The sequence below is a fragment of the Ruminococcus sp. genome, from assembly GCF_019423705.1.
Lineage (GTDB): Bacteria > Bacillota > Clostridia > Oscillospirales > Ruminococcaceae > Hominimerdicola.
The window spans coordinates 1-57,671 of the sequence record NZ_JAHZAX010000003.1 but is presented as its reverse complement, the minus strand read 5'-3'; the positions used below and the strand labels follow the sequence as shown (position 1 = coordinate 57,671).

47 protein-coding genes and 3 tRNA genes (1 of these 50 running past the window's edge) are annotated in these 57,671 nt (G+C 44.8%); 32 read left to right on the top strand and 18 right to left on the bottom strand.

Going from position 1 to position 57,671, the window contains the following annotated elements:
* Positions 1-1,356: the 3' portion of a CAP domain-containing protein gene (locus QZ371_RS03200; RefSeq protein WP_295209328.1), read on the top strand. Its footprint begins 687 nt before the window's first position; the window shows 1,356 of its 2,043 coding nt (coding positions 688-2,043); its start codon lies beyond the left edge, outside the window; it ends in the stop codon at positions 1,354-1,356.
* 374 nt (positions 1,357-1,730) lie between these two features.
* A complete protein-coding gene (locus tag QZ371_RS03195; RefSeq protein WP_295209324.1) occupies positions 1,731-2,147 on the top strand; it encodes an Hsp20/alpha crystallin family protein in 417 nt (138 codons plus the stop codon).
* Between the two features lie 105 nt (positions 2,148-2,252).
* Here the strand turns inward: QZ371_RS03195 and QZ371_RS03190 are convergent, their stop codons facing one another.
* Positions 2,253-2,801 carry a VanZ family protein gene (locus QZ371_RS03190; RefSeq protein WP_295209321.1) on the bottom strand — a complete coding sequence of 183 codons (549 nt, stop codon included), beginning with the start codon at positions 2,799-2,801 and terminating at the stop codon, positions 2,253-2,255.
* On the bottom strand, positions 2,779-4,128 hold the full coding sequence (locus QZ371_RS03185) for an HD domain-containing protein (RefSeq protein ID WP_295209318.1): 1,350 nt from the start codon (positions 4,126-4,128) through the stop codon (positions 2,779-2,781). Before QZ371_RS03185 ends, QZ371_RS03190 begins: the two co-directional genes overlap by 23 nt.
* 51 nt (positions 4,129-4,179) lie before the next feature.
* Here QZ371_RS03185 and lnt point away from each other — a divergent pair, with 51 nt between their 5' ends.
* Positions 4,180-5,640: an apolipoprotein N-acyltransferase gene (gene lnt, locus QZ371_RS03180; RefSeq protein ID WP_295209317.1), complete on the top strand. Its 1,461-nt coding sequence runs from the start codon at positions 4,180-4,182 to the stop codon at positions 5,638-5,640.
* 120 nt (positions 5,641-5,760) lie between these two features.
* On the opposite strand, the gene QZ371_RS03175 is transcribed toward lnt, so the two are convergent.
* The 3 genes from QZ371_RS03175 to QZ371_RS03165 all read right to left on the bottom strand — a co-directional run bounded on the left by QZ371_RS03175 (position 5,761) and on the right by QZ371_RS03165 (position 12,103).
* Positions 5,761-7,872 carry a glycoside hydrolase family 36 protein gene (locus QZ371_RS03175; protein WP_295209314.1) on the bottom strand — a complete coding sequence of 704 codons (2,112 nt, stop codon included), beginning with the start codon at positions 7,870-7,872 and terminating at the stop codon, positions 5,761-5,763.
* 209 nt (positions 7,873-8,081) lie between these two features.
* Positions 8,082-9,272, bottom strand: coding sequence for a bifunctional phosphopantothenoylcysteine decarboxylase/phosphopantothenate--cysteine ligase CoaBC (coaBC, locus tag QZ371_RS03170; protein ID WP_295209311.1), 1,191 nt, complete (start codon positions 9,270-9,272; stop codon positions 8,082-8,084).
* 410 nt (positions 9,273-9,682) lie between these two features.
* Positions 9,683-12,103, bottom strand: a complete 2,421-nt coding sequence (locus tag QZ371_RS03165; RefSeq protein WP_295209307.1) for a glycogen/starch/alpha-glucan phosphorylase — start codon at positions 12,101-12,103, stop codon at positions 9,683-9,685.
* 683 nt (positions 12,104-12,786) lie between these two features.
* Here QZ371_RS03165 and QZ371_RS03160 point away from each other — a divergent pair.
* From QZ371_RS03160 to QZ371_RS03150, 3 genes are all read left to right on the top strand, one after another.
* Positions 12,787-13,887, top strand: a complete 1,101-nt coding sequence (locus QZ371_RS03160) for a peptidoglycan bridge formation glycyltransferase FemA/FemB family protein (RefSeq protein WP_295209303.1) — start codon at positions 12,787-12,789, stop codon at positions 13,885-13,887.
* Positions 13,888-14,252: 365 nt separating this feature from the next.
* Positions 14,253-15,065, top strand: coding sequence for a hypothetical protein (locus QZ371_RS03155; RefSeq protein WP_295209299.1), 813 nt, complete (start codon positions 14,253-14,255; stop codon positions 15,063-15,065).
* Between the two features lie 111 nt (positions 15,066-15,176).
* Positions 15,177-16,052, top strand: a complete 876-nt coding sequence (locus QZ371_RS03150) for a DUF368 domain-containing protein (RefSeq protein ID WP_295209296.1) — start codon at positions 15,177-15,179, stop codon at positions 16,050-16,052.
* A gap of 227 nt (positions 16,053-16,279) precedes the next feature.
* Here QZ371_RS03150 and QZ371_RS03145 read toward each other — a convergent pair whose 3' ends face one another.
* Positions 16,280-17,812 carry a 4Fe-4S dicluster domain-containing protein gene (locus QZ371_RS03145; protein WP_295209824.1) on the bottom strand — a complete coding sequence of 511 codons (1,533 nt, stop codon included), beginning with the start codon at positions 17,810-17,812 and terminating at the stop codon, positions 16,280-16,282.
* Positions 17,813-18,521: 709 nt separating this feature from the next.
* Here QZ371_RS03145 and QZ371_RS03140 point away from each other — a divergent pair.
* The 9 genes from QZ371_RS03140 to QZ371_RS03100 all read left to right on the top strand — a co-directional run bounded on the left by QZ371_RS03140 (position 18,522) and on the right by QZ371_RS03100 (position 25,618).
* The gene (locus tag QZ371_RS03140; protein ID WP_295209293.1) at positions 18,522-18,983 is read left to right on the top strand and encodes a terminase small subunit; all 462 of its coding nucleotides are present in this window, start codon (positions 18,522-18,524) and stop codon (positions 18,981-18,983) included.
* Positions 18,980-20,224, top strand: a complete 1,245-nt coding sequence (locus QZ371_RS03135; protein WP_295209291.1) for a PBSX family phage terminase large subunit — start codon at positions 18,980-18,982, stop codon at positions 20,222-20,224. Before QZ371_RS03140 ends, QZ371_RS03135 begins: the two co-directional genes overlap by 4 nt.
* A 43-nt stretch (positions 20,225-20,267) precedes the next feature.
* Positions 20,268-21,452 carry a serine/threonine protein phosphatase gene (locus tag QZ371_RS03130; protein ID WP_295209288.1) on the top strand — a complete coding sequence of 395 codons (1,185 nt, stop codon included), beginning with the start codon at positions 20,268-20,270 and terminating at the stop codon, positions 21,450-21,452.
* Positions 21,449-22,321 (top strand): hypothetical protein, encoded by an 873-nt coding sequence (locus QZ371_RS03125; RefSeq protein ID WP_295209285.1) that lies wholly within the window; start codon positions 21,449-21,451, stop codon positions 22,319-22,321. The genes QZ371_RS03130 and QZ371_RS03125 overlap by 4 nt, the downstream gene beginning before the upstream one ends.
* A gap of 193 nt (positions 22,322-22,514) precedes the next feature.
* Positions 22,515-23,492, top strand: a complete 978-nt coding sequence (locus QZ371_RS03120) for a hypothetical protein (protein WP_295209282.1) — start codon at positions 22,515-22,517, stop codon at positions 23,490-23,492.
* 63 nt (positions 23,493-23,555) lie between these two features.
* Positions 23,556-23,957 (top strand): hypothetical protein, encoded by a 402-nt coding sequence (locus tag QZ371_RS03115; protein ID WP_295209279.1) that lies wholly within the window; start codon positions 23,556-23,558, stop codon positions 23,955-23,957.
* A complete protein-coding gene (locus QZ371_RS03110; protein WP_295209276.1) occupies positions 23,954-24,385 on the top strand; it encodes a hypothetical protein in 432 nt (143 codons plus the stop codon). Before QZ371_RS03115 ends, QZ371_RS03110 begins: the two co-directional genes overlap by 4 nt.
* Positions 24,372-24,719: a hypothetical protein gene (locus QZ371_RS03105; protein ID WP_295209273.1), complete on the top strand. Its 348-nt coding sequence runs from the start codon at positions 24,372-24,374 to the stop codon at positions 24,717-24,719. The genes QZ371_RS03110 and QZ371_RS03105 overlap by 14 nt, the downstream gene beginning before the upstream one ends.
* Entirely contained in the window at positions 24,716-25,618 is a 903-nt protein-coding gene (locus QZ371_RS03100; RefSeq protein ID WP_295209270.1) for a hypothetical protein, read from the top strand. Before QZ371_RS03105 ends, QZ371_RS03100 begins: the two co-directional genes overlap by 4 nt.
* A 67-nt stretch (positions 25,619-25,685) precedes the next feature.
* Here QZ371_RS03100 and QZ371_RS03095 read toward each other — a convergent pair whose 3' ends face one another.
* The 4 genes from QZ371_RS03095 to QZ371_RS03080 all read right to left on the bottom strand — a co-directional run bounded on the left by QZ371_RS03095 (position 25,686) and on the right by QZ371_RS03080 (position 30,212).
* Positions 25,686-26,567, bottom strand: a complete 882-nt coding sequence (locus QZ371_RS03095) for a carbohydrate ABC transporter permease (RefSeq protein ID WP_295209267.1) — start codon at positions 26,565-26,567, stop codon at positions 25,686-25,688.
* Positions 26,568-26,573: 6 nt separating this feature from the next.
* The gene (locus tag QZ371_RS03090) at positions 26,574-27,503 is read right to left on the bottom strand and encodes a sugar ABC transporter permease (RefSeq protein ID WP_295209264.1); all 930 of its coding nucleotides are present in this window, start codon (positions 27,501-27,503) and stop codon (positions 26,574-26,576) included.
* A gap of 94 nt (positions 27,504-27,597) precedes the next feature.
* Complete coding sequence (locus QZ371_RS03085; RefSeq protein WP_295209261.1) at positions 27,598-29,097, bottom strand: carbohydrate ABC transporter substrate-binding protein; 1,500 nt, start codon at positions 29,095-29,097, stop codon at positions 27,598-27,600.
* A 98-nt stretch (positions 29,098-29,195) separates the two neighbouring features.
* Positions 29,196-30,212: a LacI family DNA-binding transcriptional regulator gene (locus tag QZ371_RS03080; protein WP_295209256.1), complete on the bottom strand. Its 1,017-nt coding sequence runs from the start codon at positions 30,210-30,212 to the stop codon at positions 29,196-29,198.
* An 823-nt stretch (positions 30,213-31,035) separates the two neighbouring features.
* On the opposite strand from QZ371_RS03080, the gene QZ371_RS03075 reads away from it, so the two are divergent.
* Both QZ371_RS03075 and QZ371_RS03070 read left to right on the top strand, forming a co-directional pair.
* Positions 31,036-31,111 (top strand) — tRNA-Thr (locus QZ371_RS03075).
* 257 nt (positions 31,112-31,368) lie between these two features.
* Positions 31,369-32,220 (top strand): hypothetical protein, encoded by an 852-nt coding sequence (locus tag QZ371_RS03070; protein ID WP_295209251.1) that lies wholly within the window; start codon positions 31,369-31,371, stop codon positions 32,218-32,220.
* Between the two features lie 173 nt (positions 32,221-32,393).
* Here QZ371_RS03070 and QZ371_RS03065 read toward each other — a convergent pair whose 3' ends face one another.
* From QZ371_RS03065 to QZ371_RS03050, 4 genes are read right to left on the bottom strand one after another with little or no spacing between them, the layout of a single operon-like run.
* The gene (locus tag QZ371_RS03065; RefSeq protein WP_295209247.1) at positions 32,394-33,005 is read right to left on the bottom strand and encodes a zinc ribbon domain-containing protein; all 612 of its coding nucleotides are present in this window, start codon (positions 33,003-33,005) and stop codon (positions 32,394-32,396) included.
* A gap of 12 nt (positions 33,006-33,017) precedes the next feature.
* On the bottom strand, positions 33,018-33,560 hold the full coding sequence (locus tag QZ371_RS03060) for a zinc ribbon domain-containing protein (RefSeq protein WP_295209244.1): 543 nt from the start codon (positions 33,558-33,560) through the stop codon (positions 33,018-33,020).
* A gap of 11 nt (positions 33,561-33,571) precedes the next feature.
* Entirely contained in the window at positions 33,572-33,859 is a 288-nt protein-coding gene (locus tag QZ371_RS03055; protein WP_295209241.1) for a zinc ribbon domain-containing protein, read from the bottom strand.
* A gap of 13 nt (positions 33,860-33,872) precedes the next feature.
* Positions 33,873-35,819, bottom strand: coding sequence for a WG repeat-containing protein (locus QZ371_RS03050; RefSeq protein WP_295209238.1), 1,947 nt, complete (start codon positions 35,817-35,819; stop codon positions 33,873-33,875).
* Positions 35,820-36,190: 371 nt separating this feature from the next.
* On the opposite strand from QZ371_RS03050, the gene QZ371_RS03045 reads away from it, so the two are divergent.
* From QZ371_RS03045 to QZ371_RS03030, 4 genes are all read left to right on the top strand, one after another.
* Positions 36,191-36,802, top strand: a complete 612-nt coding sequence (locus QZ371_RS03045) for a TetR/AcrR family transcriptional regulator (RefSeq protein WP_295209235.1) — start codon at positions 36,191-36,193, stop codon at positions 36,800-36,802.
* A gap of 148 nt (positions 36,803-36,950) precedes the next feature.
* Positions 36,951-38,699, top strand: a complete 1,749-nt coding sequence (locus tag QZ371_RS03040; protein WP_295209821.1) for an ABC transporter ATP-binding protein — start codon at positions 36,951-36,953, stop codon at positions 38,697-38,699.
* A gap of 3 nt (positions 38,700-38,702) precedes the next feature.
* Complete coding sequence (locus QZ371_RS03035) at positions 38,703-40,439, top strand: ABC transporter ATP-binding protein (RefSeq protein WP_295209231.1); 1,737 nt, start codon at positions 38,703-38,705, stop codon at positions 40,437-40,439.
* A gap of 340 nt (positions 40,440-40,779) precedes the next feature.
* Positions 40,780-42,459 carry a bifunctional diguanylate cyclase/phosphodiesterase gene (locus QZ371_RS03030; protein ID WP_295209225.1) on the top strand — a complete coding sequence of 560 codons (1,680 nt, stop codon included), beginning with the start codon at positions 40,780-40,782 and terminating at the stop codon, positions 42,457-42,459.
* Positions 42,460-42,624: 165 nt separating this feature from the next.
* Here QZ371_RS03030 and QZ371_RS03025 read toward each other — a convergent pair whose 3' ends face one another.
* On the bottom strand, positions 42,625-42,816 hold the full coding sequence (locus QZ371_RS03025; RefSeq protein ID WP_295209223.1) for a hypothetical protein: 192 nt from the start codon (positions 42,814-42,816) through the stop codon (positions 42,625-42,627).
* A gap of 165 nt (positions 42,817-42,981) precedes the next feature.
* Between QZ371_RS03025 and QZ371_RS03020 the strand changes: the two genes are divergently transcribed.
* From QZ371_RS03020 to QZ371_RS02995, 6 genes are all read left to right on the top strand, one after another.
* Complete coding sequence (locus QZ371_RS03020) at positions 42,982-44,946, top strand: NAD(+) synthase (RefSeq protein ID WP_295209216.1); 1,965 nt, start codon at positions 42,982-42,984, stop codon at positions 44,944-44,946.
* Positions 44,947-45,128: 182 nt separating this feature from the next.
* Positions 45,129-46,448: a glutamine synthetase family protein gene (locus QZ371_RS03015; RefSeq protein ID WP_295209213.1), complete on the top strand. Its 1,320-nt coding sequence runs from the start codon at positions 45,129-45,131 to the stop codon at positions 46,446-46,448.
* A gap of 51 nt (positions 46,449-46,499) precedes the next feature.
* On the top strand, positions 46,500-47,072 hold the full coding sequence (locus QZ371_RS03010; protein WP_295209210.1) for an ANTAR domain-containing protein: 573 nt from the start codon (positions 46,500-46,502) through the stop codon (positions 47,070-47,072).
* A gap of 109 nt (positions 47,073-47,181) precedes the next feature.
* A complete protein-coding gene (gene fba / locus QZ371_RS03005) occupies positions 47,182-48,045 on the top strand; it encodes a class II fructose-1,6-bisphosphate aldolase (RefSeq protein ID WP_295209207.1) in 864 nt (287 codons plus the stop codon).
* Positions 48,046-48,177: 132 nt separating this feature from the next.
* A complete protein-coding gene (locus tag QZ371_RS03000) occupies positions 48,178-48,708 on the top strand; it encodes a QueT transporter family protein (RefSeq protein WP_295209204.1) in 531 nt (176 codons plus the stop codon).
* A 586-nt stretch (positions 48,709-49,294) separates the two neighbouring features.
* Positions 49,295-49,381: transfer RNA gene (locus QZ371_RS02995), tRNA-Leu, on the top strand.
* A gap of 193 nt (positions 49,382-49,574) precedes the next feature.
* Here the strand turns inward: QZ371_RS02995 and QZ371_RS02990 are convergent.
* The 3 genes from QZ371_RS02990 to QZ371_RS02980 form a co-directional block, all read right to left on the bottom strand.
* Positions 49,575-51,167, bottom strand: coding sequence for a recombinase family protein (locus tag QZ371_RS02990; protein WP_295209201.1), 1,593 nt, complete (start codon positions 51,165-51,167; stop codon positions 49,575-49,577).
* A 108-nt stretch (positions 51,168-51,275) separates the two neighbouring features.
* On the bottom strand, positions 51,276-51,458 hold the full coding sequence (locus QZ371_RS02985) for a hypothetical protein (RefSeq protein ID WP_022286812.1): 183 nt from the start codon (positions 51,456-51,458) through the stop codon (positions 51,276-51,278).
* Positions 51,459-52,045: 587 nt separating this feature from the next.
* On the bottom strand, positions 52,046-53,092 hold the full coding sequence (locus tag QZ371_RS02980) for an AAA family ATPase (RefSeq protein ID WP_295209196.1): 1,047 nt from the start codon (positions 53,090-53,092) through the stop codon (positions 52,046-52,048).
* 705 nt (positions 53,093-53,797) lie between these two features.
* Here QZ371_RS02980 and QZ371_RS02975 point away from each other — a divergent pair.
* From QZ371_RS02975 to QZ371_RS02955, 5 genes are all read left to right on the top strand, one after another.
* Positions 53,798-54,334: a hypothetical protein gene (locus tag QZ371_RS02975; RefSeq protein WP_295209194.1), complete on the top strand. Its 537-nt coding sequence runs from the start codon at positions 53,798-53,800 to the stop codon at positions 54,332-54,334.
* A 21-nt stretch (positions 54,335-54,355) separates the two neighbouring features.
* Positions 54,356-55,525, top strand: coding sequence for a hypothetical protein (locus tag QZ371_RS02970; RefSeq protein WP_117894134.1), 1,170 nt, complete (start codon positions 54,356-54,358; stop codon positions 55,523-55,525).
* 7 nt (positions 55,526-55,532) lie between these two features.
* Positions 55,533-56,735 carry an ABC transporter permease gene (locus QZ371_RS02965; protein ID WP_295209187.1) on the top strand — a complete coding sequence of 401 codons (1,203 nt, stop codon included), beginning with the start codon at positions 55,533-55,535 and terminating at the stop codon, positions 56,733-56,735.
* Positions 56,736-56,754: 19 nt separating this feature from the next.
* Complete coding sequence (locus tag QZ371_RS02960; protein WP_117878808.1) at positions 56,755-57,420, top strand: ABC transporter ATP-binding protein; 666 nt, start codon at positions 56,755-56,757, stop codon at positions 57,418-57,420.
* 7 nt (positions 57,421-57,427) lie between these two features.
* Positions 57,428-57,522 (top strand) — tRNA-OTHER (locus QZ371_RS02955).
* Positions 57,523-57,671 lie beyond the last annotated feature (149 nt).

Below are 57,671 nucleotides of genomic sequence, written 5' to 3'. Positions count from 1 at the left end.
CCGATCGACCCCACTTCCATTACATATGAAAGCTCTGATAGCTCGGTGCTGACTATCTCGCAGGACGGCAAGGTCAAAGCACTTTCAAGCGGCACAGCCACAGTCAAAATTTACCTTGGCGGTGAGACCTACCCTTCAATGGAAAAAGAAGTCACAGTCGGCGGAAGCGATATCGCCCTTGCAGATGTGACATTCAGCGGCAGCCGTGAATACACAGGCAAGGCTATCCAGCCCACAGTCACAGTAAAATACAGCGGCAAGACCCTCGCACAGGGCAAGGATTATACAGTCACATTTTCAAATAACACCAACGCAGGCACCGCAAACGCCGTAATAGCGGGCATTGGCGAGTATTCGGGCAATGCGGAAAAGACTTTCACTATCACCCAAATGCCTGTCTCAAAGCTTGCGATGACCCTCTCAACAAAGGAATACACCTATGACGGCTCGGAGAAAAAGCCTGCGGTGAAGGTCACAAATAACGGCACGGAGCTGAAAAAAGGCACGGACTATACTCTGACCTATTCGTCAAACGTCAAACCCGGCACAGCCGTGGTGAAAGTCGTGGGCAAGGGCAATTATTCCGGCACAGCCGCCCTCAGCTATACCATAAAGCCAAAGAGCCTTGCGGCCTGCACAGCAACACTTTCCACCACGTCATACACATACAGCGGCACAGCCAAAAAGCCGGCGGTTACAGTAAAAAGCGGCTCTCAGACCCTTAAAAACGGCACAGATTACACCGTGACCTATTCCGCAAACACCGCCGCAGGCACAGGCAAAGTCACCATAAAAGGCAAGGGCATTTATGGCGGCACGCTGACAAAGACCTTCAAGATCAACAAAGCCAGCCTGTCAAAGGCCACTATCACAGGCATTTCGAGCAAGTCCTTCACAGGCAAAGCTCTGACACAAAGCCCTGTCATCAAGCTTGGCGGCTATACTCTGGTCAAGGACAAAGACTACACGCTGAAATATTCAAACAACAAAAACGTGGGCAAAGCCACAGTAACTATCACAGGCAAGGGCAGCGTAACAGGCACGATCACAAAGACTTTCAACATCAACCCCGCCAAGCAGGAGCTTCAAAAGCTCACCGCCAAGAGCAAAGGCTTCTTTGCCGACTGGGTAAAGAAAGGTTCTGCCACAGGCTATGAGATACAATATGCCACAAATTCCAAATTCACAGGCGCAAAGACCATAAAGCTCACCACCAACAAAAACGACACCAAGACAGCCACAAAGCTCAAAGCCAAGACCAAATACTATGTTCGTGTTCGCAGCTACACCAACGTCAAGGGCGTAAAATACAACGGCGCTTGGTCTGCGGTCAAGACAGTCACCACACTCAAGTGAGGAATGAGGAATTAAGGTATCGCCGTTGGCGATGATATATTTTGTATGGGCGACCTTTGGTCGCCCTTTTTGTTTGCTCTTTGTCGTGCGGTGTTTTAGCACTCATTTTTACATCTGCTAGCACTCTACGCACAAGAGTGCTAAAATTCAGCTAATGTTCACATTGTTTTCACATAATGAACATATATCAGGGGTATTATATAGACAATGAAAGGAAATGAGACCAATGAATAAAAGAGAAATGAAAAAATAAACGATACGATCATTAGATCACCAAATCATTACAATAATCAAAATTACGATATATGGTCAGCATAAAAAGGCTGCCGCATTTGACAGCTGAGGGCTGACAAGGCATTTAAGGAGGAATTTTTATGTATGGACTTACACCATTTGAAAGAAAGAGCTACAATCTGTTTAACGCATTCCATGATTTTGAGAACGACTTCTTCGGCGGCACATCAATGCAAAGCTTCAAGACAGATATCAAGGACGAGGGCGACAAGTATGTAATGGAGGCTGAGCTTCCGGGCTTTGAGAAGGAGGACATCAAGCTTGACATCTCGGGCAATAAGCTTGTTTTGACTGCCGAGCATAAGGCGGAGACCGAGGATAAGCAGGATAAATATATCCGCCGTGAGAGAACTTACGGCTCTTATCAGAGAAGCTTCGACCTTACTGGTATCGACGCTGAGAAGATCGACGCCGAGTATAAAAACGGTATCCTCACCTTGAACCTGCCGAAAATGCAGGAGACCGCTCCAGCAACAAGACGGCTTGAGATCAAGTAAAGTGATATCCACCCAATAACGTAACTCCTCTGAGTTTTACCCTTTGACATACAAAAAACAGCGCTGCACAACTTCCGTGCGGCGCTGTTTTTTTGCAAAATAATTCTAATTATTTTTTTCAGCCAAAGCTTGCTTGTCTTGTTTGTTATCCTGTTTTTTCTGCTTTTGTTTAAGATAGATTTTTCTGATGAGTATTGCAATGATGATACCGAAAGCCACGCCGCAGGTGTCGATCATAACATCACGAAACTGCCCCGTGCGTCCCGGTACGAAAAGCTGGTGTATCTCGTCGCTGGAAGCATATAAAAAGCCGAAACCAAGCGCAATAAGCCCACGATATTTGACTTTCTTGACCTTCCAAAGCGCCGAAAATGCCAGCATTCCAAGTATTGCGTATTCTGTAAAATGTGCCAGCTTTCTGATTATAAACGTGGCGATATCGTGATACCTGAGCTGTGCCTCCGGGTCCATACTGTCGTAAACAGGGTTGACAAACTTTACGATAAATTCAAAAAGCCAGTTGCTCTGAGCGTTTGACTCGTCGCTGTCGTTTGCCGAAAACATAAATATCACCACGCACCATATTATAACGGCCACCACCCTTATGATATGGTTTATTTTCCGCTTTTTGTCAATGTCTGAAATTGCTTTCAATGTATTTTATCAGCTCCTCCTTTTTGTTCTCCGTTTTCTCTTCAATGACCCCGTTAAGGGCAAGCTCCAGCGCAAGACCAATGTCCTTTCCACCAATGCAAAGCCCCTTGACGTCATTTCCGTTCAGGGCAAGGTCTTTCAAGCTGAAACACTCCTGCCCCTCTTCTATCTCGATAGCAAGCCGCCCGATCTCGTCAAGCTCCGCCAGCTTCTCCGCCCTCTTATATTCCGATTGAGCATAAGTGTCCGCACGGCGCACCTCAAGATAATCCATCGTGAAGTCGAACCCGTGCTGCGCCATAAACCGCTTGACGGACTTTTTCGTCGCAGCGATCCTGTTGTCGTGCTCCCAAATAAGCTCGAAAATATATTTCGCCGAAGCGCTGTCCGTTTTCAGCCGCTTGAGAATTTCCTCCGCCATATAAGCCCCCTCGAACTGGTGCTTCTTGAAGTGGGAAACGCCTTTGTCGTCAACGGTGTGCATTCTCGGCTTGCCAATATCATGCAAAAGCATTGTTAGTCTCATCTGCCACTCGGGGCGAATGTTTTCAACGCTCAAGCAAATGTGCCCGTAAACGTCCAAAAAATGGTGTGGATTGTTCTGCTTGAAGTCAAAACTCTCCCTCAGTTCGGGTATAACCACCGCAATTATCTCACGGTATTGAAGCAGTATCTCACGGACGTTCCTGCCGCATAAAAGCCCTTTCAGCTCCGTCATTATCCGCTCCGCCGAGATGTCTTTCAAAAGCTCACGCTGACAGATCATCGCCTCGCTGGTCTCTTTTTCGATCTCAAACCCAAGGCTGGAAGCGAACCGCAGCCCACGCATTATCCGCAAAGCATCCTCATCGAACCGCCTTGAAGCCTCGCCCACGCAGCGAATTATCCCCTTGTTCAGATCATCTTGACCGCCGTAAAGGTCGATAAGCCCCTCACCTTCTGAGTACGCCATAGCGTTCACAGTAAAATCACGGCGTTTCAAATCCTCCTCCAAAGAGCTTTCAAAGGTCACTTGCGCAGGCTTTCTATGCCCGATGTATTCCCCGTCGCTCCTGTAACAGGTGATCTCCACAGGCTGGTGGTCGATTATCACAGTAAGCGTGCCGTGCTTCAGCCCCGTATCAACAGTCTTGAAGCCTGCGAAAAGCTCCGCCATTTTTTCGGGCGTGCAGTTTGTGCAAACGTCAAAATCGTGGGGCTTCTTCCCAAGCAAACTGTCTCTAACACAGCCCCCAACGATATATCCCTCGAAGCCGTTATGGTAAAGCACGCCCAGCGCTGCCTTCACATACTCGGGTATATCTATCTTAAAATCACGCCTATCCATTATCCTTGCACCCCCTTTGTATACCCAAAATTTTTCGGGCATAATAAATATATGAAAAATTCTAAACTTGCTTCAAAAATAAATCTCGATCCGCACCTTGCCCGCCTGACCCTCTTGGTGGCAACAGGCATACTCTGCGGCCTTATGCAGTCAAGCCTCAATATCCCGTGGCTCGCCTTTTTCGCATTTATCCCAATGACTTTATTTCTGTCCAAAAGTCTGGACAGAATCGACTTTCGCAAGAACTTTCTGCTCTTCTTCCTGCCATATTATCTCGTCCAGCTGTCATTTTTGCTGACCATTTGGAAGCTTTGCCCCCTGCCGAAAGCCCTGTCGATACCGCTGGCAGTCCTCTGCCTTGCCGCATTGACATTATGGGAAGCTCTGCTGATGTATATACCGCTCTGCCTTTATCTGCCAATAAAAAGACGCTTTCGCCTTTTCAAGCACAGGTTCGCCGAAATCATCTTCTTTTGCCTGCTTGTCTGCGCAGGGGAGTGGCTTCAAGAGCACGTCCCCGTGCTGGCGTTCCCGTGGTCGGCGGTGTGGCTCACCGTGACAGATTCGCCCCTGCTTTTGCAGTCCGCAACCCTCTTCGACTGCCGAACCACCACATTTTTTATACTGCTCATAAACGCCCTCCACGCCGAGGCCTACCTGAGCTTTATACGCTCAAAACGTTTCGGTTATGTCCTCACAGCACTTGTGCTCCAATGCGCAAACCTTGCCTACGGCGCATATTCCCTCGACCTCAACAAAAAGCTCTACGCCATCAGCCCAAAGCTTGACGTTATCTGCGCTCAGGATAGCCTTGAAGGCAGGGAAAAATCCCGCCGCAAAGCATTGGAATCCGCACGCTCCTATGTCTCTATCCTTGACAAAGGCTGGCAATGGGGCACCGACCTTGTGCTACTGCCCGAATCCGCCGTGCCAAAAGATTTCGACAGCACAATAGACGAGTTTACTCTGCTGTCCGATTTTGCGGACACCAAAGGCTGCACAGTCGTCACAGGCTCCTTCTATCTCCAAAATGGCGCAGACTATAACGCCCTCCTCGCCTACGATAAAAACGGCTCGCCAAGCGCACCATACTTCAAGCAAGTTCTCGTCCCATTCGGAGAAAAAATACCCTTCGCAAACCTCTTCGGCGTCACAACGATGTCAGAGTGCTGCGAAAGCGCCTACGCAAAGCCCATCACCGCCGACGGCGTCACCATCGGCTCAGTTATCTGTGTTGAATCGGTGTTCCCGAGCATAGTTCGCTCCCAAAAAGACCAAGGCGCACAGCTTATCTGCATTTCCACCAACGATTCTTGGTTCGGCAAAAGCTCCGCCCGTGAGCAGCATTATCGCCACAGCATAATGCGAGCCGTGGAAAACCGCCGCTACGTCCTGCGAGCAGGAAACTGCGGAATATCGGCGATAATATCCCCCTCGGGCGAGCAATTGTCCGTAAAATCGGACAGTACCAAAGGCGTTGTCTATGGCGAAATTGCCCTTATCGGAAAATAAAAAAATGATACAAGCAGTTCGTTATAAATCTGTCTATCTATATGTTACGAATTGTAGGGGCGAACATCGTTCGCCCGTTTTTTATCAATGTTCGTCTACTCACACAATTATTTGTACTGATTATTCCCAATCTATCTCGAAAAGCCTAGCCATAAAAGTCTTATCGAACTTCACCGTAAGATCGCCCGTGGCTGGTGAAAATTCAAAAGGCGCTTCGTTGAATGACGGATAAATGCACTTCACCTTTGCATTCACGCCCTTGAGAAAATCAATAGGCAGAACGCAGGTGTCAGAGCCCTCACGGCGCCATACCGCAAGATATGCCTTGTTGCCATTGCGCAGACCAAGAGATACCCAATCGTCCGAAAATTTGGACAGTCCCAAACTCCAAAACGGCACGGCTTCCTTGATGTCCGTCCTAATTTTCTTGTAAACGCCGATAGCTTCCTTTACGAGTGCCTTGCTCTCAGGGTCTATGTTGCCAAGATGTCCGCTCTGATGAATGCGTAAAAGCATTGCGTTGACCATATTGAACACGACCGCTTCCTTGTCCCCAGAGGTCATAGGATAAGCCCAGATCGCCGACTGTTCGGGACAAAGCGCAGCAGGGGAGTTCGCCGCAATGGTGCAGTATTTTCTGTAATCGTCCTGATCGGAAGTTGACTGAATGGAGTATCTCGAAAGCATCGCATAGTCCATTCGCAGTCCGCCGCTGGAGCAGTTTTCGATTATAAGATCGGGGTGACGTGCAAACACACCGTCCAGCCATTCAAGATAAGCCTTTTCGTGACCCCACAGACCTTCGCCAACGCTGTCGCAGTTCTGCTCCGTGCCAATTCCCGGCTCGATATTGTAATCCATTTTTATGTAACCAACGCCGTACTCCGAAACCACCCTGTCGATAACTTCGTCAGCGTGAGCACGGACTTTCGGATTTCTGAAATCAAGCTGATAACGGCTGCGGTCATAAACTCTCTTGCCATGACGTGTAAAGAACCAGCTGTCATCGCAAACATTCTCCACCATAGGGCAGTTTATGCCCATAACCTCGATCTCAAGCCATACGCCCGGTATCATTCCCTTTTTGCGAATGTAGTCCGCAACTTCCTTTACGCCGTTTGGAAAACGTCGCCTGCTCTCTTTCCATTCGCCGACCTCGTCCCACCAAAAGCCGTCAGCGTACCAGCCTGCGTCAATGCAGAAATATTCGCAGCCTGCCTCCGCCGCAGCGTCAACAAGAGGAAATTCCTTCTCAGCCGTAGGATCGCCCCAAAGGCAGTTCATATAATCGTTGAATATTACCGCCAAACGCTGGTTGTCACGATTTTTGCGGCGTATCTTTCTGCGGTATTTTGTAAGCTCGCCCATAGCCTTGTCAAAATCGCCTTCAACAGAGCCAACAGCGCACTTCACGCTCTCAATAGTCTCCCCAGGGGCAAGGTTCTTGAACCAATGTGATTCGATCTCGGAAGGACCTGAAAGCTGCAAATAAAAATGTCCGCCAACGTCCGAAAGTTCCCAATGCCAAGAACCGTTCTGCTCGATCTGCCAAAACAGCACCGATCCGGCCTCAGTATTTTCCAGCACGCCCATAGGAATATATTCCTTCGCCGACCAGTTGCCAACATTCGTGCAAGCAAATACCTTTGATGATCTCTGCTCAGTCGGCTTAGTTGAAGTCGCCAAGCCCACCTGTTCAAGGGAATAGCTCTGCCATTGAAGTTCACGCTGCCAAGAATTGTGGCATACCCATATCTTCATCTTGTCCTCAGGCTTTAAAAGCCCCTCTTTTTCAACGCCCGTCAGCGCAAATGAGGACATATATTCAATGGTCTGGACTTCATCGCCCCTGTTCGTCAAAGTCGTCCAGCATCGCACAACGGAAGTTCCCGTGTAAAACTGATAATGAGAAACAGCCTCAAGCCCCGTGCCCTCGTCAATGGTGGTGAGCTCAAGCTTTCTGCCCAGATCGTTGTTCACGTCCTTAAAGTCCTTGAACTTCATTCGCCAGCCGGGCGCCGTAACGATGTACTTGTTGCCGTGTCTCTCGTCAGGCCTGTCAATGCCGCTGGCCTGTATCTCAACAGGGCGGAACGTCCTCAGCCCCATATAAGAAGCGGTCTTAGCCTCGTCAAATGGCAGGGCAGAGAAGTGCAAAAGCTTCGCCTCGTTGTCGTCTGTTATCTCCAGCACAAAATTTATGCCGTTCTCAAAAATATTTATCCTCTTCATTAAGCGTATTCCTTTCAACTATGTTTATGGTCTGCAAAAGCAAATTATAAAAATGTTGCAAATGATTAAATATGTAGGGGACGGCGAAATTTATCTGCTCACCGTTACTCGCAGATAAATTGACGTCCCACCTGTCCGTTTTAGTATTGTTGTAAAAATTCTCCTACAAACGGGCGAACGCTGTTCGCCCCTACATCGCAATTGCTGATTTATCCTAATTCCAGCAATTTATCGATTATCCTGTGCGCAGCCTGTTCCTTCGTCATAAGCGGAAGCTCCTCAGCGCCGCCCTCTGTTATCAGCGTGATAACGTTGGTGTCGGTCTTGAAACCAGCCCCCGAAGTCCTCAAAGAATTTGCGCATATCATATCGCAGTTTTTGTTTGTGAGCTTTTTCTCAGAGTTCTTTATAACGTCGTCAGTTTCCATAGAAAAGCCGCAGATAAGCTGTCCCTCGGTCTTGTGCGCACCAAGATATCCAAGAATATCCTGCGTCCGCTTCAGTTCGATCTTCATATCGTTGTCAGCCTTTTTGATCTTGCTGTCCGCAACTGTCACAGGGGTATAGTCTGCAACCGCCGCCGCCTTGATGATGATATCCTGCTGAGGCGCACGGCTTGTTACCTCTCTGAACATATCTTCCGCCGACTTGACGTTCACAACGTCCACGAACATTGGCGGCTGAACTTCCATATGTCCTGCCACCAGCGTTACCTCCGCACCACGGAGCATAGCGGCCTTTGCCACAGCGCAGCCCATTTTTCCGCTTGAGTGATTGGTAATATATCTCACAGGGTCGATAGCTTCCATAGTCGCCCCTGCGGTGACAAGCACTTTTTTGCCGGCAAGGTCTTTTTCGCAGGCAAGGTCACGGAGGATATACTCAAAAAGTTCCTCAGGTTCGGGCATTCTGCCGTCTCCCGTGTCGCCGTTAGCAAGCATACCCACCGCAGGCTTAACGATCTCATAACCGAAGCGCTCCAGCCTAGCGATATTGTCCTGCACGATAGGATTATGATACATATTATGGTTCATCGCAGGGGAGATCAACTTCTTGCAAGGGCACGCCATAACGGTGGTCGTGAGCATATCGTCCGCAATGCCGTTAGCGATCTTGCCGATAACATTAGCGGAAGCAGGGGCGATCATAACGATATCCGCCTGCTTAGCAATGGCAACGTGCTCGACGCTATACTGAAAATTTCTGTCAAAAGTATCAATAAGGCATTTATTGCCTGTAAGAGATTCAAAAGTGATAGGGTTGATAAACTGAGTAGCGTTCTGGGTCATAAGCACCTGAACATTGCAGCCAAGCTTTTTGAGCAAACGCACCAGCGTAGGTATTTTAAAAGCGGCGATAGAGCCTGTAACGCCGATAACGGCAGTTTTTCCTGTAAGCATAAAACGTCCTCCTGTGGAAAAATTTATACACATATAGTATAACACACTTTGCTATGAAAATCAAACATTTCTTTGTGCCGCTCAACGTTTTCTGTTCTATTATAGTCAAGTGAGGAATGAGGAATGAGGAATGACGGAATCGCCGTTGGCGATGATTTTTTTTGTTGCGACCTTCGTTCGCTTTGACCTCTTGGTCGCTGTTTTTTGCTCCGTATAATATACTGTCAAATGTAGGGGAAAATTGTTGTTCGACAAAGCTCACAACAATTTGCGTTCGCCCGTCGTATCTCGCCTTGTCTTGCCTCACCTCGCCAAGTGTATTTGGTGAATGTACTCGTTTGTTTTGTATATATGTACAAAAAATCGGACAGCCGTCCAAACGACTGTCCGATAAATTTCGTATAAATAGATTACTTAGAAAGACCCCAAATGTCTCTAGCGTAGTCCTCAACAGAACGGTCTGCGGAGAAAATGCCTGCGCCTGCAATGTTTGCAAGGCTCATCTTCTGCCACTTTGTCTGATCCTTGTAGCAATCGGAAGCGTAAGCCTGTGCCTTCTGATAAGAATCGAAGTCCTTGAGAGCCATATATGGGTCAGAGTTCTTGAGGCTGTCAGCGATCTCATTGAACTGCTGTCCGTTGATACCGTACTGGAGCGTGTCGATAGCCTGCTTTACAACTGTGTTTGAGTTGTAAATGTCCATTGGCTTGTAACCGGCCTTTGAAGCGTTTACTTCATCAACGTTCATACCGAAGATGATGATGTTCTCATCGCCAACCTGCTCGTGGATCTCAACGTTTGCGCCGTCCATTGTACCAAGTGTGATAGCGCCGTTTATCATAAGCTTCATATTACCTGTGCCTGAAGCCTCTGTGCCTGCAAGTGATATCTGCTCAGAGATATTTGCAGCCGGCATAAGCAGCTCTGAAAGTGATACGTTGTAATCCTCGAGGAAGATAACGTTGAGCTTTTCGCTGAGCTTCTTGTCCTTCTTGAGCTCTTCTGAAATGTTCCAGATAAGCTTGATGATCTGCTTAGCCATATAGTATCCAGGAGCTGCCTTTGCTGCAAAGATGTAAGTCTTTGGCACGAAATCAGCGTTTGGATTAGCCTTGAGGTAATTGTACTGAGCGATGATGTTCAGCGCATTGAGCTGCTGTCTCTTGTATTCGTGAAGTCTCTTTACCTGTACGTCAAAAATAGAATCTGTGTTGAGCACAACGCCGTACTGGTTCTTTACATACTTTGCAAAGTTCTTCTTGTTGTCAAGCTTGATCTTAGCAAGTCTGTCGAGAACGTCCTTGTCGTCCTTGAATACAGCAAGCTTTGAAAGCTCGGAAGCGTTCTTGAGGAAGCCGTCGCCGATCTTTTCCTTGAGAAGGCTTGTCAAACCCTCGTTTGACTGATAAAGCCATCTTCTGTATGCGATACCGTTTGTAACGTTCTTGAACTTTGTCGGTGTGTCAAGATACTCGTCCTTGAATGTTTCCTTCTTGATGATCTCGGAGTGGATCTTTGCAACGCCGTTTACGCTGTGGCAAACGTGTACGCAAAGTGTTGCCATCTTGACCTTGTTGTCCTCAACGATGGACATATGTGACACCTTAGCCTGATCTTTGTATCTCTCCCAAAGATCCTTGCAGTAACGCTCGTTGATCTCGATGATAATAGAGAAGATTCTAGGGCAAACGCTCTTGAGCAGGTTGCAGTCCCACTTCTCGAGAGCCTCAGGCATAACTGTGTGGTTCGTATAAGCAAATGTGTTTGTAACGATGTGCCAAGCCTTGTCCCAAGAATAGCCGCAGTCGTCGAGAAGAACTCTCATAAGCTCTGGGATAGCAAGTGTTGGGTGAGTATCGTTGATGTGGATAGCTACCTTTTCGTGGAGGTTATCCAGCGTGCCGTAAACGCTCATATGCTGGTTTACGATATCGCCGATAGAAGCAGCGCAGAGGAAATACTGCTGTCTCAGTCTAAGAGACTTGCCCTCAGCGTGGTTATCGTTAGGATAAAGGACCTTTGTGATAGCCTGTGAGATGATGTTCTTGCTCAGCGCCTTCTGATAATCGCCCTGATTGAACATTGACATATCGAAGTCAGCCATTTCAGCCTTCCAAAGTCTCAGCTTAGAAACAGCCTCACTGTCATAACCTGAAACGAAGAGGTCGTAAGGAACGGCCATAACAGATGTATAGTTTTCGTGAGTTACGCAATGGTACTGATTATCCCAGTATTCCTTGAGCTCGCCGTCGAAACGAACTTCAACAGCCTTTGAAGGAACAGGAACGAGCCATACAGAACCGCCGGGGAGCCAGTTATCAGGAAGCTCAGTCTGCCAGCCGTCCTCAAGCTTCTGCTTGAAGATACCATACTCATAGCAGATAGAATAACCTGTTGCGTGATAGCCGTCAGCAGCAAGAGCGTCGAGGTAGCAAGCAGCAAGTCTGCCAAGACCTCCGTTACCAAGACCTGCGTCAGGCTCGCACTCGTAAATGCCGTTGATAGAGATACCGAAATCCTTGAGGACAGCGGTAGCCTGCTTTACCATTTCCAAATTGTAAAGAGAAGTCTTAAGGCTTCTGCCCATAAGGAATTCCATAGAAAGGTAATAAACCTTCTTCTTTCCTTCTGACTGTGTCTTTACTGTGAACTTTCTTCTCTTAGCCTTGAGAATGCCTACAACGATCTTTGAGAGAGCCTCATAGACCTGCTGATCGGAAGCGTCCTCAGGTGTTGTCTGGAAGTCGTTATGAAGAACGTCAAGGAACTTCTCTTCCAGCTCTGCCTTAGTGATCGTTTTCTCGACCGCATTTTTAGCTTGATTTGCCATTGATATTTACCTCCTATATATACTTTCAAGTCGGACGATAACGCCCAGCACCTTCAATTTACAATATAAGTATATTTTCACACATAACCTGCGTGTTATACCATTATATAGCAGCAAGTACAGTATAAATTATAGCACACATAGGCACATTTTGCAAGCAAGGCGTATATAAAAAGGTATGTGCGCAAGCCTTCGCAGAAGTTACGAAAGCGTTTTCGCAATGCTGTCAAAAAATACTGTCAAGCCCCGAAAAACCTAGACCTAACAGGGATATGTCAATATACATTCTAATTTCACTAATATAATTATATGGTATAAGTGCCTAATTGTCAAGGTTTGCAATTGTGGAAAATGCTGATTTTGGAATATTGAACAGCAAACAGGCTAACTTTGGCGGAGACTTTTTATATAATGACAAAAGTATGAATTGCTGATGTAAACTTATTGCAACACGCAGTTAATTAGTTCGTATATTTAACGTGCTGCGCTGCCACAAGCGAGGAGGGGGCGCAAGTGAGGAATGGCGGTATCGCCTGCGGCGATACCGCCATTCCTCACTCCTCACTTTTCTGTCCGCCGTCCCCAAGTTAAAAATAATTGACAATTATAATAATGTGTAGTATAATAAATGAAATAGTGTGTTTTGTCGCAATTTATTAAAATCAGAGAGGATCATTATAGAAATGGAAATAATCAATAAGTCAGATGAAAAATTGCTGGCGGAGTATGAAGAGTTTGCCAGCACAAGCAAATACGGAAACTTTATGCAGTCCCTCAAATGGCCTAAAGTCAAGGATAACTGGGGCTGGGACGCTGTTATATCCCGTGATGAGAACGGCAAGATCAGAGGTACCTGCCTTATCATCATAAAGAAAATACCGATCTTTGGCTGCACGTTCCTCTATGCGCCACACGGCCCTGTCTGCGATTGGTCGGACAAGACTGTTATGACTGACCTTTTCGAGGGCGTTAAGGTGCTTGCAAAAAAATATAAATGCTACCAGTTTATGTGGGATCCTTGCTTTGAAGAGTGTGACGATAAGTGCACAAAGCTTATCGAGGATATGGGCTTCCAGCACATTCACAAGGCTGCTGAGCTCACCACTATTCAGGCGAGAAATAACTATATGCTGAGAAATATCGAGGGCAAGACCCCTGACGAGGTTATGGCGACTTTCAAGCCAGACTGGAGAAACCGTATTAGAAAAGCGCCTAGAAAGGGCGTTTACTGCGTTGCCTGCGGTACTGAGGCTCTCGACGACTTCTATCCGCTTATGCAGGCAACTGGTATCAGAGACGGTTTTTCTATCAGATCGAAGGAGTATTTCGTGAAAATGCTCAACGGTCTCGGCGAGGAGCATTGCCGCCTGTTTATGTGCTATGTTGACGAGGACGGCAAGAAAATTCCGCTTTCGGGCGCAGTCACAACGCAGTATGCAGGCAAGACTTGCTATGTTTACGGCGCTTCCGCTAATCATCACAGAAATCTCTATCCGAACTATCTTATGCAATGGACGATGATAAACTGGGCGCTTGAGGGCAAGAATTACATCTATGATTTCCAGGGTATCCCATTCTATAATGACGAGACCAACCCGAATTACGGCGTTTACAAGTTCAAAAAGGGATTCAACGGCGAGGTCGTAACATACGAAGGCGAGTTCTATTACATATTCAGACCGTTTATGAAGAAGATCGTTGACCTTTGTGAAAAGATCGTTATGGATATCCACGAGCGCAAGAGACAAAAGCTGCTCAAAAATAGAAATAAGGATATGCAGTAATAAACAAAGATGTCATGTGATCGCTTCGCATTTGAATGTGTAGGGGACGCCAGCCCCTACACGGGTGATTATGTAGGGGCGAAAATTGTTGTTCGACAAAGCTCACAACAATTTATTGTTCGCCCGTTGGCTTAACGGCAATGTTTGGTTTGTCGATTTTGTTTGTCGGCGTTTTAATTTGACATTCCCCGACGATTTACGGCACTTTGCGGAAAAGGCATCGTTTGCGGTCGGCAAAGTTTATGTTTAGTTTATACTGTTTTACCTGTACTTTACAAAAAGAACATTAGGATTTTACTCTGCTGTGATATTATGTACTTGTTCAAAAAGGGTCACGGCGATCACGGAAATAAGGAGCGTGCGAAGTGATAAAGGGCGGAATTATCGGGACTGTGGCGCTGATACTTGCCGCAGGTCTTTCGCTCAGCTATATGGTGATGTGCGTATTTTGGCTCGTGACGGGCTGCAAATTCGGTGCGCGGGTGTGCGTGGGGGTGTTTGCAAAAGCGGCGCTGCCTTGCGTTATGCTGGTGTGTCTTGCGGAAGCCGTGTGGCTGATAATATCGGTGCGGAAGATAAAAAGCCTTGAGCGTTTTTACGACGAGCAGGGCGCAAGCGATGAATATTTTGCCAGACTTGAAAAGTATCTCACAAGAAAAAGCGATGAGGCGCAGTCGGGGCTTTTGAAGCTTGCCGGTGCTTATGCCGCAAACGATCGCCTTGAGGACTGTTTTTCAACTTTGGAGCGTATGGATATCTCTCAGCTTTCGGCCATCGAACAGGGCGATTATTTCAATATGCTGGTGTTCGGCAAGCTTATGGCAGGAGAGTTCCAGCAGGCGCAGACCATTTACGATATGAGCAGGCACTATTTTCATAGGGCGCTCAAACAGCGCAAGTGCGGGCATATTTTGCATACGCTGGGTGTGCTTGAATACGCTCGTGGGGAATACGGTCGTGCTGAGACTTATTTCCAGCGTGCATACGTCTGCCACGGAGCAGGGGAAATGCTCAAGTGCGAGTGCGATCTTTACCTTGGCTTGTGTGAGCTGCGGTTTGGCAGGAAAGAGCTTGCCAAAGCCCATTGCGAGTGTGCGGCGGGAGAGGTCTCCGACGAAAAACAGCAGGCGGAGCTTGAAAAGCTTATGGCTCTTGTAGAACGGGCTTATATGGCTTAACAGTACATAATTTCGTACACAAAGGAACATTGAAAGGAGGATATGCCCGATAAAACGTGCTTTCGGGCATAGACAAAAAGTATGATAGTAAACGCATTAAGAGGCTTTTGTATGGCGCTTGCGGACAGCGTTCCGGGCGTTTCGGGTGGAACGATAGCGTTTTTACTGGGATTTTATGACAAATTTATCAACTCGCTGAACGATATTTTCGGCAAGGACAACAGCAAGCGAAAAGAGGCGTTTTTCTTCCTCATAAAGCTTGGTATCGGCTGGGTCATCGGTATGCTGCTTGCGGTGAGCGTGCTGGCAAATGTGTTTGAGAGCGGCATTTACAAGGTCAGCTCCCTGTTTCTCGGGTTCATTATTTTGGCAATTCCTGTTATGATAATGGAAGAAAAAGAGAGCGTTAAGGGCAAATATTACAACATCATTTGGGCGATCGTGGGCATTGCCATTGTTGTGGGAATTTCCCTTATAAACCCATCAGGAAGCGGCACGGACGTCACGAATATGGGCGTTGGCACGGTGATCTTCGTTATCATCGCAGGAATGTGTGCGATCTCCGCAATGGTGCTGCCGGGCATTTCCGGCTCGACTATCCTGCTCACGTTCGGACTTTATATGCCTGTCATCACGGGTGTTAAGGAGCTTTTGCACTTCAATTTCAGCTATCTGCCGCTGATAATCTGCCTCGGCTTGGGCATTATTATCGGCGTTTTCGTGTCGCTGAGGTTCATCAAAAAGGCGCTGGAGCGTTTCAGAAGCCAGACTATCTACTGCGTGATCGGAATGATGATCGGCTCGCTTTATGCGATCGTCGTTGGTCCGACAACTCTGAAAGAACCTAAAGACCCGATGACATTTGGCACTTTCAGCATCGTTTTCTTTATCATCGGTGCGGCTATCGTGTTCGGTATTCAGGTGGCAAAGAGCGTTTTCGACAAGAAGCAGCTTGCTAAGGCTGAGGAAAAGATCGAAAACGAATAACTAATAGTACAAAAAATCGTACATATAGAAATATCCCCGATGAGCTTGTGCTGGCTCTTCGGGGATATTTTTTGTACAGTTGATATTTAAACTATTGCCCAGTATAACGGCATATCTATGTGCTTTGCATAAAAAAACGAGACGATCGATCGACCGCCTCGTTTTTTTATGCCAACAAATAGCAATGTTCGGCTTATATTAAAAGTTTTTTCCTCATCGCCATTGCCTTATTTATTATCGTGTGGTTCTGTGATAAGGTCGAGATTTATCTCGTATTTTGACTCGAGAGAGTTCTGCATTGGGGCTTCCTTGACGTATTTGTTGATGGCCGCCGTGCTCTTTTCTACTGCCTGCAATGTGCCTGCGCCGGCTACGCAGCCGCCCGGACAGGCCATACCTTCAAGAAGATAACCGTCATATTTTCCTGCCTTTGCGAGGGTGAGAAGCTTGCGGCAATCTTTAAGTCCCTGTGCGGAAACTACCTTGACTTCACGCTCTGGGTCAAGCTTGTGGATAACGTCGGCAACTGCTTTCGCTACGCCGCCGCTGACTGCAAAGCCTCTGCCGTCACCTGTGCCTTCTGTGAGTTCCACCTTCTCATCGTCTGTGATGTCGTCAAATGTTACGCCCTTTGCGTTGAACATTCCCATAAGCTCTTCAAATGTGAGGACAAAGTCAACATCGCTGCGGATAGAACGTCTTGAAGCTTCAAGCTTCTTTGCGGCGCAAGGACCGATAAATGCGATACAAGCGTCTGGGTTGTCCTTTTTGAGCATTCTTGCGGTCAGAACCATTGGGGTCAGCGCCATTGAAATGTACGGTGCGAGGGTCGGGAAGAGCTTTTTCGCCATTACTGACCAAGCAGGACAGCAGGAAGTCGCCATAAACGGCTGGGTGTTCGGAACTTCACGCATAAAGTCCTTTGCTTCCTCGATCGAGCAGAGGTCAGCGCCGATAGCGACTTCGACAACGTCCGCAAAGCCGAGCTTTTTCATCGCTGCGGTGAGCTTTTCAGGGCTTGCCTTTGGACCGAACTGTCCCACAAAAGCTGGGGCAACGATAGCGATGACCTTCTTCTTTTTCTTCATAGCTGTAATAAGCTGGAATATCTGGCCCTTGTCAACGATAGCGCCGAAAGGACAGTTTACAAGGCACATTCCGCAGGAAACGCACTTGTCGTAATCTATCTTTGCCTTGCCCTCTTCATCTGAACCGATAGCGTCCATTCCGCAGGCTCTTGCGCAGGGGCGCTCCATTTTATTAATGGCATTATACGGACAGACGCTTTGACATCTGCCGCACTTTATGCACTTTGACTGGTCGATAACGGATTTGCCGTGCTTGACCGTTATTGCGCCCTTTGGACAGACTTCCTGACAAGGGTGAGCAAGACAGCCCTGACAGCAGTCGGTAACGTGATAATGAGTTTCTGGACAGCCGTTGCAGGCGAATTTGATGATATTTACCAGCGGCGGATCGTAGTATTTTTCGGCGATAGCGCTTTCTTCAATGCCGTCGGCAACTGATTTATGCTCCTCGATAGGTCTCAGCGGCAGACCGATAGCAAGACGAAGTCTTTCCTCAACGATGGCTCTTTCAAGAAAGATAGACTCACGGTAAACGGCTTTGCTTCCCGGCACGATCTTATATGGCAGATCGGCGATCTTTTCGGCATAATTGCCCTCTTCATAGGCAAGTCTTGCCACTTCTGTAAAGACCTTTCTTCTGATGTCTGTCACCGAGGAATAAATACCTCTCATTTTCATATTTTTACCTCCTGCGAAAGTTATAAAGTTAGTTGAAACTGTTTATTATTCGGGTTTTACGGGCATTGCCCTTATGTAGTCATACACCTATTATTGTACTATTTTCTGAGAATTTGTCAAGCATTATATATCTTTTTGCATACCATATGCAAAAAGTTTCACAAGGCTGTTTTTTTTTGGTGTGTGATGCTGAAAATTTGTGTTGGGTGGCTTAACGTTGGTTAAATCGTGGGAAAGCGTTGAACCAACGGGCGAACGATAAATTGTTGTGAGCTTTGTCGAACAACAATTTTCGCCCCTACATACACGTTGCATATTTATGCCGATTGTAGGAGAGAAATTGTGCGGTGTTTTTTGTCCGACTTTGTGTTTTTAGAATGTCAATCAATAATGTGGGGGCGAAAATACTATTTTTAAATATATTTATCAAAGTTTTGATTATTCACAAACTGTTGTTAATAACCCACAAAAACAAGGTGGACGATTTATGCAAACAAATGATAAATGATTTAATTTGACAACATTTGAGCAATTGTTGCATTTTTTATGCAACTTTTTGGCCTTTTTTCGGGATAAGTGAGAGGTGCATTTCGAGAGACTTCGAAAAAAAACAAAACGCTTCTCGGGAAGTTATCAAGTCGGGCGGAAACATTTTATACGGCTCGGCTGGTAATAGTACGATTTTATGGACAGGAGGTCTTATATGACAGAGAGGTCAAAGTTATTTGCACGGCTGTTTTTTCATCTTCGAAATCTTCGTGAGGCGGCTCAGCGTTTAGGCGTTGAAAGGAAAAATGCCGAGAACGAGGGTGCGGCGCTTTTGCATAGCGAGGGCGTTGCTGAGGAGATCAGGCGGCTTGAAAATGAGGACGTTCAGACCACGGCGTATGTTAAAACGGGTCTGAGCAGGCTGGCGTTTGGGTGCGTGAATGACGCTGTTAGGCTGATCTTTGACGAGAATGTGACGGCGGAAGAGGTTATGGGATATGACTTTTTCAACGTCAGCGAGATCAAGAAAAACGCCAAAGGGGATATCGAGGTGAAGTTTTTCGACAGGCAGAGGGCTTTGGAAAAGCTGGTGGAGCTTGCGCCCAACCTTGGTGAAAGCTCCGAGACGATGAAGCTTATGGAAAAGCTTTACGGCAAGGACGGTGGCGGCTTATGAAAATAGAAAGGCTGTCAGAAAATCAGACATTTGTTTTCAGATGGTGGCTGCGTGCGGATCTTAGGGATTACGATGGGATAATCTGTGATGGCGCAGTCAGGTCCGGTAAAACGTTCTGTTTATCTGCTTCCTTTGTGACGTGGGCAATGACCTGTTTTGACAAAAAGCTTTTCGGGCTGTGCTCGAAAACTATCGTTTCGCTGAGGCGGAATGTGCTCCCGGGGCTTCGTGAATATATGGAGTCGGTGGGAATGGGGGTCAAGGAAGTGACCTCGAGAAATTACATTGACGTGACGTTTGGCAACCGCCGCAACAGGTTTTATTTTTTCGGCGGACGTGACGAGGGGTCGCCATCGCTTATACAGGGCGTGACATTGGCTGGGGTGCTTCTTGACGAGGCTGCCCTTATGCCGAGAAGCTTTATCGAGCAGGCGGCGGCAAGGTGTTCTGTGCCGGGGAGCAAGCTTTGGTTTTGCTGCAATCCTGACAATCCTTATCATTGGTTCAAGAAAGAATGGATAGACAAGGCGGAGCAAAAGCGGCTAGTTTACAGGCATTTTGTGCTGGAGGACAATCCGACGCTGAGCAGGGCTGTGATAGAGCGTTATCACCGAATTTACACGGGGTCGTTTTACGAGCGGTTCGTGCTTGGAAAATGGACGGCGGCGGAGGGGCTTGTTTACCCGATGTTCGATCAAGATATCAACGTTTTTGATGGGGAGATCAGCGGCGAAAAGTACGTTATAAGCTGCGATTACGGCACGGTGAACCCTTCAAGCTTCGGGCTTTGGTGCTTGTCGGAGGGGGGGTGGTATCGCATTGACGAATACTATTACGACTCTCGCCGTGAGGGTATGCAGCGGACGGACGAGGAGCATTACAAGGCGCTTGAGGAGCTTGCAAAGGGCAGGCGGATAGAGAAAGTTATTTGCGATCCGTCGGCGGCTTCATTTATCGAGTGCATAAGGCGGCACGGGAAGTTTGCGGTCTTTCCTGCGAAAAATGACGTGATATCGGGCATAAGGCTTGTATCGGATGGGTTCAAGAGCGGAAAGATCAAGATATCGAGGCGGTGCGAGGACACCCTTCGTGAGCTGGCGCTTTATCGCTGGGACGACGGGGCGAGCCGTGACGCACCGATCAAGGAGCACGATCACGCAATGGACGATATGCGGTACTTTGCGGCGGAATATTTAGGTGGCGACAAGGACGATTTCTTTGTTATCGCTGTGGAACATTAATTAAGCAGTACGAAAATTTGTACAGAAAGGAGATATTGACACAATGGCGTTATTTAGAAAGAAGCAGCAGGCGGCGGATCTTGGCACGGCTGGGGCGCAGAGGGGTTCGGGTTTTGAATACAGGCTTGCGCCTAGCGAGAGTTTTCAGCAGGAACTTTACGATTCGCTGAGGGCGAATGTGCCGATCATAGACGCTTGCTTTGGAAAGATAATCAGACTGACGGGCGGTTTCAGAGTTTTGGCGGAGGACGAGAGGGCGCAGGAGGAGCTTGACAGATTTTGCAGGGAGGTATCCGTGGGGGTATCGGGCAGATCGCTTTTCACTTTTGCGGATATGTATCTTGACTCGCTGCTGACATACGGAAAGGCTATCGGCAGGATATATGCGGACAGGCGCACGGGCAGGATAAAGGGCGTTTATGTTGGTGACGCTTCACTTTACAGGGTTTGCCAAGGAAAAGATCCGCTGACAAAGAGGGTATTTTACTTGGGCGGCGGACAGGAGGTCAGCATAAGATCGCCGGAAAAGCTGCTTTACACGGCGCTCAATCCCAGTCCTAAGCACCCAGACGGGGTGTCGATACTGCGAGGGTTGCCTGCGCTTAGTCAAGTGCTGATGAGGATATACGAGTGCATTGGGCAGAATTTTGACAGGGTCGGAAATGTGCGATATGCGGTGACGTATCGTCCCGACGGCGAGGGCGACAGGGCGAGAGCTAAGGAGCGTGCGCAGCAGATCGCTGAGGAATGGGCGAAGGGTATGAGGGCTTCGAGAAACGGCGCTGTGCAGGATTTTGTGGCTGTGGGCGATGTTGACATCAAGGTCATCGGTGCGGACAATCAAGTCATCGACACGGAGATACCTGTGCGGCAGCTTATGGAGCAGCTTGTGGCTAAGCTTTCCATACCGCCATTTTTGCTGGGGCTGAACTGGTCGAGCACCGAGCGAATGAGCGAGCAGCAGGCGGACATCCTCACAAGCGAGCTGGAATATTACCGCAGGCTGTTATCACCTGTGCTGGAGCAGATATGTGAGGCGTTTTTGAGATTGCAGGGGTATGGCTGTTCGGCGAGGGTGGAATGGGACAACATCAACTTGCAGGACGAGGAAGCGCTGGCGAGATCAAGACTTTACAATGCTCAGGCGGAGCAGCTTGAGAGGGAATTTGCTCAGGCGGACGAGGATAAAGCCAAGGAGAAAAAGAGACAAAGACAGGAGAAAAAATGAGCGAAATGACAGAAAAGACAGAATTGGCAATTGCGGAAAAAATTACGGACAGGGAGCTTGCGCTCATCAGGCAATACGCAAGCGGCGAGGTGACGGCGGAACAGCTTTTTGTTTTCAAGGTCAACCTTTGCGACAACGACATTGACAGAGACGGCGAGAAGTTCGCTTCCGAAGCCCTCGAGGGTCTGGCGGAGCTTTTCACGGGCAGGACGGGGATATTCGATCACGACCCGAAGAGCGGCAATCAGTCGGCGAGAATTTTTGAGTGCTGGGTGGAGACCATTCCCGAGAAGCTCACGGCGGACGGCGAGGTCTACCGCAGGCTTATGGCGAGGGCATATATGGTGCGCACGCAGTCCAACGGCGATCTTATCAAGGAGATCGAAGGGGGGATAAAGAAAGAAGTTTCGGTGAGCTGTTCGATGATGACGAAGGTGTGCTCAATTTGCGGTGCGGATCAGTATGAAGAGGGGTGCTGTCACGAAAAGGGCAGGGAATATGGCAGAAAGCTTTGTTTTCACTTGCTTGACCAGCCTTTGGACGCTTACGAATGGTCATTTGTGGCGGTGCCTGCGCAGGTACACGCAGGGGTGACGAAGAGGTTCTCGCAGGCGGAAAACAAGTACAGTTATTCGGACAGAAGCGAGGATATCGACCTTGCGAGAAAGGCTTTGACCGCCGATGTTTTAAGGCTCAGCTATTTTTGCAAGCCGTATATGACGGCGAAAAGGGTCGGAGAGCTGGCGGAAATGATGACCATTAAGGAGCTTATCGGGTTCAGAAAGAAGCTTGAAGAGCAGGTGGTCGATGATGATGAGGTCTATGAGGCGGAGAAAAACAGCTTTCTGACGGGGGATTACAAGGTTTAGGTTATGGGATATGAAAGGGGGTGGTCGAGATGTGGAAATAGGTTTGTGTTCGATAATTTGGACTAATATGTAGTTCCTAAGTAGGGGTGAAAATTGTTGTTCGACAAAGCTCACAACAATTTAGCGTTCGCCCGTTTACCACAAAAGGTTTTTAACAACAAAATTTATAAAATCAAAAAGGAGAAATGAAAATATGTACAACAATATCAGACTTGAAAAGGGACTTTATTCTATCACAGGCAAGACATTCACACAGGCGCTGGCGGAGCTTGACCCTGACGCAAATTACGAGAACACAGAGCTCAAGGGGCTGGACGCTTTCGAGAGACAGCTCAAGAGATTCGACATCAAGGTCAAGGGCGCAAGCTCTGACAGGGTGGAAAAGTTCTTCCTTTCGACCGAATCTGCGGTGCTTTTCCCTGAATATGTGAGACGCACTATCAAGCAGGGTATGGACGAAAGCTCTATTATGGGCAAGGTGGCTGCGGCTGTTACATACACCGACGGCATTGATTTCAGAGGCCTGACGGTGACAAAGGGCGGCAATTCGGACACCGTCAAGGAAGGCGGCACAATGCCTGTTACGACCGTGAGACTTGCTTCGGCAAACAAGACGCTTACAAAGTTTGCGAGACGTCTTAGCTGCTCATACGAATCCATCAGAAAGCAGCGACTTGAAGCTTTCGGCGTGATTCTCAAGAACCTTGGTGCGGCTATCAGCAGGGACGTAAACGGACTTGCTATGACGGAGATCACAAACGGCGTTACGCCTATGACTATTGCAGGAAATGATCTTGCCTATTCCGATCTTGCAGCGTTTTGGGCTTCGATGAGCGACTGCAATATGACGACAATGGTCTGCACACCTGACGTTATGGCGAAGATACTTGCTATGGACGAGATGAAGTATTGCGTGGGCGATTATATGTCGGGCGGCACGGTGCAGACACCTTACGGTGTGACACTTGTGAAGTGCCCTCAGCTTACAGGCGATATTGCGGTGGGCATAGATCAGAGCTGCGCTGTTGAAATGGTGCTTGGCACGGATATCGTGGTGGATTTTGACCAGCTTATCTCAACACAATGCAATGAGATATCCTGCTCCATTATGGTGGGCTTCTCGACGCTTACAAGCGGTGCGGTCAAGACACTCAAGACTGTTAAGTCATAAGATTTAGATAAGAAAAATAAGAAAAACGGGCGGCGGGCGGGAATTTATTTGAGGAGGCACAAAATGGCGATACTTGAATTTGACAACATAAAAAGCGAATTTATGGGGCTTTGCGGACTTGACGAGGCAGGTTTCGGGGCGTATGAAGATATGCTTAAAGCGGCGGCGAACGCTGTTGAGAACGACCTTGACGTTAGCCGCATAAAGTCGGCGGAGGACAGGAGCATTTGCGAATTTGCGGCGGCGACGGAGGGATTTTTCAGATTTGTCTGTCAGCGTGGGGCTTGCGACAAGGTCATCGTTACGGCGCAGGGAAAGGCTGTGGAGAAATACGACGAGGACGGCAGGATAAAGGCGGCGATGAAGCTTCGTGACAGCGCTGCAAAAAGAGCGGAGCGATTCGCTGTCGAGAGCGGATTTGCATTTTGCTCGGTGACGGAATTTTCGGAGGGTGATGAGCAATGACAGGGATAAGCGGCATAACTGAGGTGATGATATCGGGGCTGGAAGCGGTCGGGTTTACGGCGATGACGGAATACTCGGCGGCGGACAGTTTGCTTCACAAGGACGAGTTTATCGGCTTTTGCGGCGTGAAGGAATGTTCGGTTGCGGACGAGGCGATGAAGTTTGACGGCGAGACGTTATTTGTGGAGCTGGAGGCGAAGATCGAGCTGCGGCTTATGGGAAAGGCCTGCAATTTCAGCGACGGGGCGGAGCTTGCGCAGAAGTGCGACCAGCTTTTCATTGCCCTTGAAAAGGACGACAGTATCGCTGTCAACAGCGCAAAGCTTTGCGAGACAAGTCAGTCTTTGCCGCTGCGCAGACTTGAAAAGAAGCTGGAGCTTGACGTGAGAGTTTGTATTCAGGAGGCGATGGACTATGAGGAAGCCTGAGAGGATAAAGCTTAACATTACGCAGCACACCATTTATATGGAGGGTGTGCGCCGCAGCGGCGGCTTTGTGCAGAGCGAGACAAAGGCTGTTGACGGATTTTACAGGAACATTTCTGGAAAGAAGGCCAATGTGCTGACTTTCACGGGGAAGATAGCCCCGGCGGACAAGCGTTACGCTTGGGGGATACTTAATTCCACCGCCGGAAAGGTTATAAGCTTCACCGCCGGCGACACGCTTTTCACGGGATATGTGCTGACGGATATGGCCATCGAGTTCAAGGTGGGGCATATTCTCGGGGACATTAGTATTGAGCTGAGGGAGGCGGACGAATGAGCAAGGCGTATGTGACGCTCGAGGGGCAGGAAGTTTTACAGCTTGGGAAGATCGTGTCGGCGACTATCGTGAAAGACAGATACACGCCTTACAGTCAGCTTCGTGGGCGTGTGATAATTGACGGCAAGGTGGAGCTTGGGGCGGTCAAGCGTGTGGGGTTTTACATTGGCGGAAAGAGAGTGCACTATGGCTTGGCCGATCTGCTGAGCGTGAGGGTATGCGGCGGACAGAGCGTTCTCAACATCGTCAGCCGTGGAATCACCATTCTGCTGGGGCAAAATCAGCCTGAGCCGGGTATTTGGTCGCAGGTGAGCTTGACGGAGATAATGGGGAAATATTCACCAACCAGCGAGATAGCCTTTGAGGCGGACACCCAAAAGGTGAACTATGTGAACATCAACGAGGGCTCGACATTGTGGGAGGCTATCGGCGTTTACGGCACGAAAGCTTACGGCGCAAGGGCGTACATCGGCGAGGGCGACAAGGTGTGCGTGAGCGCTTCTGAGAAGCTTGTGCTTTTTGAGGGCAGGGTGATAGACTACGGCAGTCAGCTTGACACAAGGCTTATGCTTTCAAAGGTGCATATGAAAAACGTTGAGGGCAATTATGGTTACAGCTATGAAAACGACGAAATCAAGCCATTTGGCATTGTGAGGGAGAAGTATTACAATCTTGACAGGCAATGGCTCAATGATGTCAGCATTGGTTTGAAAGACAGGATAGGGTTTTCAAATCGTGAGCACAATGTTAGCTGGCTGACCCACGTTGGATATCTTGGTGAGGACATTGACGATCTGATATCAGCGGTGGGATATGACGTTGACGGCAAGCGTGTTTGCAGGGTAGAGGTCAATCTTGATAATAGGGGGATAAGGACGAAGATTTTTGTGGAGAATTGATAATGTAAATGTAGGGCAAAAAAAGAGCGTACAGAAAATTCTGTACGCTCTTGTGATATTCGGTTGATTATCCCTTAACGCTTCCGAGAGCAACGCCTCTGATGATGAACTTAGAGAGGCAGAGATAAACGATAACAACAGGGAGGATAGCAAGTACGATGTACAAGCTGAACATACCTACGTCCTTTTCCTGTGGGCCGGCATAACGCATTGCGTTGAGCACAAGCGGGATCGTGTATTTGCTCTTTGTCTCAAGAATAAGTCTTGGCATAAAGTAGTTGTTCCAGTTGGTTACGAATGTAAAGATGATCTGTACTGCGAATGCAGGCTTGAGGATAGGAGTTACGATCTTATTGAAGGTCTTGAACTCTCCGCAGCCGTCTATTCGGGCTGCTTCAACTATTTCAAGCGGCAATGCAGAAGCCATATACTGCTTCATAAAGTAATATGTTGCAGGTGCGGCAATTGCAGGGATTATCAGCGGAATGTATGTATCAGTCCAGCCGAGTTTTGACATAAACTGATAGAAACCGATAGCTGAAGCCTGTGTTGGAACCATCATTACGATGAGGATAAACATATCAGCAGCTTTTCTCAGCTTGAAGTGGTAAACGTGGATAGCATACGCTGTCAGGGCTGAGAAGTAAACGCTGAGCATGGAAGCACAAGCTGAAATGAACAGAGAGTTGGCAAGTGAACGCCAAACGCTTCCGTATGCGACAGCAGTCGAACCCTTGAAGAGGTTCTTGAAGTTATTGAGGAGATACTTGTCAGGATACCATCTGATACCCGGCTGTGATCTGCCTCGGGTTGCATTGATTATAAGCAGATAGAATGGGAAAAGTGATATAACTACCAGAAGGATAAGGACTGTATAAGCCACGATCCTGCGGACGGTCAATCCGGCATTGCTGCTCTTTTCACCAACTACGTCAGTACTTCTTGGCATATCGTCTTACCCCCTTTTCTTCTTTTTCTTCTTTCCGTCTTTATCAGCGGAAGCAAACATAAGTGCAAGTCCTACGATAGCGGAAATAACAAAGATTATTACGCAGAGTGCGGAAGCCTTACCGATATCACCCTGTTTATTTGCCTGGATTATCATTACTACGGTCTTGAGCTTGCCGTTAGGGTTACCCATATCCTTAGTAAGAAGTGCAGGTACATCGTACATCTGAAGTCCGCCGATCATTGATGTTACAAGAACGTAGGACATAATCGGCTTGATAAGTGGGATCGTGATCTTCCAGAATGTTTCGCTGGAAGTTGCGCCGTCGATCTGAGCTGACTCATAAAGTGATGTGTCAACGCCCATAATGGCAGCCATAAGAAGAATTGTCGTATTACCATACCAAAGTATGAAGTTGATAAGTCCGACTATACCTCGTGAACCCCAAACGCTTTCGAGAAGCGGTACCTTGATAAGGTCATAGATAGCGCCGTCTCTGCTGAACAAGCTGTAAAACAGGAATGCGAAAGCAGAAGCCATAATTACGTTTGGAAGATAGATAACAGCCTTAAAGAAGCCCTGTGCCTTGATCTTGAGGCGGAGGTCTGTGAACCATACCGCAAGGATAAGGGAGATAACGAGCTGTGGAATGAAGCCGATGAGCCACATAATGATCGTGTTCCAGAATGCCTGGAGCAGATCGCTTCCCGATGAGAAGATCTGTGAATAGTTTTGGAAGCCGCAGAAAGTAGGCGTTACTTCAACTACTTGTCTTGTCCAGCCGCCGCCGATCTCACCCTGCTTCTTAACATAATCAGTAAAGCTGTAATAGAATGTTTGGAACAGAGGATATAGCGAGAATATCGTGTAAACTACAAAGAACGGGATAAGGAAAATATATCCCCATTTGGCATAGCTTATGCTTTTTCTCTTCATATAAGTATACCTATTCCTTTCGTGAGATTAATAAATAATAGGGGGGGATAACCTCCACCCCCTATATTTAATTAGTTACTTATTTTTCTTTGAATTAGAAATCGCAAGTAAGGTTGCCATAGAGGTCTGTGATGTTCTTCTTGAAGTTCTCAAGAGCAGCCTCGTAAGAGTCAACTGTTCCGAGGAAGTAGTCCTTCATAGCGCCCTGGAATTTCTCGTTGCAGCCCTGGTCATAAGCAGAGAGCTTGTTCTCGAGAGAGATCTTTTCTGCAGCTTCTGTAAGAAGTGCGAGGTGATCCTGTCCGCCGAGGAATGCGTTTGTATAACCGCCGTCGATGAGTTCCTTGATAGCAGCCTTGTTGTTTGTGTAGTCCTGCTCGCCCTCTGTGATAGCCTTAGCTACATCCTTGTTGCAAGTCATAACCTTCATGATATCAGCAATGATATCCTGGTTATCGGAGTCGATAGCGCCGCAGATCCATGTACCGCCCCAGTAGTAAGCCTGTGGGCCTGAGCAAGCCTTCCAGAGACCATAACCGCCGTTGCCTTCCTTAGCGTTTGAACCATCAGCCTTGATCTCTTCGTCAACTGTGTTTGGAAGAAGTGTGAAAGGAATGCCCCAAGTTGAGAAGAAGTAGCCGAATACGCCGCCGTCGATCTTCTGACCTGCTGCCCAAGCGTCATCCCAAAGGGAAGTCTTGTTGTTGTAACCCTTATCTGTGAAATCCTTAGTCTGGTCAACCCAAGCCTTGATCTGTGGGTCAACTGTGATCTTATCGTCTGTTACCCAAGGGCTGGACATATTGTTGGAGAAGCATCTGTATGTATCATCGAAACCAGATACCATCTTGTAGCCCTTATCAGCCATCTTCTGAGCTGTCTCTGTGAATGTATCCCAGTCCTTAACAGCTTCCTGAACCTGCTCAGGATCGCTTGTGCCGAGAACGTCCTCAGCGATCTTTGTGTTGTAGAGGAACAGACCTGGAGTAGCCTGCCAAGAAACACCCTTGAGCTCGCCTGACTTTGTATCAGTTGCAACGTCCTTTGTGTACTGATACATTTCGGACATATCGTCATCTGTGATGCCGAGGTCCTGAACGGAGAGAGCAACGTCGCCGTTAGCATACTTCAGAGCGTAGTCAGCTTCCATAAGGAACATATCTACCTTCTCTGTGCTGTCCTTCTGAGCCTTGAGGGCGTCATCAAGCTTTGTCTGATAAGCGTTGCCTTCGTTTTCGATCTGAACCCAGTTGAGCTTAACACCGTCGATGGAAGAAATTTCCTTAGAACCATCTTCTAACTCGTTGTATTCAAGCTTCTTTGTTGTGCCCTGTGGATAGTACTTATCAAGTCTTGACTTGAACTCTGTGTTCCAGCAGTAAATTGTGAGTGTGCTCTTTGACTCGTCAGAAGAATCTACACCGTGGAGTTCAGCTGTATTGATTCTATCTGTTGAAGAATCGCCGCTTCCGCCGTTGTTTGTGCCGGAACCGCCCTTAGATGATGAAGAATCTGTGCTTCCGCAAGCTGTGAACATTGAAGCTGCGAGACAGAGGCTCAATGAACCTGCAAGTACCTTCTTAAGATTTGCCATAATAATTTTCCTCCTTAAAATCGCATTAGTTTTTATTTTGATTTGCTCCGCAGCTTAGCCTGCGGAAAATTAATGCCTTATGTTTTGTGTGACAACGTTTACGGTTGTCTGATGTCGCTTACCGAGCCGCCTTCAAGCAGCTTACCGTCGACTGTGATTACCTCTTTAAAGGTCGTTTGTGGATTTTCTATCAGCGAGACGAGCTGTTTTGCAGCGGTTACGCCGATAAGGTCTGTGTCCTGAAGATAGGTCGTAAGTTTAGGGGAGAGGAGCTGTGAATAAGCGATTCCGTCATATCCCACCACCGAGACGTCCTCGGGAACTGAAAGTCCCATATCCTTGATCGCATTGAAAGCGCCCATTGCCGAATAATCGTCCGGCATAAAAACGCAGGTAGGTCTATTCTCTTGAGAGAGAAGCTTTTTTGTAAGCTCATAAGTAAGATCGGGGTTATGATAATCGCCGTTCATTATCCAATCGGGGTCTACCTCAATGCCTCTGTTCATACAGGCTTTATAGAAACCTGCGAGACGTCTTTCAGCGACGGCTGATCTATTACCCTGGATAAAAGCGATCTTTTTGTGACCGAGACCTGTTACATAATTGATAAGTTCTTCCATACCTTTTTCGTTGTTCGACATTATAGCAGTTCTGCAATCGAAAATATGGTCTATCGTGACGACAGGTATATCTCCATTTATCACCTCGTACACATCCTGCGACGAAAAATCCGTGCAGGCAATAATTACGCCATCCACGTTGCGGTATTTACAATGTTCGTAGGTCGACATTTTCTGCTTGCCCACGTCCCTATTAATAAAGGTAATATCGTATCCGGCAGACTCAGCCGTAGTTTTGAAGCTGTCGAGCACCTTCGCAAAGAACTCGTGTGTAAGACCGCTTCCAGCCTCATCGAGGTACATAACGCCGAGATTATAAGTTCGGTTAGTCTTTAGCGCTCTTGCCTGAGAGTTTGGAAAATAGCCCATTTCCTTGGCGGCTTTTATAAGCCTTTCTCTGGTAGCCTCGCTGACATCCTTATGACCATTGAGGGCTTTACTTACGGTGGCAACGGATACGCCGCAGCGAACGGAAATGTCTTTCAACGAAACCATAGATATTTCTGCCTTTCCGTGTGATTTTAAACGTTTACGCTTGACATACTCCCAAAAAAGTATTTCAAACGTTTCCGTTAATAAAACTATACAATATTCTCGGGATAATTTCAAGTCTTTTTTCGCATTTTTATGCTTGTTGTAATAAATTATGGAGGCTCGCACAATTTTTCAACTTTATGTTTGTGCACTTTGACAATTGTTTTGTGATAATTGTAACAGAGCTGTTACAGTGTGAGCTAAAAAAGACGAATATTCCTCGAAAAATGTTGAAGTATTTCTTTGATGAAGAAATTTTACTTGCTTGTGTATGTATAAAATGACTATAAAAACTTATTGACTTTTGTGAACTGTTATGTGAAACCACAAAAAGCTATTGTGGAGTGGGGCTATTAAACGTTTTCGATAGTTGAAATGAAAATTTGAGCACTAAAACGTTTGAAATTATTAAATATTTTCGCAGGTTTTCAAAAACGTGTATGAGAATTTTAATATATGAGAAAATACACGCTAAATCGGGCTTTTCTGAAACGTTTAAGTTAAAATGAAGCGAATTTTGTTTGTGCAAAATCACAATTGAACAAATTTTAACTAGATTTAAGGTTAATATTGAGACTGTTTTGGCTTCTTTTGAAAGGTATATTCGTGAGTTTGCACATATAGACGCTTAAATTGAAAACTTTTTATAAAAATTGGCGGTTGTGGCGTTTTGGTATTGACAAACGGGGGGAGATGGTGTATAATATATAAGCTTAATAGTTGCAGACAACTATATTTCTGACCGTATATGAGCAGGTCGCTTTTATGATCTACAATTTAATATGCTTGTGTAGCACAGTTGGTAGTGCAGCTCATTCGTAATGAGCAGGTCGCAGGTTCGAGTCCCGTCACAAGCTCCAAGCGTTCCCGTGAACTTTTTGTTTGCGGGGATTTTTTTATGCCGAGACGCATATATATTAAATAGTATATACGCTGGCAAATATCACCTTTATGCGGTCATTCGGGACATATTTCGGCGTTTCGGGACAGGCATATTGAAATAGGGCGGCGGTGATGTTATTATGTAATTGCGGCAATTGGTAAAGCATTTTAATTTTTTTACTTGTTGTCGGACGGGATCAATTTTTTATATTATTTTTTGATGAGGAGATTGTGTATGAAGAGAAATGGGAGAACGATCGTTGCTCTGACGGCGCTGCTTATGTGTCTTACTGCCTGCGGACAGACAGATGACAGCTCAAAGTCTGAGGGCGGTCTTTTTGACTCGAAGCCTGCGGAGACTTCGGCGGCGGAAGTTGACGACGGGCTTGATGAGATCGATGACCTTGATGATGACAGCGATGATGAAGATTACGATGATGATTACGATGAGGACGATGACGGTTTAGTGGACGACGCTTCATCGGCGGCTGAGGAATTCGTTGAGAGACCCTTTGAGCTTGTTGAGGGTCTGAGCACAAAATATGCTGATGCAAGCGATCTTACATTTGCCTATGACGGAAAGGTATTCAAGCTGGGCGAGACAACATTACAGGATATGATAGACGCAGGTGTTCCATTTTCTGAGAGCGATCTAAAGGCAATGGACGAGGACATCGAGAAAAATCACAGCTCATCCGCTTTTTCAGTTGAGGCGAGCGATTTCGTGACGCTGGGTGTTAGGGGATCAAATTTCACCGACGGCACGATGAAGATAAAAGATTGTCCTGTGGGGGAGATACTAGTTTCATATTATTACGTACCAAGAACGACGCTCAGCGATGAGGAGAACGAGGAAGCACGCAAGGGTATCGACGCAGCCGCAGATCACCTTTGTTTGTCATTCCCGTTGAATGCGACAAAGGAACAGCTTATGGAGAACAACAAGGATTATTCAGAGGACGGCGGCGATTATCTGGATTATAGTGTAAGTTCAGAGCTTTATTATGGTGCTATCGGTTATCACATTGAATTTGAAGAGACAACAAATCAGGTCGATAAGATAACGATGAGCTGGTATCCGGGCTGATGAGCCTTTGGAGGCAGCGGCAGTAACTTTTCCCCTTAGCCAACAACGGCTCCGTACAGGAATGTGCGGAGCCGTTGCTTTTTATGGTTGACAAAGTGAAAAGCCTACCTTTATAAAAGGCAGGCTTTTTCGGTTGGGTATCCTCTATGAAGAAAGTGATATTAAGATAGCTATTATTGGATCGGGTTAGGGTATTGACCGTAGATACTTGCGCTTGATGATGAACGCCAGGTCGCTATTACAATGCTATAGTCCTCTTTGACAATGAATGTGACATAGCCATCGCTGACACCGCTAGTTTTAAGGCTTTCTACAGATGCTTTTTCAATTGCATCGTCTCTGTTGTAATTCGACATACTAAATTCGTGTACTCCCACAGAGTCGCTGATGGAAATACCCTCAACTGCCATATCGGCGAGTTCGTTGTTTACTGTTGTAAATACAAGTTTTGCATTGCTGTTTGCAGACTTTAACTGTCCTGCTGCCATTTGTCCCGGTATAACTATGCCTAGGACGGTTATCAATGCCACTATCAACCAAGTTATAAGGCTGATCTTAAGGCAGGTCTTAGCTGCTTTCGGCTTTTTACCCTTATTTACGCAGTATAGTATTATTCCTGCGATCGGGATAAGAAAGCTCAATACTTTTTCTCCGCCTGAAGCCTTTGCTTCAAGGTCTACTGCGGGTGCTGCCGCTGCGGTCTGTACCCCTGTGGGGCAGCCGCAATGGACGCATACTACCGCTTCATCATCAATTTCTTTTCCGCAATGTCCACAATATGCCATATGTAATTCCTCCTATCGTGAATAACTTCCGTAAATGTTTTTCCAGGTGTCGATATAAGACTGGCTGGGTCGTCCGTTTACAGGTACGACTGAGACCATTGAGCACCTGCCTGTAAGATAACTATGTATTCTGATTATGAACACCAAGCCGTTATCTGAGCTTTCGTTGTAGCTGCCAATGGACGTGGTGGTCTTGGCGGCTGAATAGACAAAATACACATCGCCTGTATGATCCAGCACTTCGGGCGATCCTGTCAGGCGAAAATCAAAGGAAAGTTCTCTGAACTTGCCGTCCTTTTTTGCCTGGCTTATGGTACTGTCGAATTTCCTTAAAACAAGTGCCCCTCCGTCGGACTGGTTATAGATATAAAAGCCTGTCAAAATTGCAATGACTATTATAACGACTGCTGCTATTATTTTGTTGAGTTTGGTATTTGACTGTGCTTTTACTGTACTGCCTGCGGTATCCCCTTTTTGCGCCGCAGCGCAACCGCATTTCATACATACTGTTTGGTTATCTTCGAGCTGTGCACCACATTTTCCGCAGTATTTCATTTACATTCTCCTTAAAGCATCGTCATAGCTATGGTTCCGAGAGCCCAGGTTATGATACCGACCAAGAGACAGGTCTTGGCAGCCTTTGGACGGGTGTCTTTCTTTACGAAGTACATAATGATACCTGCGATAGGTATGAGTACGCTGAGAAGTATCTCGACAAAGTCTGCATTTGAGTCAGGGTCGTAGTTAGGGTTCTGATTGTTTTGCTGTGCTGCCTTTTCTGTTGCGCAACCGCAATGTACGCAGATAACTGCGTCGTCGTTGATCTCTTTTCCGCATTTTCTACAAAAAGCCATAATTTTTTACCTCCTAATAACTATATAGACTGTTGTAAATATCAGTCAAAGAATATCCGTCAAAATTATCTTGTAATGAGCCACTTATTGTTGAGTATGCACCTACACTAAAATCTGCATATTTATCGTGCGCCCAGCAGACAAAAACTTCTTCTGTGTCTGTAACATATGCGACTACTGCGTAACCTTTAGTATTAAAATCTGAACAGCTATTTGCTACACTTTGGTTTATTTTATCGAGGCTATTCATATCTGAACAATTAACTATTTTTAATACAAGATTTTTGCTAGGTACATCTCTTGGTATGGTCTCTCCACTAGCCACCATATCTTCTATATCGTTTTTCAATGCTCTTGCGATAGTTTCAGCATTCTTCTGACTACAATAATTTTGGGATTTGGTTATTCCTAAGATATCACTATCGTATTTTTGGATGGTGTTTAAGCAATCTTCATATTGACAGTAACCTGATGTTTCGCCAGCCAGACCGTAGTATTCTTTATTGTTAACGATATCTCCTGATGTGTTTATTACAGCCAACTTTTTGCTATCAGTAGTTGCGATAGCGTAGCCGTCACTATAAAAACCTGAACCAGCTAAAAACTTATTGCTTATGCAGACTTCGCCGTTCTCAGAAAGATATCCAACTTTTCCGCCATATGAAAATGCATACCGTTTATCATAATATGATGAACGGTCTATATTATCGTATGTCGGTTCAAGCAGTTCTTTGCCTTCATTGTTTACTATGCCCCAATTTTTACCGTCTATAACTGAATAGAGACCATTGTCAAGATAACACATACTATAATATTTGGCTGGTACTACCCATTTGCCTGTTGCGTCTATCAAGCCATATTTGCCTGAAGAACTAGCGGCGGCTACACCGTTATTAAAAGTTGTTGAAAAGTCATACTGTGCAGAAATGGCTTCTTTTCCTTTTGTATCTACATAGCCCCACTTCTCGCCTTTTTTGAATGCTGCATAACCCTCACTATAACTAAACATCATATCATATTTAGGATTTACAACATAATCACCTTTTGTGTTGATAACACCATACTTATCGCCAACCGTTACGATACTGCGGTCTTCAATAAAATCAAATGCTGAGTCATACTGACAGCTTATGACTAATTTACCCTTTTCATTTATGAAACCATATTTGTCATTGTTGCAAACGGCAGCATAGCCCTCGCTAAATGAATCTGCATCATCATATGTTGGTGCTATTACAACTTTACCTTTTATATTTGCATAACCATATTTATCACCGGATCTGATAACAAAAATCTCATTCTTGTTTTCTAAGTCTAATCCCTCGAGTGCGTCTGAACCTATTTCGTCATAGGTTATTGGAAGCAACAGCTTTCCACTTGTATCGATAAGACCATATTTATCTGAACCCTCATCATCAACATCAAAATCAATTACGACTGCAACGCCCTGGGAAAATGGCGAAATGTAATCATATTGAGGTGATACAATATAAGTTCCTTTGGTATCGATAATGCCCCATTTTCCTCCGACTGAAACGGTAGCATATCCACCTGAAAACTCTGTTACTGCGTCGAATTGCGGATCGATCACATAATCGCCACTTTCATTGATGTAACCCCATTGACCGTTTTCTTCGGTCATAGCGCTCAGCAAACCATCATTGAAAAGATATTTTTCAGCGACCTTATCCTTATCGAACAGCATAGGTTTAAGTACAAACCAGAAAACGGCAAATAAGGCGGCTAAGGCAATGACAATTATTGATATTATCAACGGCGCCTTAGAACTTTTTTTCTTAACAATTACGTCATTAATGTCATTCGCAGGTTGTACCACGGGCTCTTTTTCAGGACTGCTCTTGTTTTCAACAACAGGCGTGACAACCACTCGATTACCACAAAAATGACAAAAAGCAGCGTCATCATCGATCTGTTTTCCGCATTTTCTACAAAAAGCCATAACAAATTCCTCCATTACTTCATATTTAGTGCATTTTCTGCACTATTTTGTTTTCACAACGTAATTATATCACAAAGTTTTCGGGATTTGTTAAGCTGCCAGCTTAATAAAACGATTACAATTGTAAAAAAAAGTAAATAAAGTGTTTTGTAATCGTTAACACGACGATTGCGAATTTGCTAAACCCTTTATTATAGCGGTTTTGCGAGGGGTGTGGGGAGCGGCAGGGGTGGGGAATATAAAATTTGTTTTTGAAGGGTGCGTTGCTTAAAATGCGTCCTTATTTTTATGCGTATTTGTAAAAAAATGCTATTGACAAAATAAAATAACTGTGTTATAATAACATTGTTATTTAAAGCGAGGTATAAAATATGAGACAGGAAACTGCGGGCGTTACTGAGGCGCTGCTTGAAAGTGCTAAGAAAGAATTTCTCAAATATGGGTTTCATAATGCCAATCTTAGGCGGATATCTGCCGACAGCGGCGTAAGCTCTAATTCCATTTACACACGTTTCGGCGATAAGGCGGGGCTGTTTTCGGCGGTGGTGAAGCCTGCCGCTGACGGGCTTATGAAGATGTATCTTGAAAGCATAGGCGCTTCCACGGAGGGTTGTGACACTCAAGATATGATAAGTCAGGGAACAGAGGGAACTGAGCTTGTGCTGAAATATATTTACGATAATTTCGACGTTTTTAAGCTTATTTTTTGCAATTCAGCAGGCACGGAATACGAGGGGTATTTCGACGGGCTGGCGCAGATCGAGGAAAAGTATTACAAGAAATTTGTGAAACAGTTCTCAAGGCGTGAAAACACCGTCAGCGATTTCTTTATACACGTTATCTGCCGCACGGGCTGGTCGTATATTTACGAGGTGGTGTCTCACGATATCCCTTATGACGAGGCTAAGATCTTTATGGGGGACATAAGTAAATATTGCTACGCAGGCTGGAAATGCGTCCTCGGGGTGGAGGATATGCCTTGATATTTTTAATTTAAGTAAATAAAAGCAGCAATGCACTTTTGTGCGGCGTTGCTTTTTATATGGAGATGAGTTAGCTTTTTCTAACTTAGTAGGAGTAACAGGAGGTCTTGTTGTGAAAGAAAAGAAGAAAAAATCATTATCGGTGCTGATGGAATATGCAGGCGATAACAAGTATTTTACATACGCTTCGCTTGTGCTGGCAGCTATCAGCGCCTGGATCGCCTTGATACCGTTTTACGATATCTGGCGGATAATCAAGGAAGTGCTTGATGTCAGACCGAATTTCTCGGAGGCTGTCAATATCAGCAGCTACGGCTGGCAGGCGGTGGGCTTTGCGCTGCTGGCGATGGTGTTCTATATCGCTGCGCTTATGTGCTCTCACAAGGCGGCTTTCAGAGTGCAGTCTAATATGCGTATGAGTATGATGAAGCACATTATGAAGCTTCCTATCGGCTATGTTGAGGCCGAGGGTACGGGCAAGATAAGAAAGATCGTTGCAGATTCAAGCTCTGCGACGGAGACTTTTCTTGCGCACAATCTGCCGGACAAGGCGGTTTCATATGCAACGCCTATCGGGCTGCTGGTTATGATGATGGCGTTTGACTGGAGGCTGGGGCTTATAAGCCTTATCCCTGCGGTGATAGCTTTCGTGCTTATGGGAACCCTTATGATGGGTCCTAAGATGGCGGAGGATATGAAGCAGTATCAAAACGCACTTGAATCAATGTCAGCGGAGGCTGTGGAGTATATAAGAGGCGTGTCTGTTGTAAAGACTTTCGGTCAGACAGTATTCTCTTTCAAGCGCTTCAAGCTTGCTATAGACGAATATGAAAAGTGGACTATCGGCTACACAAAAAACATGATGCTGCCGATGATAGGTTTCACAACGGCGTCTAACGGAATTTTCGCAGCACTTATCATTGCGGCATTCAAGCTCACTTCACACGGCGTTACGAACGAGTTCGTGCTCAATCTGTTTTTTTATATCATCATCACTTCCGTGCTGACTGTTACGCTTATGAAGGTTGCATATGCAGGCGAATCGCAGATGATCGTTGAGGACGCACTTAACAGAATGTATGAGATACTGAAGACTGAGCCTCTTGCAGAGACGAAAAAGGGTGCTGCTCCAAAGGACGCTTCTATCGAGCTGGACGGCGTTACATTCGCTTATGCAAACGCTGACAGCAATGCTATCGACGGCATAAACTTGTCAGTCAAGGCAGGGGAGCACATTGCGCTTGTTGGCCCATCGGGCGGAGGAAAGACCACCCTTGCGTCGCTGGTTGCAAGGTTCTGGGACGTTAAGAGCGGCTCGGTAAAGATCGGCGGCGTGGACGTAAGGGATATACCTTCTGACAAGCTTATGGAATATGTTTCATACGTTTTCCAAGACAGCAAACTGCTTAAAATGAGCATTCTCGATAACGTGAGAATGGGCAGACCTGACGCTGCTGACGAGGAAGTTATGCAGGCACTCAAGGACGCACAATGTATGGATATCATCGAGAAGTTCCCTGAGGGCGTGAACACTATGATCGGTTCAAAGGGCATTTACGTTTCTGGCGGTGAAAGTCAGCGACTTTCCATTGCGAGGGCGTTCCTTAAAAATGCGCCTATACTTATACTCGACGAGGCGACGGCTTTTGCCGACCCTGACAATGAGCGACTTGTTCAGCAGGCTTTTGAGAAGCTTTCAAAGGACAAGACTGTTATAATGATCGCCCATAGGCTTTCGACTATCACAAATACTGACTGCATTTACGTTCTTTCTGAGGGCAAGATCGCAGAGAGCGGCAAGCACGGCGAACTTATCGAAAAGGGCGGAATTTACAGCAGAATGTGGAATGAATACAACAGATCTGTAAACTGGCAGGTCGGAAAGGCAGGGGTATAAATTATGACACTTACGGAAAAATTAAAGCACAAATATGCCCTTTCTGATAAAGGTGCAAAGGGAATGCTCCGTGCGTTTGCGGCTGTTACGGTATCGAACATAGCGCTTATGCTGCCTGTGGCATTGCTTTACAAGCTGGCTTCTTATCTTCTTGACGGCGAGCTGCCGCAGGACAAGTTCAAGTATTTCATTCTTGCAATAATAGGCACGCTGCTTGTCGTTGCGCTGACGACTGTTGTGCAGTACAGGGCGACGTTCCTTTCGACTTATGTTGAAAGCGGCGTGAGAAGGCGCACGCTGGCGGAAAAGCTTAGAAAGATACCTCTTTCATTCTTTGGCAAGAAAGACCTTGCCGATCTTACGAACACCATTATGACCGACTGCGCAATGATCGAGACGGGCTCTTCCCATTGGATACCTGAGCTTGTGGGCGCATTGATATCAACGACCCTTATTGTGATAAGCTTGTTTTTCTTCAACTGGAAAATGGCTCTTGCGGCGGTTTGGGTAATGCCTGTGGCGTTCATTATCGTGCTGTGCTCGAGAAAGGTTATGACGAAAGTTCACGAAAAGACTGTTAAATACAAGATAGATTGTCTTGACGGCATACAGGAAGGTCTCGAGACGATGAGAGATCTCAGATCATACAATATGGTTGACAGCTATATGGAGGGCCTCAACGAGAAGATCAAGGCTGTTGAGAAGCACTCTATCGTTGCGGAATTTTCAAATGCGGCGTTCGTTTGCACGGCGCAGATGATACTAAAGCTTGGTATCGGTACTGTTGCGGTGGTGGGTGCTTCACTCCTTGTGAAAAACGAGATAAGCGTGCTGACATTCTTTATGTTCCTGCTGGTGGTAACGAGAATGTACGAGCCTTTGCAGATCGCATTGCAGAACCTTGCGGCTATGATAAGCCTTGACGTAAACTGCAAGAGAATGGACGAGATACTTTCTCGCGAAGAGCAGACGGGCAGGACGACCCTTGACAACAAGGGTTATGACATCACATTCGATCACGTTGCGTTCTCATACAAGGACGGCGAGCAAGTGCTTTCTGACGTAAGCTTCACGGCAAAGCAGGGCGAGGTAACGGCGCTTATAGGCCCATCGGGCGGAGGAAAGACAACGGTATCGAGACTTGCGGCAAGGTTCTGGGACAACGACAAGGGTACTATCAAGGTCGGCGGAATGAACGTATCGGAGATCGAGCCGGAGACGCTGCTTTCGCTGTTCTCTATCGTATTCCAAGACGTAACACTTTTCAACAACACGGTAATGGAGAATATCCGTATCGGAAAGAAGGACGCAACGGACGAAGAAGTTATGGCGGCGGCAAGGCTTGCGCATTGCGAGGACTTTGTTGAGAAAATGCCAGACAAGTGGAACAGTATGATCGGTGAGAACGGCTCGGAGCTTTCGGGCGGTGAGCGTCAGAGGATATCCATTGCGAGGGCATTCCTCAAGGACGCACCTATCATTCTTATGGACGAGGCGACGGCTTCCCTTGACGTTGACAACGAGTCTGTTATCCAAGAGTCTATCTCAAAGCTTATCAAGGACAAGACTGTACTTATCATTGCCCACAGAATGAGGACTGTTGACGGCGTGGACAAGATAGTTGTTCTCAAGGACGGTAAGGTGGCAGAGAGCGGCACACCTGCGCAGCTCAAGCAGGCAGGCGGCATTTACAAGCATATGGCGGATATGCAATTATCGGCTGAAAATTGGGCTTTTTAGTCTAACGCAGCGCAAAGCTGCGGGCGACCGCAAATTGTTGTGAGTTACGTCTCAAAACAATTTTTTGCCCCTACAAAAATCATCGCCGTTAGGCGATTCATTCATTCCTCACTCCTAACTCCTAACTCCTCACTTAAACTTCACTCGATATCTGAGATATGATGTCGGGTGATTTTTATTGCATTTTTTGTTAGAAAAAGAAATCAAGTCATATTTTCGCTTGACAATTGGCGATAAATATTGTAAAATATAATTAGATGTTACAAATATTTGAGTAATCGTTTACTTTCGTTTGTGATATCCGACAACATAGATTATGAAAGGATCTTAGTGGAGAAGTATGGATATTGACAGAGATCTTATAGAATTTTTCAAGGCGATATATAGGGATAACGACAGCGTTGAGGCTTGCGAGCGGTCTGTAAGGGAGGCTTTCGGGAGCATTGCGCCGAAGCTTGGCATTGTCAAGGCGGAGTTTTTTGTGAACATTCCTGCTTCAAAGCTTTGTCAGAGCGGCGTTGACGCTTCATCGGTGCTTATTGACAGCGGCGAGGCTGTGGGTGAAGCTTACAAGATCGCTTTTGTGATTATGGAAAAGGGCAAGGTTGTGATGAAGTTTTATCCTGCGGTCGGCTGCGTTTTCGATGAGGAGCAGAAGCAGATAATATCCATTGCGGCAAATGCGGTGTACATTCAATACAACAGGCTTATGACAGGCAGGCTGGTTCAGCACGTTGTCAGCACCGATATGGAGACTGGTGCGGCGACTTTGGGCGCACTTATGAAGCAGGCAGGTATGCTCATTGCTCAAGGCAGGATAGAGGATTTCGGCGTTATATTCTTTAATATCCACAATTTTAAATATGTAAACAAGGTGCTCAGTTACGAGCAGGGCGACGTTGTGCTTCGTGATTACACGAGGTATTTGATAGATATGCTTAGCGGTGACGAGCTTATCGCACGGCTTGGGGGCGACAATTTTGTTATGCTGGTGGAAGCTGCGGCGATGAAAAAGTATATAGACGAGCTTTCAATGGTGAGCATTGGCTTTAAAGATGAAGAGAAGCACATTGACAAGACCTTTATTTTCGGTGCGACTGTGGGCTTTGCGAACTTGAAGGGGGTACATTTCCCGAGAGAGGTTATGGCTCGTGTGAGCATTGCATATTCGGCGGCGAGGAGGCTTGGCGCAGGGTACGTTGTTGAATATTCCGATGATATCAGGCGTGAGCTTATGCGTATCCAGAGTGTGCTTTCAAACTTTATCACGGCGCTTAACGGGAACGAATTTGAGGTCTACTATCAGCCAAAGGTGCGCATAAAGGATAAGAAGATTTTTGGTGCGGAGGCGCTTGTGCGGTGGAACAGAGACGGCAGAGTCATTGCGCCTGCGGATTTTGTGCCGCTTTTGGAGCGTGACGGAAGCGTTATAAATCTTGATTATTATGTGCTGGAGCAGGTATGCAAATGGCTTAAAAACCGCATTGATTCGGGGCTTGAGCCGCTTAGGATATCGGTGAATTTTTCGAGGAAGCACCTTGAGGAGGAGGACTTGCTTGAGAACATTGTAAAGACTATCGACAAATATGGGTTGGAGCACAAGTATATTGAGATCGAGCTGACGGAGAGCGAGGACTATCAGAACTTTGAGCCTATCACGGAGCTTGTGAACGGGCTGAAAAACAATGGCATCGTGACGTCAATGGACGATTTTGGCACGGGATTTTCGTCCCTCAATATGATAAAGAACGTTGATCTGCAAGTCATCAAGATCGACAAGTCATTTATTCCGCTGGAGACGGAATATGAGGGAAAGGACAAGGATCTTATAATGTTCTATTACATTATAAATATGGTGAAAAAGCTTGGCAAGGAAACTATCGCCGAGGGTGTTGAGTCGGTGGAGCAGCTTTCGTATCTCGAGGACGTTGGCTGTGACGCTGTACAGGGTTTTGTATTCGACAGACCTTTGAAGGTGGCTGATTTTGAGCACAGGCTTGCTGTGGGATATACGGACTAGGTGCTGGGTATTGTTTTAGTACGATATTTTGGACAGCAGAATATCTAACGAGAAATTATAAACGGACAAAAATAAACGGGCGAACGCTGTTCGCCCCTACAAAAGTGCTTAAATGCGCTGGTTTTGGTGTAGGGGTAATGCGGTCGTCCGTTTTTGTTTGATTCATTATAGTTCTATTTCGCTGCCTATGTCGATATTATTTTCACGGAGGTAGCGGTCGGGATATTTTAGCCATTTTTCTTCGCCTGTGGGGCTTTTCACAAGCACCGAGCACATAAGCTCGCTGTCCTCGGGGATACCCTCGCAGCCGTAATCCTCTTCGGTGATGTCGATTATCTTATATATTTGCTTGCTCATATTTTTCGTCCTTTCGGTTTGTTTTGCGGTGATGTTATGATTATTATAGCATATTTAGACGCAAAAAGCAAAGAGCAATTTGAATGGAAAAAATATTGACTTATGGGCGCAAAAAATGGTATAATGATAATAACTGATATTATGATACTGTGAGGAGCATATATTATGAAAGACGGCTTTATAAAGGTCGCTGCCTGCACGCCTGAGATACAGGTTGCGGACGTTGACTTTAATGTTGATAAGATCATCGAACAGATCGAAAAGTGCAGGGAAGAGGGCGTAAAGATCGCTGTGTTCCCTGAGCTTTGCGTTACGGGGTACACCTGTCAGGACTTGTTCTTTCAGAACGCTTTGCTTGACAAGGCTATGGAAGGCGTTGTAAAGATCGCAAAGGCAACGGCGGACAGCGATATGCTGGTGGCTGTGGGCGTGCCTGTGAGGGCGAACGGCAAGCTTTACAACTGCGGTGCTGTGATACAGGGCGGCGAAGTGCGTGCTTTTATCCCGAAAACGCATTTGCCGAACTATAATGAATTTTACGAGGCTAGGCATTTTGCGCCATACAGGGGCGAATGTGCGGCAATTGATCTGAGAAAATACGGGCAACTTGACTTTATGCCATCAATGGAGCAGACTGTTTTCGTGTGCGATGAGATACCCGAACTTGTGGTGGGCTTTGAACTTTGCGAGGACTTGTGGGTGGCTGACCCTGTTTCAAATTATCTTGCAAAGGCCGGGGCTACGCTCATATGCAATCTGTCTGCAAGCGATGAAGTTATCGGCAAGGATTCTTACCGCAGACAGCTTGTTTCAAATCAGTCTGCAAGGCTGGTGGCAGGATATATCTACTGCTCCGCCGGCGACGGGGAATCAACGCAGGATATGGTATTTTCGGGACACAATATCATTGCGGAGAATGGCTCTATTCTTGCAGAGAGCAGGCTTTTTGAGAACGGCATAACGATCTCGGAGATCGACTTTAAAAAGCTGACCTTTGAGCGCAGGAAAATCTCAACTTATCCTGCAAGCGCAGAGTGGGACTATTCTTCAAAGAGCACGGGCTTTTTGGACAAGGAAAACATTTCCATTGAGCGATTCAGCCTTGATATGGTTGAGACGGCTTTGACGAGGAAGTTTGCGAAAACGCCCTTTATCCCCTCAAATCAGGCGGAGAGGAACGAGCGCTGTCATCTTATCCTGCAAATGCAGTCCCACGGGCTTATGAAGCGTATTGCGCACACACATTCAAAGACTGTTGTTATCGGCATTTCGGGCGGACTTGATTCCACTTTGGCGCTGCTTGTTTGCGTTATGGCGATGGACTTGCTGAAACGCCCCCACACGGATATCGTGGCGGTGACAATGCCTTGCTTTGGCACGACGAAGCGCACACGCTCCAATGCGGAGATACTTTGCGAAGAGCTGGGAGTAACGTTCAGAGAGGTGGATATATCAAAGGCGGTTTTGCAGCACTTTGAGGATATCGGCCACGATTATAACGACCATAGCGTTGTGTTCGAGAACGGACAGGCGAGAGAGCGCACGAAGGTGCTTATGAACATTGCGAACCAAGTGTGCGGAATGGTGGTCGGGACGGGCGATCTCAGCGAGCTTGCTCTCGGCTGGGCGACTTATAACGGCGATCATATGTCGATGTACGGCGTTAATGCTTCCATACCGAAAACGCTGGTCAGGCACATTGTTCAGTATTACGGCGACACCTGCACTTCTGACAAGCTGCGTGATGTGCTGTACGATATTTTGGACACTCCAGTATCGCCAGAGCTGTTGCCGACGGACGACAGCGGCACGGAAATGACCCAGAAAACTGAGGACTTGGTAGGCCCTTATGAGCTTCACGACTTCTTCCTTTATTATGGTATACGCTGGGGATTTGAGCCTTCAAAGGTCAGACGTTTGGCGAGATACGCTTTTGAGGGGGATTATTCCGACGAGACTATCGACAAGTGGCTAAAGACATTTTACCGCAGATTTTTCTCGCAGCAGTTCAAGCGCTCCTGCCTGCCCGACGGCGCAAAGATCGGTTCTGTTACCCTTTCGCCGAGAGGAGATTGGCGTATGCCTTCTGACGCTGTGGCTAAACTTTGGCTGGAGGATATCGAAAAATAGCTTTTGTGTATCATAAGGTACAAAATGTACGATATGACGCACAAATTAAAATATTGTTACAAAATTTTTATAGCTGTTCACTATTATGAAATGACCTGTTATGTTATCATTAAATGTATGGTTTGGTAAACTTTCGGGGCGATATGGCAACGGGAACGGTTATAAATAACGGAGGATTTATTATGAAATATACTGAGAAAGAGGTTTTGCAGTTCGTTGAAGAGAACGACGTCAAATTTGTAAAGCTTATGTTCTGCGACATTTTCGGGTCGCTGAAAACTATCTCTGTTATAGCGGGGGAGCTGCCGAAGATCTTCAGAGAGGGTCTTGTTTTCGACGCTTCAAAGCTGGGCGGCTTTCTTAATGTGACCGTTTCAGACCTCAGACTTTTCCCTGACCCCGACACCCTTGCTCTGCTGCCTTGGAGACCGCAGCACGGCAGAGTTGTGAGATTTTTCTGCCACTTGAAGTATCCCGATGGAACGGCTTTCGAGGGTGACGGAAGGTTCTTCCTCAAGACGGCTATCGCTTATGCAAGAGGAAAGGGCTATAATTTTCAGATTGGAACTTCCTGCGAGTTTTACTGCTTTGAGAAAAACGATCAGGATATGCCAACAAAGCAGCCACACGATTACGCAGGATACTGCGACGCTGCCCCTGTTGACAAGGGCGAAAACCTAAGGCGTGATATTTGTTTGACACTTGAGCAGATGGATATTTTTCCAGAAAGCTCGAGGCACGAGACTGGCCCCGGTCAGAACGAGATAGATTTTCAGTATTCAAACGCACTCAAGGCGGCGGACAATCTTGTTACATTTAAGAACGTTGTAAAATCTATGGCGGACAGGAATGGGCTTTATGCGACATTTATGCCGAAGCCTATCATAGAGAACTGCGGTTCGGGTCTGCACATTATGCTTATGTGTATGAAGGGCACGGAGAATGTTTTCCGTCCTCATATGGGCGAACTTTCGCAGGAGGCGCAGTATATGACGGCGGGTATTTTGAAAAACGTCAAGGATATGACGCTGTTTCTTAATACGACCACCAATTCGTATAAGCGTTTCGGAAGCCTTCTTGCGCCGAAGTATATTTCTTGGTCCCACGAAAATTACGCTCAGCTTCTCAGAGCGCCGCTGGATAACAATGAGGAGAACGGAATTATTTTGCGTTCGCCGGACAACACCTGCAACCCTTATTTCGCAATGGGTCTGCTTATTTATGCCTGCATTGACGGCGTGATAAACAAGCAAAAACTCAGCGAGCCTTTTAATGTTGACACGAGGTTTGCGGAAGAGGCTGAACTTGAAAAGCTTGAGACGCTTCCTGAGACATTGGAAGAGGCTGTTGAGGTGGCAGAGCAGAGCGAATTTTTGAAGGAACACCTGCCTGAGGTGCTGCTTGAAAATTACATTCGTCAGAAGAAGGAGCTTATCGGAGATTACAACAGAGCTCCCGACAAGGAGCAGTTTGAGACAGTCAGATATTTCTATCATCTGTAAGTCCGAAGGCGTTTTCATTTACAAAAATCTTAGCGACAAGGAGGTCGGGTAATGGACAGAATATTGGTTGCTTCCAGCAATGAAAAAGCAACAGCAATGCTTGTAAGTCTTTTGAAAGACGTTTTCCCTTCCTGCAAGACTTCCATTACCGCAACGGGACTTGAGACGAGAAGAGCGGCAGGCTCGGGAGATTATGACTGCGTTGTTATAAACTGTCCTCTGTCGGACGAATACGGAAACGAGCTGGCGGAGATAGTTTGCACCTCATCTGACGCAAGCTGCGTTGCTATCGCAAAGGCGGAGAACGCTGACATACTGGCGGATAAGTTGGAAGATTTCGGCGTTATGGTGATACCGAAGCCGCTGAGCAGGCAGAATTTTTACCGTTCGATGAAGTTTGTAAACGCTTCAAGAAAGCGTATGCTGGGTATCAGGACGGAGAATTTGAAGCTACACAAAAAGCTTGAGGAGATAAGGATAGTCAACAGGGCGAAAATGGCGCTTATGCAATATCTTGGTTTCAACGAGCAGCAGGCGCACAGGTATCTCGAAAAGCAGGCGATGGACAAGCGCTGCACGAAGCTTGAAGTGGCGCAGAAGGTCATCGAGATGTACGAGGTATAGAACAGTCGTAATTGTTACATAATTGTTAAATTAATGTCACACTATTGCAATCGGTGCGGTAATGTTGTATAATAATAGAGGAAAATTTTAAATAACGGAGGTCATTAAAATGTTAGTTTCAGCTAAGGAAATGATGACAAAGGCTCTTGCCGGCAAGTATGCCGTAGGTCAGTTCAATATTAACAACCTTGAGTGGACAAAGGCTATCCTTTTGACAGCTCAGGAGTTGCAGTCACCTGTAATTCTCGGTGTATCTGAGGGCGCAGGCAAGTATATGACCGGTTTCAAGACTGTTGCTGCAATGGTAAAGGCAATGGACGAGGAACTCGGTATCACAGTACCTGTTGCACTTCACCTCGATCACGGCACATACGAGGGCTGCTACAAGTGTGTTAAGGCTGGCTTCTCATCAATTATGTTCGACGGTTCACACTATCCATTTGAAGAGAACCTTGCTAAGTCAACTGAACTCGTTCACGTTGCAGATCAGCTTGGTCTTTCTATCGAGTGCGAAGTTGGTTCTATCGGCGGCGAAGAGGACGGCGTTGTTGGTATGGGCGAATGTGCAGACCCAGATGAGTGCAAGACAATTGCAGATCTCGGCGTAACAATGCTCGCTGCCGGTATCGGCAACATTCACGGTAAGTATCCTGAGAACTGGCCAGGTCTCTCTTTCGAGACACTTGCAGCTATCAAGGAAAAGGTTGGCGATATGCCTCTCGTACTTCACGGCGGCACAGGCATTCCTGACGATATGATCAAGAAGGCAATTTCTCTCGGCGTTGCAAAGATCAACGTAAATACAGAGTGCCAGCTTTCATTCCAGGAAGCAACAAGAAAGTACATTGAAGAAGGCAAGGATCTTCAGGGCAAGGGCTTTGACCCAAGAAAGCTCCTCAATCCTGGTTTCGAGGCTATCAAGGCTAAGGTCAAGGAGAAGATGGAACTGTTCGGTTCTGTTGGCAAGGCTTAATTCTAAGCTATCCGCTATAATTCAAATAATCAGGCTGCCGTTTCGGCGGCAGCCTTTTTATGTATAAACCATCAATTTAATAGAGTGTAACCTAGATCAACCACTCGCAAATAAAAACAAGGAGATTTTTTTATGGAAAACTTTAGCGCACGCCGCTTGACCACGATGGGTCTTATTGCGGCAATTTATGTAGTATCGACGATGTTATGCAGCTCGCTTGCATACGGACAAGTTCAGTTTCGGATATCCGAGGCGCTTATGCTTCTTTGTTTCTACAACAAGGATTACATAATTTCGCTGACGGTAGGCTGTTTGATAGTAAATCTATTCAGCACGCTGGGGCTTGTGGACGTCGTATTCGGAACGCTGGCGACGCTTGTTGCGGCGGTGGCGATATATCTGCTGAGGAACAAGACAAATCTGATCGTGGCGTCATTTATGCCTGTGATCTCGAATGCGGTTATTGTGGGATTTGAGCTCACATATGTATTCAAGACTCCGCTGCTTGCCAATATGGGCTGGGTCGCATTGGGAGAGTTTGTTTGCGTATCGGTAGTTGGTGTGATACTCGTAAGCGCATTGATGAAGAACAAGTACGTTCACAAGATCGTTACGATGGGTGTGAACGATCAGTCTCTTGAGGAGCAATTCCGCAACGGCTGATATCATCAGTTGTTCGATATAAAAATAATAATGGCGGCGCTATGCAGGAATGTATGGCGCTGCTTTTGTTTATTAACAATAAGTTTAAAAATATGTTGGGGATATTTCGGAGAAGCGCTTGACAAATGTGGGGCGTTGTGATATAATATATGTGTTGCTTTTAAGTGACATTATTGCGGAGCTGCTTGAACGCTGTTTACTGTTAATAAAGTCCGCCTCGGTCTTGGATATTCGCCGTGTAAAAATTGTAATGTTCGCATATGCAGGTGTTGCGGAATTGGCAGATGCGCTAGCTTCAGGCAGCGTAACGACAGTGAATTTATTTGCTTGGCTGCTTTCTGGTTCATCATAAATGTGGATTAGTGTGATAAGCACCCACCTCGGTTTTGGATTTGAGCCGAGTAAAAGTTTCAAATTTTTATGTGCGGATGTGGCGGAATTGGCAGACGCGCTAGCTTCAGGCAGCGTAACGACAGTGAATTTATTTGCTTGGCTGCTTTCTGGTTCATCATAAATGTGGATTAGTGTGATAAGCACCCACCTCGGTTTTGGATTTGAGCCGAGTAAAAGTTTCAAATTTTTATATGCGGATGTGGCGGAATTGGCAGACGCGCTAGCTTCAGGTGCTAGTGATCGCAAGGTCATGTGGGTTCAAGTCCCGTCATCCGCACCACGAAAAGCTCGATTTTATCGGGCTTTTTTCTTTTGCTCCAGTAAAAATAAATGGGCAGACACGCTGGCTCTAAGAACAATTTTTAATTGATATTATGCTAAAACGCACTACCATAGCTAATGCGTCTGCTGTTTAATATGTTCATATAAGCAAGGAAGATCCGCAGGCAGTTCTGCGGATCTTCCTTGCTTCTCTATGCACTTTCTAATTCGTCCATCGGATCTATAAATACGCTGACCGTGTCATTAAACTCTCCGTTCATCTCGAATCTGATATCAAGACTTTTATCTTCATTTTGATGAATGAAAATTCGCTTGACTAACATTCTTAGATTGATATCCGAAATCGTACCCTCGGACAGGATTTCATCAAGTATCTGTGTTGTGTTTTTAAGCTGTTCTTTTCTCTGTTTGCAGATTTTGTCATATTCCCTCAAGTCGGTTATCCGTTTTTCAATAGCGGATATTTCTTCTTCACGCTTAGTAATCATATTGTTGTAAACTTGTGCGTGTTCTCTGTCGCCGATTCGCTCTATAATCAAATCTTCGATCTGCTGTCGGAGTGATAATATCTTATCGTTGAGCTGCTGTATCTGACGTTCATACAGCGGCTTTTTCTTTACCCAATCCTTGACAATCTTGTTGTAGCGTTCGCTTTCGGCAAGTATCGTTTCACGAAGTCCTCGGACTTCATCTTCGATCAAAGCGTCAAGCTGATTTTCACGGACTGTGTGCGGAGTACAGTATTGCTTGCCGTAGCGGTGTGCGCTGTTGCAAGTGTATTCAACGTACTCTTTGCCTTTCCATTTTCTTGTGCGAGCTACAAAGCAAGCCCCGCAGTCGGAGCATTTTATTAATCCGGAATAGCGATGAAGATTCCTGCCATTTTGCGAACGTGGATTAATCTGTGAACGCTGTTCCAGTAAAAACTGTGCCTGTTTCCAAGTTGTTTCATCAATTATTGGTTCGCAGAAATTCTCATGGCGATACTGTTCTTCGGGCGGAATAAAAGTCTTTGTCTTGTAGATTTTACTTGTCACAGTTTTGTGATTGACCATCGTTCCGATGTACAGCTCGTTCGTAAGTATCCGCCTTACTGAAGTCTGAACCCACAGATATTTTTTTGAAATGTCCGGTTTCCAATCCGCAAGCTTACGTTTTTGATAATATTCAGAAGACTTTATTCCACGCTCATTCATCGTCCTTGCGATAGTTGTCAAGCCGTAACTGTCAACGTATAGCTTGAATACTTCCTGTACTATCCAAGCCGTTTCATCGTCTACCAGAACAGTATTTGTGTTTCGATCACGCTTGTAACAGAGTGGTAAGGACTCTATCAGACCTTTTCCTTTCTGCTTTTGACGTACACCTGCTTTTACTTTTTTGCTGATGTCCTTAGCATAAAAATCGTTGAAGATCTGCTTGAATCCAATCATCAAATCGTCATTCTCGTTACTGGAATCAATGCCCTCAGTCACAGAATAGACCTTGACATTGTTCTGTCGCAAGTGATCTATGAACAGTTCCGTTTGAGTACGGTGTCTGCCAAGTCTTGATAGATCCTTGACCAGAACTACATCAATTTTACCTTCGTCAACAGCAATTTCAAGTTCTCCTAAGCCTTTTCTGTTAAACGTCATTCCTGAAACATTGTCATCAAAGCTCTCTCCGACGATTTCGTAACCATTCTGCTCAGCGTAATCAACTAAAATCTGTCGTTGATTTTGCAGACTGTTCATTTCCTCATCTTCGTCACGAGATAATCTGTAGTATAGCCACGCTCTCATTTTATCGACCTCCTTTAAATTCGGCAGGCACGCTATGGTGTGTCTGCGTTACCAATCTGAACTTCGTTCAGATTGACACTACCACAAGCCGACCTGAAAGTCCAGCGATTACGCTGTTTTATCAACAAGTTCTACCTTTTCAATAAAATCGGAGTCGGAGCATTTGGACATACTATCTGAATTCAAATAGTCGTTAATCATGGACTCCATGAAGGTATCAAATGTCTTTCCGTCGCCATTATAGATAACAGTGACTGAATTGATTTTCGGGATTTCTCTTTGTCTTGGCATATTTTTATCGCCCTCCTTACTGTCTTTTCAGTTTCTTTTTCTCTGATTTTTAAACTGATCATTTTTAATCATTCCTTTCTTAAAATTTCGTTTGACATCATCAACAACGCCCGCAATTATGCCGATTTCACGCAGTTTTTTGCACTTACGACCCCTCAATCATTCAAAGCTCAAATTTATGACCCCATAAAAATTATGCACAATCATTTTGCTGAAACTGCGTGTTTTCGGCATTTTTGCGGCGAGCTTTGCTCGTCCGCTGTGAGTGTTTCGGGGGCTGCGACCCCGAAACTTTAACTTGCAATAAAATATTTTACTTTGCTTTAACTGCTGCATATCCGGTATTTGTGCAGATTAACAACTGCCTTTTTATTATCAGAATTAAAACCTCTCACACATATCGCCCACAGCGGCTAACAAATCGCCTGTGTCGGCTTTTGAAATGCTTTGGCTAAACTTACCCGACAAAAATTCAAGCCCGCAAATCGGCTTACGTTGCGTTGACAGTAACCTTGAAATGTTGACAGTAACTTTATCCGATTTCAGTTACTGTCACACCTGCTGTCATCATCGTAAACCAAGCATTTTCAAGGGTTTGCGAGGTATTGCTTATGCGCTCCGTTGACAGTAACGACAGTAGAATTTTTACTGTCACTACTGTCACGCTCATGGTCGTAATGAAGATTTATCAGTCTGCCGTTTCTTGTTCGCTTGTACTGAAAATCAATTCCGTACTTTCTCAGAGTGTAACCGTTCTGCACCAGATCTCTTGTTACTCTGTTGGGATAAAACGTTTCATCGGAAACACTTTTCAGAACATTCACTAATTCCGAAGCTGTACCGCAGAAATCAATATGCTTCTTAAGATACACATACAGTGCAGCCAGAAAAATGTTATCCTTGCTTTTACAGTCGGACGGCTCATCGGTGACTATCCACTTTTTCAAATCGCTGTCAAACTGCAAATTAATTTCTGCGTTTTCAATATCACGACCTACACAATGAAGCTTTGCTGTACGACTTCCACGCTTGCTTTCAATCAGAACCATGCTTCCGTCAACACAACCGCTTAAGCCTGTACTGCCTGAGATCATATTAAATGGATCGCTGTCAGCACACTTTCGTGTGTGATGCACAACTACGATTGTAATTTCAAGCTTGTCGGCAAGTGCTTTCATCACAGACAGTTCTTTGTAATCAGTGCCGTAGCCTGACTCCGATTCGTTACGCACCTTTTGCAGAGTGTCAATGAACACAACTTTTAAATCGTAATGCTCATTTTTAAAATCCGTAATCTGTTCTTCCAAGCCATTTCCAATCGCCTCAGACATAATTACGAAATACAATCTTTCCGCAGGCCCGTCCGTAATTTCGTAAAGACGATTTTGGATTCGCACATAGCTATCTTCCAGACACAAATACAGAGCAGTTCCTTGTGTAGTTTGCTGACCTAATACCTTTTCTCCTTTCGCAATGGACAAGCACATATCAAGCGCAAGCCACGATTTTCCGACTTTCGGCGCTCCTGCTAAGATATACAGACCCTGCGCAAGCAGATTGTCAATGCAGAATTCAATCGGTTTGTACACTGTGGTCATGATTTCCTCGCAGGACTTTGAGTTGAACTTTTTCAATTTATCAAGCCTCCTATTCAATTTTCAAGTTGCTATTAAGTTTCACCCTTTCTGCTCACGGCGAAAAATATATACAAAACAAAAAGCTCGTAAAGACGTTTAAATCTTTACAAGCTTTTATCATTCTCCATTTTCATGGTATCGCATTTTGATACATTTGTCAAGAGGTATGCAGTATTTTCATTGTTTTGCACAGGAGATTGGATTTTGATACTGTGGCAAGATGTGCGTTTTCGACGTCGCTGTTTGCGATGGAGGGTGTGGCAGTTATATTTATGTATGTGATAGTCACACTGTTTAATGGACTTGTCCATAAAATAATCCAGAGGTATTATTGACAAATCAAGAAAAACAACCACAAAAGAGATTATGTGTTTCCAATCGGACACACAAAAGCCCCAGAAGATGCCACTTCGAGGGTCTTTTTGCTACTTGTCGGATTTATGCCTGTCTAAACACTTGCAAATATAGTAACCATCTACACTTACCACAACAGACAAAACTAAAAGTGCATTATATTATCTTTTTTATAACAAAGTCAATGAAAATGTCCTATATATTATTTAATATTTTGCACATTATGAATAAAATATAATTTTGTTCATAAACTTATATTGACAAAAATAAATGTCTATGTTATTATAGGTAAGTAAAATATTTTACAAAAGTTGATTAATTTTGAACATGAGACAATAGGATGATTTTATGACAAAAATCACAAAAAGTATAGTTAGTATAACTTTAACTACAATTATGATTACTTCAACCATGGCTATTAAAGCTAATGCAGCTAACACAAATCAGGAACTAAAATGGAGAAATGATACTTACTATTCAACATCCACATTTAATGCATATAACAAAACATTCAGCACATATGTAAAAAATGGATCCAAAAAAGAGACCAAAGTACCTGGATATAATAGTGGCTATGGTGACGTTACATTTTCTCTTAAAGGAACTAACAATTCTATTTATGCCATTTTATCAAAAAGTGGAAACACAAAAGAAAAATTAACTCTATTTACTAAAATCGGAAAATATGACAAGAAAACTAAAAAAACAACCAATAAAGAAAGTAAAACTATAACTAGTAATGCAGGTTGCGGAGTTTCTGTACAGCGAAATCCCAAAAACAAAACTTATAAGTATACATTAACCGCAAAAGTATCTCCATATCTTGAAAAAGATGCTGATCCTTTTAGAAATAAAACATTAGTAGCAACAGCGGCTCAATATTAATACTATAAATAAGGAATTTTTATGTACTATACAATAAAAAATATAAGAAATTTTGCCAAAAACAACACAATTATTTTTGTGTTGTTTTTGTTGTGTCAATTTACTGCATCATTTATTATTCTTTTTTCTTTCGGTGCATTTCAAAATTTTAAATTGCTAAAAAATAAGAATTTAAAGCAATCGGATTTAATTATACAATTTGGAAATGTTATCGACAAGTATGAAGAAGATGGCAATAAATATTATATTTGTGATAGCAGTACAACTAATAAAAAAATAAAAGAACTTCTTCTTAGTATTGACGAAAGTTCATTAGAAGAATTAGATTTAATATACTATTCAGCGGAAACAACAAATACCAACATACCTGAAATTTATGAACAGCCTAATAGTATCACATTCAGATTATCATATTCTCCTGAAGCAAAAACATTTATACAGTATAAAACCTCTTATAATAATTCACCAACCAGTTCCGGTAAAATGATTTCTCAAAATGATTTTAAAAAAGGCACTATGCAAGTTGTTCTTCCATATGGCTTTACATCAGATTGTATAAATCAAGAGGTTAACATAGAAAACCAAACTTATAAAGTTGTAGGAATTGATGCAATAGACGAGACAATAACTATTCCTTTTATTAATTCACCCGATAGCTTAGATAATATAACTGAAATAAGTTTTTGTACAAAAAATGTAATGAGTACAAAAACTTATCAGAACATACGAGCTGCTTGTAATAACATATTTGGTAATTTTGCTTTTATTCCTGAAATAGATACAGTCAATGATGACTTACCTTTTTACAATTCATTAATGTTACTTTCTATTTTACTTACTATATTATCTTCTATTACACTTACTCTGTTATTCAGATATGTTTTAATAACCCGAAATAAAATGATTTCTGTTTTTAGAATTTATGGTTGTACTATAAATAAAGCCAGAAGAATATTTGTTGCAGAAATCATGATAACATCTATAATGAGCTTTTTAATTACATCGGCAATATATTTCAAAATTGTTGTAAAACAGCTCAAATCAAGCTTTGAATATATTGATATTATTTATAATTTAAAAAATTATATTATTATTGGTCTTATCTATGTGTCAGTAATATATTTTATTCTTAATTTAATGATAATAATACAACTACATAAGCTTCCTTTAAGCCAAAAACAAGGAGGATGATAGTTTTATGATTAAATACACAATAAAAATGATGAAGCGTAATTTGTTTATAAATCTCTTTGTCGTGATACAAATAGCTGTAACCTTATTTTTAATTGTAATATGTACATCTTCAATTATGTTTAAAATTGAAGATTATCTTCCATTAAGAAAACTTCTTAATAAAGATGGCAAATTTATAATTACAACCGGTACAAAAAACTATGAGTATGGTGATGATAATTATTATACTTCCGATGATTTCTTTAAGTTAGAAGATATATCTGTCAATAACAATAAAATTAAAGAAGTTTATGGGTGTACATCAGTTAATATATATCCGGCTAATGAAAACTCATCTCCATTAGTTTTTTCATATACTCAAAATATGATAGATTTATATACACCCGACATAAAATATGGCAAATGGTTAAATAAAGCTGACACTCGTTCTGATGAAATTGCAGCTGTTGTAACTTATAATACTAAATATAAAGTAGGCGATTTAGTTGAATTCACAGATTCTGTTAATCATTATAACTTCAGGATTATCGGAATGTTAGATAAAACAGCACAGACTATAAATACAAATGGTGATTCAAAAAGTAACTATTATTATACATTTAAAGATATATATCAAACAAAAAATTTGCTTGAATTTTATGTAAATTACGAAGATGTCAAAAATGCAGAGATTTCACAAGAACCAATTGGAGCACTTTTTGTTGTATATGAAAAAGGCTTAAATGATGAAGAAAAATTAGAACTAAATAGAAAATTATATCAATTTGGAGCACTAATGGATTTATCAGAATTGAACCAAAACAGCATAGAATATTTAAAAAGTGATATAACACTGATTTTACCTATAAGTTTATGCATACTTATTCTTACAATTATAAATTCTGTTGCGGTAAATGCTATTCAAACAAAAACAAATTTAAAAGCTTATTCTATATTTTTTATTTGTGGAGCAAAATGGAAAGTTGGAATAATTATCAGTCTTCTAAACGGTTTATTTACATGGCTGTTTGGTGTTGTATTATCAGGAATTTTAGCTTTCATTTTTACAAATATGAATGGTTCTTCGCAATATATTATAAGCTTTAATCTTCCGGAAATAATTATGTGTGTACTTATGGGACTCTTGAATATAATAGTATCAATAATACTCCCGATTTTAATTATTTCAAAGCAAAATCCACGTGAATTATTGATAGATAATAAATAAAGACAACAGGTAGGTAATCATGATAAAAATATCAAACATAACAAAAAAATACAATCCTAAAAAATCCAACGAATTTGAAGCTCTGCACGGAGTTTCCTGCGAGATTAATGACGGAGAGCTTGTGGCTGTTATTGGCAAATCCGGAGCAGGAAAATCTACACTTTTGCATATTCTTGCTTGCATTGACAATTATCAGGAAGGCGAATATACTATTGACGGAACTCTGGTAAAAAATCTTTCAGAAAAGCAATATGCAAAAATTCGTAATGAAAAAATAGGCATGGTAATGCAAGATTTTGCTCTTGTAGAAGATTTCACAGCTTTGGAAAATGTTATGATTCCACTCAATTTTTCAAAGCAGAAAATAAAAAATAAAAAAGAAAAGGCTCTTGCTGCATTAAAATCTGTTGGCATTGGAGAACTTGCGAAAAAGCCCTGCAATAAGCTTTCTGGCGGACAAAAGCAGAGAGTTGCAATCGCCCGTGCGATAGTCAACGAACCGAGCATGATACTCGCCGATGAACCAACAGGTGCGCTTGATACCAAAACCTCTGCGGAGATCATGGCACTGTTCAAATCATTGAATAAACAGGGACGTACAGTAGTGATAGTTACTCACGATCCCAAAATCGCCGAACAATGCGACAGGATTATTGAGATAAGTGACGGGAGAATAGTAAAGTAAAATAAAGGCGGATATCGGGCGCTATCTCGCACTGTCGTTACGCTACCCTCAGGTGTCAGTCGGGGCAACTCGGTGCAGGTTCAACTCCTGTTATCCGCACCATGAAAAGCTCGATTATATCGGGCTTTTTTCTTTTTATATAATAAATCCGATAGCAAGACCTGATGAATGAAAATTGATTTTTAACAGATCTTTTTTGGTTTTGTCAATATCACTTGACACATTTTATTCGAACAAGAATTATGCAGCGA

Coding starts and splice junctions, on each gene's coding strand:
- QZ371_RS03195 (WP_295209324.1), top strand. CDS start 1,731: ATGTATGGACTTACACCATTTGAAAGAAAGAGCTACAATCTGTTTAAC.
- QZ371_RS03185 (WP_295209318.1), bottom strand. CDS start 4,128: ATGGATAGGCGTGATTTTAAGATAGATATACCCGAGTATGTGAAGGCA.
- lnt (WP_295209317.1), top strand. CDS start 4,180: ATGAAAAATTCTAAACTTGCTTCAAAAATAAATCTCGATCCGCACCTT.
- QZ371_RS03175 (WP_295209314.1), bottom strand. CDS start 7,872: ATGAAGAGGATAAATATTTTTGAGAACGGCATAAATTTTGTGCTGGAG.
- coaBC (WP_295209311.1), bottom strand. CDS start 9,272: ATGCTTACAGGAAAAACTGCCGTTATCGGCGTTACAGGCTCTATCGCC.
- QZ371_RS03165 (WP_295209307.1), bottom strand. CDS start 12,103: ATGGCAAATCAAGCTAAAAATGCGGTCGAGAAAACGATCACTAAGGCA.
- QZ371_RS03160 (WP_295209303.1), top strand. CDS start 12,787: ATGGAAATAATCAATAAGTCAGATGAAAAATTGCTGGCGGAGTATGAA.
- QZ371_RS03150 (WP_295209296.1), top strand. CDS start 15,177: ATGGCGCTTGCGGACAGCGTTCCGGGCGTTTCGGGTGGAACGATAGCG.
- QZ371_RS03145 (WP_295209824.1), bottom strand. CDS start 17,812: ATGAGAGGTATTTATTCCTCGGTGACAGACATCAGAAGAAAGGTCTTT.
- QZ371_RS03140 (WP_295209293.1), top strand. CDS start 18,522: ATGACAGAGAGGTCAAAGTTATTTGCACGGCTGTTTTTTCATCTTCGA.
- QZ371_RS03135 (WP_295209291.1), top strand. CDS start 18,980: ATGAAAATAGAAAGGCTGTCAGAAAATCAGACATTTGTTTTCAGATGG.
- QZ371_RS03130 (WP_295209288.1), top strand. CDS start 20,268: ATGGCGTTATTTAGAAAGAAGCAGCAGGCGGCGGATCTTGGCACGGCT.
- QZ371_RS03125 (WP_295209285.1), top strand. CDS start 21,449: ATGAGCGAAATGACAGAAAAGACAGAATTGGCAATTGCGGAAAAAATT.
- QZ371_RS03120 (WP_295209282.1), top strand. CDS start 22,515: ATGTACAACAATATCAGACTTGAAAAGGGACTTTATTCTATCACAGGC.
- QZ371_RS03115 (WP_295209279.1), top strand. CDS start 23,556: ATGGCGATACTTGAATTTGACAACATAAAAAGCGAATTTATGGGGCTT.
- QZ371_RS03110 (WP_295209276.1), top strand. CDS start 23,954: ATGACAGGGATAAGCGGCATAACTGAGGTGATGATATCGGGGCTGGAA.
- QZ371_RS03105 (WP_295209273.1), top strand. CDS start 24,372: ATGAGGAAGCCTGAGAGGATAAAGCTTAACATTACGCAGCACACCATT.
- QZ371_RS03100 (WP_295209270.1), top strand. CDS start 24,716: ATGAGCAAGGCGTATGTGACGCTCGAGGGGCAGGAAGTTTTACAGCTT.
- QZ371_RS03095 (WP_295209267.1), bottom strand. CDS start 26,567: ATGCCAAGAAGTACTGACGTAGTTGGTGAAAAGAGCAGCAATGCCGGA.
- QZ371_RS03090 (WP_295209264.1), bottom strand. CDS start 27,503: ATGAAGAGAAAAAGCATAAGCTATGCCAAATGGGGATATATTTTCCTT.
- QZ371_RS03085 (WP_295209261.1), bottom strand. CDS start 29,097: ATGGCAAATCTTAAGAAGGTACTTGCAGGTTCATTGAGCCTCTGTCTC.
- QZ371_RS03080 (WP_295209256.1), bottom strand. CDS start 30,212: ATGGTTTCGTTGAAAGACATTTCCGTTCGCTGCGGCGTATCCGTTGCC.
- QZ371_RS03070 (WP_295209251.1), top strand. CDS start 31,369: ATGAAGAGAAATGGGAGAACGATCGTTGCTCTGACGGCGCTGCTTATG.
- QZ371_RS03065 (WP_295209247.1), bottom strand. CDS start 33,005: ATGGCATATTGTGGACATTGCGGAAAAGAAATTGATGATGAAGCGGTA.
- QZ371_RS03060 (WP_295209244.1), bottom strand. CDS start 33,560: ATGAAATACTGCGGAAAATGTGGTGCACAGCTCGAAGATAACCAAACA.
- QZ371_RS03055 (WP_295209241.1), bottom strand. CDS start 33,859: ATGGCTTTTTGTAGAAAATGCGGAAAAGAGATCAACGACGACGCAGTT.
- QZ371_RS03050 (WP_295209238.1), bottom strand. CDS start 35,819: ATGGCTTTTTGTAGAAAATGCGGAAAACAGATCGATGATGACGCTGCT.
- QZ371_RS03045 (WP_295209235.1), top strand. CDS start 36,191: ATGAGACAGGAAACTGCGGGCGTTACTGAGGCGCTGCTTGAAAGTGCT.
- QZ371_RS03040 (WP_295209821.1), top strand. CDS start 36,951: ATGGAATATGCAGGCGATAACAAGTATTTTACATACGCTTCGCTTGTG.
- QZ371_RS03035 (WP_295209231.1), top strand. CDS start 38,703: ATGACACTTACGGAAAAATTAAAGCACAAATATGCCCTTTCTGATAAA.
- QZ371_RS03030 (WP_295209225.1), top strand. CDS start 40,780: ATGGATATTGACAGAGATCTTATAGAATTTTTCAAGGCGATATATAGG.
- QZ371_RS03025 (WP_295209223.1), bottom strand. CDS start 42,816: ATGAGCAAGCAAATATATAAGATAATCGACATCACCGAAGAGGATTAC.
- QZ371_RS03020 (WP_295209216.1), top strand. CDS start 42,982: ATGAAAGACGGCTTTATAAAGGTCGCTGCCTGCACGCCTGAGATACAG.
- QZ371_RS03015 (WP_295209213.1), top strand. CDS start 45,129: ATGAAATATACTGAGAAAGAGGTTTTGCAGTTCGTTGAAGAGAACGAC.
- QZ371_RS03010 (WP_295209210.1), top strand. CDS start 46,500: ATGGACAGAATATTGGTTGCTTCCAGCAATGAAAAAGCAACAGCAATG.
- fba (WP_295209207.1), top strand. CDS start 47,182: ATGTTAGTTTCAGCTAAGGAAATGATGACAAAGGCTCTTGCCGGCAAG.
- QZ371_RS03000 (WP_295209204.1), top strand. CDS start 48,178: ATGGAAAACTTTAGCGCACGCCGCTTGACCACGATGGGTCTTATTGCG.
- QZ371_RS02990 (WP_295209201.1), bottom strand. CDS start 51,167: ATGAGAGCGTGGCTATACTACAGATTATCTCGTGACGAAGATGAGGAA.
- QZ371_RS02985 (WP_022286812.1), bottom strand. CDS start 51,458: ATGCCAAGACAAAGAGAAATCCCGAAAATCAATTCAGTCACTGTTATC.
- QZ371_RS02975 (WP_295209194.1), top strand. CDS start 53,798: ATGACAAAAATCACAAAAAGTATAGTTAGTATAACTTTAACTACAATT.
- QZ371_RS02970 (WP_117894134.1), top strand. CDS start 54,356: ATGTACTATACAATAAAAAATATAAGAAATTTTGCCAAAAACAACACA.
- QZ371_RS02965 (WP_295209187.1), top strand. CDS start 55,533: ATGATTAAATACACAATAAAAATGATGAAGCGTAATTTGTTTATAAAT.
- QZ371_RS02960 (WP_117878808.1), top strand. CDS start 56,755: ATGATAAAAATATCAAACATAACAAAAAAATACAATCCTAAAAAATCC.